The sequence below is a fragment of the Micromonospora tulbaghiae genome, from assembly GCF_900091605.1.
Taxonomy (GTDB): domain Bacteria; phylum Actinomycetota; class Actinomycetes; order Mycobacteriales; family Micromonosporaceae; genus Micromonospora; species Micromonospora tulbaghiae.
Window position 1 is genome coordinate 1 of sequence record NZ_FMCQ01000003.1, and the last position, 57,671, is coordinate 57,671.

Here is a 57,671-nt window from a genome sequence, read left to right on the forward strand (position 1 = left end):
ACCACCGCCGGCGACAACCCCGACCGGCTGCGCTCCGAAGCCGCCCTGGCCCACCTCTGCGGCGCCGCACCCATCCCCGCCAGCTCCGGACGCACCGACCGACACCGCCTCAACCGAGGCGGCGACAGAGCCGCCAACTCAGCCCTGCACACCATCGCCCTGGTCCGCATGCGCCACGACCCCCGCACCCGCGCCTACGTCGACAAACGCACCAAACAAGGACTCAACAAGAAAGAAATCATGCGCTGCCTCAAGCGCTACATCGTCCGCGAGATCCACACCGCCCTCCTCGCCGACTTCACCACCCTCAACACCGCTTGACTTCTATAGGAGCATCCCCGCACCGCCCTCTGACCCCGCCCGTCCCCGTTGATCATGAAGTTGACGGCGACAAAACGGACGCGGATCCCCGTCAACTTCATGATCGACGGAGTGGGGGGAGGGGAGAGGGAGAGAGGGAGGGGTGTTCAGGGCTTCAGCCAGCGGCGCACCTTGCGGTGTCTTGACCGGTCGCGTGCGCGGAGGACGGCGGTGCGGTCGTGGCCGGCGGCCTCCGCCTGCCTCGCGTGCAGCAGGCCGTAGGTGAACGTGTTCTCGCCGTCGGCGTACGCCTGGAGCGCCTGCCGCCGGAGCACCTCCCGCGTGACCACCGAGTCCTGGTGGGTGCCGAGCAGGTCCTGGAGCGCCTTGAACCGCTTCACCAGCCGTGAGGCCCGTTTGCCGGGGGCCGGCTCGCGCATTTCCACCGCGTAGCGGGCGGCCTTGAGCTTCTTGCGTGCCTCGTGCAACGCCGCGTCCCCGTCCGGCCCGGTGGTGGCGAGCGCCCGGTCCAGCCGCTCGTCCGCGCGGCGTACCGCCTTGCGGACCCGGCGGTCGACCCAGCGCCGGCCGACGTGGGCCGGCGGGACGTCGGCCAGCCGGTCCAGGCGGGCCAGCAGTTCGGGGTAGCGGTCGGCGTCCAGCGCGGACCGCAGCGCGGTGGTCGCCTCGGCCAGGTCGGCGGCGAACCGTTCGCCGATCCGCGCGGCCACCGGGCCGAGCACCAGCTCGTCCGGCAGCTCGTGCACCGCCTCGGTGAGCCGAGCGGCCATCACCTGGGTGTCGCGGACCCGGCCCAGCTCGCCGCCGAGGCGGCGCAGCTCGGCCCGGACCGCCTCGCTCTCCCGGCGGTCCCACAGGCCCCGGAACGTCCGCAGCGTCGCCCGCAAGCGGCGGGTCGCGACGCGCATGTCGTGGACCGCGTCCTCGTCGCCCTGGTAGGCGGCCGCGTGGTTGCCGACGATCGCGTCCCGCTGCGCCCGGACGTACGCGAGGACTGGTGCCGCGGGGCCGTCCGGTTCCCGGTCGTCGTAGCGCTCGATCCGGCCGGCGACGGCCCGGTGCGACTTGCTGACCGCCACCTCCCGGGCACCGGCCGCGCGCAACCGTTCGCCCAGCGCGTCGAGCAGCCCTTCGTCGCCCTCGACCAGTTCGATCTCGATCTCGTGCCAGGTCCGCGCGGTGCCGTCCACCAGATCCTCGGCCCGGACGTCGTCCTCGGCCACCTCGGCCAGCACCCGGCCGTCCGCGTCCAGCAGCCGGTGTTCCCGGCGGCGGTTGACGACCCGGGCCGCCGGAGCCACGGGGCGACCGCGCGACGCGGCCCGGATCAGCGCGACCAGCTCGGGCGGCGGGCCGTCGTCGGACGCCCCGGCCGGAAACTGGTGCTCGATCCGGGTGCCACCGACGGCGCCCACCTTGAGGTGCCAGCCCGCGTCGTGCCCGCCGGTACGCCGGCGCAGCGCGTGCCCGCTGCGCAGCAGGAGCAGGTCGTCGGTGTCCCAGTAGACGGCGTCCAGATCCGAGACGGTGGCGTCGGACATGGTCACGACGCCACCGCACCCGGTCAGGTCGGGCAGCCGGAAACCCTCGTCGCCGGAGTACTTGCGCTCACGTTCCACGACGGTCGCCATGCGGCCTCCCGTACCCGGCCCGTGCTCCGGCGAACCGGTCTCAGCTCAGTCGTTCGAGCACCATCGCCATGCCCTGGCCACCGCCGACGCACATGGTCTCCAGCCCGATGGTCTTGTCGTGCCACTCCAGCGCGTTGAGCAGCGTGCCGGTGATCCGGGCGCCGGTCATGCCGAACGGGTGGCCGACAGCGATCGCGCCACCGGCGACGTTCAGCTTCTCCTCCGGGATGCCGAGCTGCCGGTACGAGGGGATCACCTGGGCGGCGAACGCCTCGTTGATCTCGACCAGGTCGACGTCGTCGATGGTCATGCCGGCGCGCTTGAGCGCCTGCTTCGACGCCTCGACCGGGCCCAGGCCCATGATCTCGGGGGAGAGCCCGGTGACGCCGGTGGAGACGATCCGGGCCAGCGGGGTGAGCCCCAGCTCGGACGCGCGCTCGGCGCTCATGATCACGACGGCGGCGGCGCCGTCGTTGAGCGGGCAGCAGTTGCCCGCGGTGATCCGGCCGTCCGGGCGGAACACCGGCTTCAGACCGGACACCGCCTCCAGGGTCACCCCGGCGCGCGGACCGTCGTCGGTGCTGACCACGGTGCCGTCCGGCGTGGTCACCGGAGTGATCTCGCGGGCCCAGAAGCCGTCCGCGATCGCCTTCTCGGCGAGGTTCTGGCTGCGGACGCCGAACGCGTCCATGTCCTCGCGGGTCACGTCGTACACCTGGGCCAGGTTCTCCGCGGTCTGCCCCATGGCGAGGTAGATGTCGGGCAGCTGCCCGGCCTCGCGCGGGTCGGTCCACACGTCGGCGCCGCCCTGGGCACGGGCCGCGGAACGCTCGCGCGCCTCGGCGAAGCGGGGGTTCTCCCAGCCACCGCCGACGAGGGCCTGCGCCTCCGGCGGCAGCGTGTCCGAGTTGCCCCGGGCGTACCGGGAGACCATCTCGACACCGGCGGAGATGAACACGTCACCCTCGCCGGCCCGGATCGCGTGCATCGCCATCCGGGTGGTCTGGAGCGAGGACGCGCAGTAGCGGGTCAGCGTGGCGCCGGGCAGACCGTCGAGGCCCATCAGCGTGGCGACCACCCGGGCCATGTTGAAGCCCTGCTCGCCGCCGGGCAGACCGCACCCGAGGTAGAGGTCGTCGATGGTGGTGGGATCGAGCGCCGGGACCTTGTCGAGGGCGGCCTGGACGATGGTGGCGGCGAGGTCGTCCGGGCGGACCTCGCGGAGGGAACCCTTGAACGCGCGGCCGATGGGGGACCGGGCGGTGGCGACGATGACGGCGTCGCGGGGCGACTCAATCGGCATGGAGCAACGTTAACGCGCCGGTAACATGCCCGGGAAGGCGTGCGGCGGGCGGGAAATGTCACCCCGTGGGCGGTCGGCGATGGTGCCGGAACGCGACGGCCGCCGCCGCCTCGACCGCCGGGAGCAGGGCGTGCGCCCAGACCCGGTAGCCGTCGGCCGACGGGTGGAAGCCGTCGTGGCAGAGCGTGCCCGCGTCCGCGCGGAACACCGGACCGGTCTCGGTGCCCAGGTCGACCACCGTGCCGCCGGCGTCCAGCACGGCCGCCGTCTGTGCCCGTGCCATCCGCCGCCCGGACCAGCCGAGCACCTGGCGCAGCGGCGCGGCGACAGCGCGGACCGCGCCGAGGTCGGGGCAGGTGCCCACCACCACCTCGACGTGCGCCTCCCGCAGCCGGCGTACCGCCGAGCCGAGATAGGCCGCCGCGTCACCGGACCGGGACATCGCGGTGGCGTCGTTCGCCCCGATCAGCACCACCGCCACGTCCGGCCGCTCGCCGAGCAGCGCCCGGGCCACCTGGGTGGCCAGGTCGGTGGCGCGCGAGCCGGAGACCCCCACGCTCGACAGCTGCACCCGGCGGCCGGCCGGCCCCTCGGCGAGCAGGTTGGCGAGCTGACCGCCGATGGTGTCCTCGAACCGGTCGACGCCCACGCCGAGCGCCGACGAGTCGCCCAGCAGCACCAGCCGCAGCGGCGGCGCGTCCGCGCGGCCGACCGTCGCGCGCAGCACCAGACCCAGCTCGGGCTGGGCGTACTCGCGGCTGCGGGCGGCGATGGCCTGGCCGGCCAGGACCGCCGCGCCGCCCACCGTGCCGGCCAGCAGCGACAGGGCCGCGGCCCGGCCCCACCGGGCCACCTCACCGCGCTCGCTCATGACAGCACCCCGCTTCGCTCGCTCATGCCGTTCCCTCCAGCGTTGCCGAGTCGGCGGCGCTGCCGGTCGGGGGCACCGCGCCGACGCCGAAGAAGGCCCGCCGGCGAAGCTGCGCCCACCGCCCGCCCGGCCCGCGGTCGCGACCCCGGAGCTGGGCGCCGCTGACCTCCGTGCCGGCGTACCGGGCCGCCTGGTGGGCGGCCTCCGGGAGCGACCGTACGCCTTCCACGCCGGGCAGGACAGGCCTGCGTTCCGGGACGGCGCCCAGCGCGGACAGCACGGTTGGCAGCAACGCCGCCGCGGCTATCGCGTACCCCTCGGCGGAGGGGTGGAACCGGTCCCAGGCGAACATCCGGCCGGGCTCGGCGGCGAAGCGCGGCCCGAGCATGTCGCCGAGCGAGACGGTACGGCCGCCGGCCTCGACCACCGCGACCGTCTGCGCGGCGGCGAGCTGGCGGCTCCAGCGCCGGGCCAGCCAGCGCAGCGGCGGCTGGATCGGCCGGATGGTGCCCAGGTCGGGACAGGTGCCGACGACCACCTCACAGCCGGCCGCCCGCAGCGTGCGGACCGCGTCGACCAGGTAGCGCACTGCCACCGGGAACGGCGTGCGGTTGGTGACGTCGTTGCCGCCGACCAGTATCACGGCCACGTCCGGCTCGACCTCCAGCGCGGACTCGACCTGCGGCTTCAGCCCGGACGACAGCGCGCCGACCACGGCGAAGCGGTGCAGCCGGACCGGCCGGTGCAGGCGGCGGGACAGCCCGGTGGCCAGCAGCGAGCCCGGCGTCTCCCGGCGCCTGTGCACGCCGTACCCGGCCGCCGAGGAGTCGCCCAGGATGACCATGGTGACCGGCGGACCGGGCAGCCTCGCGCCGTAGACGCCGTCGATACGCGGCGGCGGGGCCTGGGCCATCGGGATGGTGCGGCGGGCCTGCCGGGCCTGGCCGAGCAGCACCCCGCCGGTGGCGGCGGTGGCCGCCACCGTGGCGCCCGTGCCGATCGCCGCGAGGCGGGCGATCTGCCGGGCGCGCTGCCGGCGGACCGGCGCGACGGAACCAGCGTCCCCCATGAACCGACAGTATCGCGCCGGTACGACCACTGCTGTCCGTGATCGGATGGCTGGGCGGCGTCCCGACTGGGTATCGATGGGGGAGCGGACGCGGGCTTGCCACCGGGCCGCACCATGGTCGGGCGGAGAGGGGCGAAATCATGGGGAAGACGTTGAAGCGCAGCGCCGCGTTCGCCGCGCTGGCCCGGGCGCTGGCGGCGGGCACGCGGGGCGGGCCGTCGCTCGGGGCCCGGCTGGCGGCGCTGCCGCGGATGATCCGGGCGACCACCCGGGGCGAGTACGACGGCGGCCTGCGCCTGGCGCTGATGGCCGGGGCGACGGCGTACATCGTCTCGCCGATCGACCTGCTGCCGGAGATCCCGCTGGCGATCTTCGGGCTGGCCGACGACGCGGTCATGGTCACCTGGCTGGCGGGCAGCGTGCTCGCCGAGACCGAGCGGTTCCTGGAGTGGGAGGCACGTCGCAGCTCCGTCATCCCCGGGCATGTGGTGCCCTGACGGCACGTACGCTGGTCGGCGAACTGAGGGCTGGCCGGCCGCCGGAACCGACGGCGGCGCGACGAAGGGCACAACGAGGTGCAGTACTACGACAACGTCGTCGAGCTGATCGGCAACACCCCGCTGGTACGCCTGCGCAACGTCACCGAGGGCATCCAGGCCACCGTGCTGGCGAAGGTGGAGTACGTCAACCCGGGCGGCTCGGTCAAGGACCGGATCGCGCTGCGCATGGTGGAGGACGCCGAGAAGGCGGGCATCCTGCGTCCCGGCGGCACGATCGTGGAGCCGACCAGCGGCAACACGGGCGTCGGGCTGGCCCTGGTGGCCCAGCTCAGGGGCTACCGCTGCGTCTTCGTCTGCCCGGACAAGGTCAGCCAGGACAAGCAGGACGTGCTGCGCGCGTACGGCGCCGAGGTGGTGGTCTGCCCGACCGCCGTCGCGCCGGAGGACCCGCGCTCCTACTACAACGTCTCCGACCGGCTGGCCCGGGAGATCCCCGGCGCGTGGAAGCCCAACCAGTACAGCAATCCGGCCAACCCGCGCTCGCACTACGAGACGACCGGCCCGGAGCTGTGGCGGCAGACCGAGGGCAAGATCACCCACTTCGTCACGGGCGTCGGCACCGGCGGCACCATCTCCGGCATCGGCCGCTACCTCAAGGAGGCGTCCGAGGGCCGGGTCAAGGTGATCGGCGCGGACCCGGAGGGCTCGGTCTACTCCGGCGGCACCGGCCGGCCGTACCTGGTCGAGGGCGTCGGTGAGGACTTCTGGCCGGAGACGTACGACCGGTCGGTCGCCGACGAGATCGTCGAGGTGTCGGACAAGGAGTCGTTCGAGATGACCCGCCGGCTGGCCCGCGAGGAGGGGCTGCTGGTCGGCGGCTCCTGCGGCATGGCGGTGGTGGGCGCGCTGGAGGTGGCCCGCAAGGCCGGCCCGGACGACGTGATCGTGGTGCTGTTGCCGGACGGCGGCCGGGGCTACCTGTCGAAGATCTTCAACGACAAGTGGATGGCCCGGTACGGCTTCCTGGACGACTCGGGCACCGAGCCGACAGTCGCCGACGCGCTCGCCGGCAAGCCCGGCGGGCTGCCCGAGCTGGTGCACGTGCACCCGACCGAGACGGTCCGCGACGCGATCGACTACATGCGCGAGTACGGCGTCTCCCAGCTCCCGGTGCTCAAGGCCGAGCCGCCGGTGGTGACCGGCGAGGTGGCCGGCTCCATCGCGGAGAAGGACCTGCTCGACGCCCTGTTCACCGGCCAGGCCCACCTGCACGACACGATCGAGCGACACATGGGCGAGCCGCTGCCGATGATCGGCGGTGGGCAGCCGGTGAGCGAGGCGGTCGGGCTGCTGGAGAAGGCGGACGCGGCGCTGGTGCTGGTCGACGGCAAGCCCAAGGGCGTGCTGACCCGGCAGGACCTGCTCGCCCACCTCGGCGCGCGCTGAGCGGTGCGGGGCCCCGGCGCTCCGGGGCCCCCGCCCGTTCACAGCTCGCGGGCGTACCGCAGTTGCGGCACCAGCGCCGAGCCGATGTGCTCGTCCCGCTGAAGACCGGTGAGGATCCAGCCGCCGCGCTCGTAGAACCGGCGCGCGTGGGTGTTCTCGCGCAGAACCCACAGCGCGGCGCGGGTCCACCCCCGGGCCTGCATCGCGTCCAGCGCGTCCACCATCAGCGCCCGCCCGGTGCCCCGGCCCCGCTCGGACGGCTCCAGGTGGATCGCGTTGAGCAGCCCGGTCGCCGGGTCGCCCTCGTCGTCCGGCCCGAGGTAGCTGAACCCCACCAGCCGCCCGTCCCGCTCGGCCACCGTCATCCGGTGGTCCGCGCCCTCCCAGGTCAGCCGTTCCACCCAGTAGCGCCCCATCGCCTCCGGTGTCGGGTCGGCGAGCGCCTCGGGCGGCAGGAACGACGAGTACGCCGCCACCCGTGAGCGCTGGTGCAGGGCACCGACCGCCATCAGGTCGGCCTCGGTCGCGGAACGTATGGAGATCGTCACCCGGGCGACGGTACCCGCCGGGGCGGCACCTGCACCGTCTGGAGATCCTCGGCGATCACCAGATCACCGGAGAAGTGCTCCCGGGCCTCGTCGTGGAAGCGGCGCGGGTCGGCGTACCGCTGGGAGAAGTGGGTGAGCACGAGCGTGCGTACCCCCGACTCGGCCGCCACCCGCGCGGCCTGGCCGGCGGTGAGGTGCCCGACCTCGGCGGCGAGCGCCGCCTCCGACTCCAGGAACGTCGACTCGATCACCAGCAGGTCGGCGTGCTCGGCCAGCGCGAACACGCCGTCGCAGAGCCCGGTGTCCATCACGAAGGCGAACCGCTGCCCCGGCCGGGTCACGCTCACCTCGTCCCGGGTCACGCGACGTCCGTCGCGGTCCAGGTGCCCGTCGCGCAGCAACCTTCCGGTGTCCGGACCGGCAATGCCGTACGCGGCCAGCCGCTCCGGCAGCATCCGGCAGCCGTCCGGCTCGACCAGGCGGTACCCGTACGTCTCGATCGGGTGCCGCAGCCGGCGGGCCTCCAGCGTGCCGATGCCGAGCGTGATCCGCTGCCCGTCGGTGTCGATCGGCTCGACGGCCAGCTCGGCGGTCTCGTAGAAGCTGGAGGCGTGGCGCAGCCGGGCGAAGTACTCGGCGCCGCCGGCCGGGAAGTGCACAGCCACCGGGTGCGGTACGCGGTCCAGCGAGAGCCGCTGGATCATGCCGGGCAGGCCGAGGCAGTGGTCGCCGTGGAAGTGGGTGACGCAGATCCGGGTCAGGTCGGTGGCTGTGACACCGGTGTGCAGCATCTGCCGCTGGCTGCCCTCGCCCGGGTCGAAGAGGATCACCTCGTCGTCCCAGCGCAGCAGGTAGCCGTTGTGGTTGCGCTGCCGGGTCGGGGCCTGGCTGGCCGTACCGAGCACCACCAGCTCACGCATGGACACGGCATCCTCCGGAAGGCAAAAAGCGACCCCCGGGGCTTCCGCGCTCGCGCGCGGGCCGGCTGGACTGGGCCGGCACCCCGGGGGTCGGGTGGCTGTCGTGGTTTCGCCGCACCGCTGCCACACGGTCTCGACGATCCTGCAGGTGCCCGCCTCGCGGCGGACGAGTTTTCACTGTCGAGGACAGCGGCTAGCGGACAGCCACCTCACGAGTCCGATTGCTATACAAGTCTGGACCACCTCCTTTCCCGTGTACCGCCACGCTATCCACTTCCCGGCGGCTGCGGCAACGGATTTCGATCACAGGCGTCAGTCCAGGCCGATCGGGCCCTCGCGCGGGCCCTCCTCGTTCGCCGGCTGCACCGCCAGCGACGGGAAGTCGGCCAGGTCGCCCTCCGGCTCGGCGTCCCACTCGGGGAACACCAGCGGGCTCTGCAGGTAGAGGCAGAGCAGCTGGGTGAGCTGGTGCAGGCCGTCGAGGTGGGTGCGCTCGTGGCCGTGGGTGGCGTCCACGCCGAAGCCGAGGAGCGCCACCCGGGCGTGCGCCCCGGCCTCGACCGCGGCGGCCACGTCCGAGCGGTAGTAGTCGAAGACGTCCCGGACCAGGTCGACGCCGTGTTCCTTGGCGATCGAGGCGAGGTTGCGGGTCAGGTGGTAGTCGAACGGCCCGACCCCGTCGCCCATGGCGAGCGTCGCAGCGGTCTCGCGGGACTGCTGGCCCGGCGCGACCACCGCCGCGTCGACCGAGACGATCTCCGCGACGTCCGGGTCCAGCCCGTGGCTGGCGCCGTGGCCGATCTCCTCGGTGACGGTGACCAGCAGGTGCGCGGTGACCGCCGGGGTGACACCGGCCTCGACCATCGCCTTGAACGCGGTCAGCACCGCCGCCACGCCCGCCTTGTCGTCCAGGTGGCGGGACTTGACGTACCCGTTCGGGGTGATGGTCGGGTTGGGCAGGAACGCGACGAAGTCCCCGGCGTCGATGCCGAGCGCCCGCAGCCCGGCCTCGTCGTGCACCGGCTCGTCCACCCGCACCTCGACCAGCTCCCAGCCGACGCCCTGGAGGTCGACCGCCTCGTTGTAACGGTGCCCGCTCGCCTTCAGCGGCAGCACCTGGCCGGTGACGACCCGCTCCAGGTCGTCGGTGAAGATCCGCACGTGGGCGCCCTCGGCGAAGCGGGCGCTGTGCGTACCGATCGGGTTGACCTCCAGCCGGCCGTTCTCCTTCAGCCGCTTCACCATGCCGCCGATGGTGTCGGTGTGCACCACGATCGCCCGGTCGGCGCCGGTCGACCGGGGGCCGGGCAGACAGGCGCTCAGCGCCCCGCGACGGGTCAGCGTGGAGCTGATCCCGATCGCGGAGAGCCGCTCGCCCACGTACTGCTGGATGTGGTCGGTGCGCCCCGACGGGCTGGGGATCTCCAGCAGCTCCACCAGCACCTGGCGGAGATAGTCGAGGTCGAGCTTGAGCGGTTGGGGTTTGCGTGCGGTCATGCCCCAGAGCCTGCCGCACCGGCAGGCGACCAGAGTCGCTGCGGTGCCCGGGTACCCGGGAAGAGCAGGTCGACGAAGCGCTCGGCGGTCGGCTGCGGCTCGTGGTTGGCCAGTCCGGGCCGCTCGTTCGCCTCGATGAACACGTGTTCCGGCCGGTCCGGGGCGGGGACCAGCAGGTCCAGCCCGGTGACCGGGATGTCCAGCGCCCGGCTGGCGGTGACGCACGCCTCGGCGATCGCCGGGTGCAGCTCGGCGGTCACGTCGTGGATAGTGCCGCCGGTGTGCAGGTTGGCCGTCCGCCGGACCGCCAGCACCTCGCCCTCCGGGAGCACGTCGTGCATCCGGTAGCCGGCCTCGGCCACCACCTCGCGGGTCATGTCGTCGACCGGGATGCGGGACTCGCCGCCGGTGGCGGCCGCCCGGCGGCGGCTCTGCCGCTCGATCAGCTCGGTGATGTCGTGCACGCCGTCGCCGGTGATCTGCGCCGGGCGGCGTACCGCGGCGGCGACCACCTCGTGGTCGATCACCACGACCCGCAGGTCCTCGCCCGCGCGCAGCTCCTCGATCAGCACGTCCGGGCAGAACCGGCGGGCCAGCTCGACGGCCGCGGTCAGCGCCTCCGGCGTACGCACGCCGACGGTGATGCCGTTGCCCTGCTCGCCCCGCGCCGGCTTGACCACCACCGGACCCACGTCGTCGAGGAACGCCACGTCGTCGGGCTCGCCGGTGGCGGTGCGCCCGCGCGGCACCGACAGCCCCGCCTCGGTGAGGATGCGCCGGGTCACCCGCTTGTCGTCGCAGCGGCTCATCGCCACCGCCGAGGTCAGCTCCGACAGCGACTCCCGGGTGTGGATGGTCCGGCCGCCGGTGGTCAGCTTCAGCTCACCCCAGTGCGGGTCGGTCACCTCCACCCGGATGCCGCGGCGCATCGCCTCGTCCGCGACGATCTTCGCGTACGGGTTCAGCTCGTCGTACCCCTGCGGCATGGCGGGCAGGAACAGGCGCTCGTTGATCGGGTTCTTCCGCTTCACGCAGAGCGTGCCGGTGCGGTGGAAGCCGAGACGCTCGTACAGCCGGATCGCACCCGAGTTCTCGGCCAGCACGGACAGGTCCACGAACGCCCGGCCGCGCCCGTCGAGCCGGTCGGCGAGCGCGGTGAGCAGCGCCTGCCCGGTGCCGGGCGGGGCGGTGTTGAAGTCGACTGTCAGGCACCACAGGCTGGCGCCGTTCTCCGGGTCGCCGAAGACCGCGACGTGGTCCACGCCGGTGATGGTGCCGACCACCTCACCGGTGGTGTCCTCGGCCACCAGGTGCAGGAACCGGTCCGTGCCGGCGTTGTCCACGAGCACCTCGACCGGGGCGGTGACCATGCCGTTGCGGGCGTAGATCCGGTTGACGGCATCCGCGTCGGCGGCGTCACGCAGCGGCCGGACGGTCAGCCCGGGCACCTCGCCGCCCTCGGTGGCGGCGGGCCGCTTCTCACCCAGCGGCAGCCGGTACGTCAGCGACGGGTCGATGAACAGCTCGTCCGGCAGCCGGGACACCAGCACGTGCGGGTCGCGCAGGTAGATGCAGATGTCCCGGGCACCGACCGCCTCGGAGCGCAGCACGTCGGCCACGTGCACCTGGTCGTCGAACGTCTGCCCGAACACCAGCCGGCCCCAGCCGCAGTCCAGCACCACACCCGAGGCGTCGGTGGACGCGGTCTCCGGCTGTCGCGGCTCCGGCGTACCCGGTGCGACCGGGTCACCGCCGGGGCCGATGCGTTCCCGGCGGCGCCCCAGCACCCGTTCCCGGTCGGTACGCGCCGCTCCGGTGGCGAGGGTGTCGGTCACGGTCAGTCGATTCCGTGGCTCTGGAGCCACATTTCCAGGAGTCCCAGTTGCCACAGCTTGTTTCCGTTCAACGGGGTCAGTTCGGCATTCGGGTCGGCGAGCAGCGCGTCGACGTAGTCGGCGCGGAACAGGTCACGACGGCGTGCCTCCGGCGAGGTGAGCGCGTCGCGTACCCGGTCGAGGAGCTTGCCCTCCAGGTGGGTGAGTCCGGGCACCGGGAAGTAGCCCTTGGGCCGGTCGATGACCTCGTGCGGCAGGACCCGGCGGCCGATCTCCTTGAGCACGCCCTTGCCGCCCTGGGCCAGCTTCAGCTCCGGCGGGCAGCTCGCGGCCAGCTCGACGAACTCGTGGTCGAGGAACGGCACCCGGGCCTCCAGCCCGTGCGCCATGGTCATGTTGTCGACCCGCTTCACCGGGTCGTCGGTGAGCATGACCTGGGTGTCGATCCGCAGGCCCGCGTCGACGGCGGTCTGCGCCCCCGCGCGGCCCAGGTGCGCGGCGACGAACTCCCGCGCCGGGTCGCCGTCGGCCAGCCACGCCGGGTTGAGCACCCGGGCCAGTCCGGCCGCGTCCCGGTCGAAGAACGCCTTCGCGTACGTCTCGAGCGCCTGCTCCCGGTCCACCCCGGCCAGCGGCGGGTACCAGTGGTAGCCGCCCAGGATCTCGTCCGCGCCCTGGCCCGACTGCACCACCTTGACGTGCTTCGCGACCTCCTGGCTGAGCAGCCAGAACGCGACGCAGTCGTGGCTGACCATGGGCTCGCTCATGGACGCGACGGCGGCCTCCAGCGGCGGCAGCAGGTCGCCGGTGGGCACCCGGATCTGGTGGTGGTCGGTGCCGAACGTCTTCGCCACCAGGTCGGAGTAGACGAACTCGTCGCCCTCCCGGCCGCCCACCGCGTCGAAGCCGATGGAGAACGTGGCCAGGCCGGACCGCGCCTGCCCCTCGCCGGCGAGCAGCGCGACCACCAGGCTGGAGTCGAGGCCGCCGGAGAGCAGCACGCCCACCGGCACGTCGGCCACCATGCGGCGGCGTACGGCGGTGGTCAGGGATTCGAGCAGCGCGTCCTGCCAGTCCCGCTCGGACCAGCCGGCCCGCTCGGCGGCGCGGCTGAACGCCGGATCCCAGTAGACCCGCTCGTTGGTGGAGCCGTCCGCCTCGTACACCCGGACCGTGGCCGGGGGCAGCTTGGTGACGCCGGCCAGGATGGTGCGCGGGGGCGGCACGATGCTGTGGAAGCTCAGGTAGTGGGCGAGCGCCACCCGGTCGATGGTGGTGTCGATGCCGCCACCGGCGAGCAGCGCCGGCAGGGTCGAGGCGAACCGCACCACGCCGGGGCTCTCGGCCAGGTAGAGCGGCTTGATGCCGAGGCGGTCCCGGGCCAGCACCAGGCGGCCGGTGTCGCGCTCGCTGATCGCCACGGCGAACATGCCGATCAGGTGGTCGACGAAGTCGAGCCCCCACTCGGCGTACGCCTTGACCACGACCTCGCTGTCGCCGGAGGAGAAGAACCGGTGGCCCTTGGCCTGTAGCTCGGCGCGCAGTTCCCGGTAGTTGTAGATGCAGCCGTTGAAGACACCGGTGAGCCCGGCGGCGGCGTCCACGATGGGTTGGCCGCTCGCCGCGGACAGGTCGATGATCTTCAGGCGCCGGTGTCCCAGCGCGGTCGGGCCCTGCGACCAGACGCCGCTGTCGTCGGGCCCTCGGTCACTCATCGTGGCCGCCATCCGCTCCACGGCCGAGACGTCGGCGCGTGAACCGTCACGGCGGAACTCTCCCGCAAGTCCGCACATACGAGCCAATGCTGCCAGAGCTTGTTGCAGTTCGCCTGTTGAGACGATGACGAACGTGTGACAGCTTGCTACGATGCGCCGTCACGCAGGGTGGTCGCCTGTCATGCCTTCGGTTCCTGCCTCACTCCACCCGATGTCGGGATTCGGCTCTCGCGGCAGTGTGAGGAATGCCGCAGCGTGCTACTTCTGAAGTAGTGTTGATGTCGTGTCCGTGCCCTTGGAGTCGGTGCCGTTCTCCGAGTTGCTGCGCCGGCCGACGGAAACCGCGGAACGGCTGGCCCGTACCCGGGCGCTGCGGCTGCGTCGCCGCGACGCCGCCGACCTGGTGCTGATGTCCGCCGAACGGGCTGAGGCCGAGGGGGAGGTGGTCGATCTGACCGCGCGGCTGCTGGCCGGCCTGGCGCGGCGAGAGCCGGCCCTGGTCCGTGAGACGCTTCCGACCGTGCTGCCCTGGATGCGGTTCCTGCCGCAGGGGGACGCCGAGCAGATGACCGACGAGTTCATCGCCACGGCCGAGGCCGCAGCGGCCGTCGGCAGCACCGCGGCGGTGTCCCAACTGCTCGCGGAATGGCGGCGCACCGCCGAGGTGCACGCCGATCCCGACCTGCATCGGATCCTGGCCGCGCCCAGCGCCGACGACTTCGGGCCGGTCACGCGCCCGACCGACGAGTGAGTGCGAAGCGCGGCGACCGCGCCGCCCCGCCACCCCGGCCCGGCGGGTACGCCCTGCGGTTCGCCACGCGTTCGGGCCCTCGTCCCTGGAGGACGAGGGCCCGAGTGGGGCAGTGCTCGGGTCTGGCTACGAGGTGCGGGCCACGCCGACCGGGCAGCTCAGCCCGTTCGGTCCGTGGTTGCAGTAGCCGTTCGGGTTCTTCGTCGGAGCCAGGTACTGCTGGTGGTAGTCCTCGGCGAAGTAGTAGTCGCCGAGCGGAGTGATCTCGGTGGTGATCTCACCCTTGCCGGCCCGGGTCACGATCGGCGCGAACGCGTCCCGCGACGCCTTGGCGGCGGCGAGCTGCTCGTCGGTCGTGGTGTAGATCGCCGAGCGGTACTGGGTGCCCACGTCGTTGCCCTGGCGCATGCCCTGGGTCGGGTCGTGGTTCTCCCAGAAGACCTTCAGCAGGTCCTCGTAGGCGATCTTCGACGGATCGTAGACCACCTGGACCACCTCGGCGTGCCCGGTCATGCCGGAGCAGACCTCCTCGTACGTCGGGTTGGTGGTGTACCCGCCCGCGTAACCGGCGGACGTGGTGATCACACCGGGGAGGGTCCAGAACAGCCGCTCGGCGCCCCAGAAGCAGCCCATGCCGAAGACGGCGACCTGCGCGCCCTCGGGGAACGGGCCCTTCAGTGAGGAGGGCAGGACCTCGTGCCGGTCGGCGATCGGCATCGCGATCGGGCGGCCCGGCAGGGCCTGGTCAGGAGAGATCATTTCGGCCTTCATGCGGCGGAGGAACACGGTGGGACTCCTCTCTTGGCTTTCCCAGCGTGTGCAACAGCGTCGCCCCCCGGTTCCTTACCCGCCCACGCCGGCGTCAGGCCAGCGCCGCCGAGATCCGCCCGGCGAACTCCGTCGCCTCGGCGTCGTCGGCGTACCGGGTGCGCGGCCAGAAGAAGCCGCGCAGCCCGTCGCCCTTGGTCCGGGGCACCACGTGGGTGTGCAGGTGCGGCACGGACTGGGACACCCGGTTGTTCATCGCCACGAACGTCCCACCGGAGCCCAGACCGGTCTCCACCGCCACGGCGATCCGTTGCACCAGCCGGAAGTAGCCGGGCAGCGCGTCGGCGGGCAGGTCGGACAGGGTGACCAGGTGGGCGCGGGGCACCACCAGCACGTGGCCCTTGAACACCGGCCGGGTGTCGAGGAACGCGACCCCGTCCGGCTCGTCGGTCACCCGGAAGGCCGGCACCTCGCCCGCCACGATCCCGCAGAACACGCAGCCGCTCATCCGGGCAGGGTATGCCCGTCCGGGCCGCCGCGCGCGGCGCACCGCCCCCACGGCGTCCAGCGATTGTGGTAACTATTCACAGGTCTGGATCAGCACGCTCGGGGGCGATGGTGCTGACGCGCGACGGGGACCGGCCCGGTCCCCGTCCGGTGTGCTCGCCGACCCGCCTCCGAGGACGGTCCGGCACCCACCCGGCCGTGGCCACCGCCGTGGCCGACCTCGTGAAGGGAACACCCTTGCGCCTCGACAGACGCCTCGCGCCGGCCCTGGCCGCGCTCACCGGCATGCTGCTCGCCGCCGTACCCGGCGTGTCCGCCTCCGCCGCAGCCGCGCCCCGGGCCGTACCCCTGCCGATCGCCGACGCCGCCGACGTGGTCGCGGCCGGCGACCGGATCTTCGTCAGCGGCGGCCGGAACTCCACCGAGGTGGTGGTGACGGCCGCGAACGGAGACCTGGTCAGCACCCTGTCCGGCCTGCCTGGCCCGACCGACCTCCAGCTCAGCGCGGACCGGCAGACGCTCTACGTGGCGTTGCCGTCGGCGAACGCGATCGCGGCGGTGAACACCGGCACTCTCACCGAGTTCGCCCGGTTCGACACCGGCGCGGCCGGCTGTCCCTCCTCGCTCGCGCTGACCGGCCGCTTTCTGTGGTTCGGCTACGGCTGCGGCGGGTGGGACGGCAACATCGGCCGGCTCGACCTGGGCCGCCAGCCGGCCGTCCTCACCACCGGCCTGGGCCGGGAGACCTACTACGGCGCGCCGCTGATGACCGCCCCCCAGCAGAACCGCACCGTGCTGCTGGTCGGCCAGCCGGGGGTGAGCCCGGCGTCGGTCGACGCCTACGCCATCGGCACCGGCGGCGCGCTCAGCTTCCTGCGGACGAACGACTTCATGGCAGTCGGCAGCAACCTGCGGGACATCGCCCTGAACCCGGCCGGCGACACCGTCTACACCGCCTCCGGTGCTCCGTACGAGGTGCAGGCGTTCCCGCTCGCCGCCATCACCGCCCCGACGGCGACGTTCCGGACCGGCGCCTACCCCAACGCGGTCGAGCTGACCCGGGACGGCACCCGGGTGGCCGGCGGTGCCGACGCCTCCTACGACCCGGACGTGTTCGTGTTCGGGCTGGACGGCACCGAGCAGGCCCGGTTCGAGCTGGGCGCGGACCTCGTACCCGGAGGGCTGGCCTGGTCTCCCAACGGCGCCCGGCTCTACGCGATCACCTCGGACTGGACCGGCGCCCGCCCGGCCACCCTGCACGTGCTGCCGGTACCGGCGGTCTGACCGTCCCGCGCCGCTCCCGCCGACGGGTGGGAGCGGCGCGGCACCCCGCGACGGGGACATCGCGTACCGAGGGCGGACGCAGGGACTAGCCTTCGAGGGCATGAGCCACGGCTTCGAGACACTCGCCATCCACGCCGGTCAGGACCCGGAGGCCCGCACCGGTGCGGTGATCCCCCCGATCTACCAGACCAGCACGTACGCCCAGGACGCCGTCGGCGCGCCCCGCGAGGGCTACGAGTACAGCCGCTCCGGCAACCCGACCCGGGACGCGCTCCAGGAGTGCCTGGCCGCGCTCGAGGGCGGTCCGGTGGGGCTCGCCTTCGCCAGCGGTCTGGCCGCCGAGGACGCGCTGCTACGGACCGTCTGCAAGCCGGGCGACCACGTGGTGATCCCCGACGACGCGTACGGCGGCACCTACCGGCTCTTCGCCAAGGTGGCCGAGCGCTGGGGCCTGGCGTACACCCCGGCGAAGGTCTCCGACCCGGACGCCGTGCGCGCCGCGATCCGCCCGGGCACCACCAGGATCGTCTGGGTGGAGACGCCGACCAACCCGCTGCTCGGCATCGCGGACATCGCCGCGCTGGCCGCTGTGGCACACGACGCCGGCGCGCTGCTGGTGGTCGACAACACGTTCGCCTCGCCGTACCTCCAGCAGCCGATCGCGTTCGGCGCGGACGTGGTGGTGCACTCCACGACCAAGTACGTCGGCGGGCACTCCGACGTGGTCGGCGGCGCGCTCGTCGCGGCGGACCGCGCGCTCGGCGAGGAGCTGCGCTACCACCAGAACGCGATGGGAGCGGTGAACGGCCCGTTCGACGCGTGGCTCACCCTGCGCGGCATCAAGACCCTCGGCGTACGGATGGACCGGCACTGCGACAACGCCGAGCGGATCGCGGCCTACCTGGACGGACACGCCAAGGTCGCCCAGGTCCTCTACCCGGGCCTGCCCTCGCACCCCGGCCACGAGGTGGCCGCCAAGCAGATGCGCCGGTTCGGCGGCATGATCTCGTTCCGCGCGGCGGGCGGCGAGGAGCACGCCGTGGAGATCTGCAACCGGGCCCGGCTGTTCGTGCTCGCCGAGTCGCTGGGCGGCGTGGAGTCCCTGATCGAGCACCCCGGCCGGATGACACACGCGAGCGCTGCGGGCTCGCCGCTTGAAGTTCCCGGCGATCTCGTGCGACTGTCTGTCGGCATCGAGACGGTCGACGACCTGCTCGCAGATCTGGAGCAGGCCCTGGGCTGACCGCTGGCTGGGGAGGGTGGCAGTGCCGGAGATCTTGCCGACGACCTGGGTCGGGACGACCGCGAAACAGATCGCCCGGGCGGTACGCCGTGGCGACGTCTCCGCCACCCAGGTCGTCGCCGACCACCTGGACCACGTCGCCCGGGTGGATCCCGAGCTGGGCGCGTTCCGCGCGGTACGCGGCGGCGAGGCGATCACCGAGGCGGAGAAGGTCGACGAGCAGGAGGAACTGGCGAACCTGCCGCTGGCCGGCGTGCCGGTGGCGGTCAAGGAGAACACGCCGGTGGCCGGCCTGCCCACCTGGAACGGGTCGGCGGCGATGCGTACCGAGGTGGCGGAGGCCGACCACGAGGTGGTCCGGCGGCTGCGCGGCGCGGGCGCCGTCATCCTCGGCGTGACCCGGATGCCGGAGCTGGGCCTGTGGGCGCTCACCGACGACGCCAGCGCGGTGACCCGCAACCCGTGGGACCTGACGCGTACCCCCGGCGGCTCGTCCGGCGGCGCCGCCGCCGCGGTGGCCGCCGGGCTCGTGCCGATGGCCCACGGCAACGACGGTCTCGGCTCGATCCGCATCCCGGCGGCCTGCTGCGGTCTGGTCGGGCTCAAGCCCGGCCGGGGCGTGGTGCCGTGCCAGCTCGGCGCGGACGACTGGTTCGGCCTCACCGAGCACGGCATGCTGACCAGCACGGTGGCCGACGCGGTGGTCGGCTTCTCGGTGCTGGCCGGCCGCCGGCCGGACAAGCTGGTCCCGCCGGAGCGGCTGCGGGTGGGCGTCTCGCTGCGCTCGCCGGTCCGCGGCGTCTCGCCGGACGCGCCGAACCGGGACGCGGTCGCCGCCGCCGGCCGGCTGCTGGCCGCCGCCGGCCACGACACCGTGCCCGCCGACCCGGTCTACCCGACCCGGCTCGGCCTCCAGGGCATCGCCACCTGGTTCGCGGCGGCCGCCGCCGACGTGCGCGCCGCCGGGGTGGCGCCGCGTCAACTCCAGCGACGCAGCCGCCGGCACGTCACGCTCGGCGAGTGGGCGCAGCGCCGGGGGTACGTGCGCGAGACCGACCGGGCCGCCTGGCGCGAACGGTCCGTGCACTTCTTCGCGGACAACTCGATCGACCTGCTGCTCACCCCGGCGCTGGCCGGGCCGCCGCCGGAGGCCGCCGGCTGGTCCGGCCGCTCCTGGCTGGCGAACATGTCGACGAACATCAGGTACGCCCCGTACGCGGCGCCGTGGAACATCGCCGGGCTGCCGTCGATCGTGGTGCCGGTCGGGCGCCGCCCGGACGGGCTGCCCGTCGGTGTGCAGCTCGTCGGCCCGCCCGGCTCGGAACTGCTGCTGCTCGGGGTGGCCGGCCAGTTCGAGATGCAGGCGCCGTGGGCCCGGCACGCCCCCGGCTATCCCCGCGTCGGAACGGGGTCGCCGGCCACCGCGTGATCGTCTAGCGTGTGCGCACCCTGTCGCGCACACCACCTCGGACGGTCCCCGATGCACTGCCAGACCTGCGGGGACGCCACGTCCCCGGCCTATGAGGAGTGCCGGCGCTGCGGCACCCGGGTCGGTCAGCCCGCCGTGAGTCCCGGCGTGCCCACGTACGGCGTGCGTGGCCTGGCCGTGGCCGGCGCGATCGCGGTCGGCGCCGCCACCCTGTGCTACCTGTTGACGGCCCTGTTCCCGCTGGTGGGTGTGCGGATGGCCCGCTCGGCCGCCGAGCAGCTCGACCGGGACGTGCTGCTCGGCGCGGTGCTGGCCGAGGTGCTGTTCTCGCTGCCCTACCTGCTCGCCCTCCTGACCGCGGGGACGCTCGTGGTCATCTGGACCTGGCGGGCCCGCAAGAATCTGGACGCGTTCCCGGGCGCGGTGCCGAACCTCAGCCCGGCGTGGGCGATCGCCGGGTGGCTGGTGCCGCTGGTCAACCTCGTCGTACCGGCCCGGGTGCTCGCCGACCTGCTCCGCAACAGCGTCTGGCAGCGCCGCCAGTCCTGGCTGGTCGGGGTGTGGTGGGCGAGCTGGCTGGTGTTCCTGATCGGTGACCGGTTCGTCGCCCGGGCCGAGCAGCAGCGCTACGACCGGCTGACCGAGCTGCCCCGCAACGACGCGGAGTTCGGCACGTACGTGCGCTTCTACGAGGACGCGCTCGGGCCGCGGCTGGTGCCGGCGGTGGCCTGCCTGGTCGCCGGGATCGCGTTCGTCGTACTGATCCGCCGGATCTCCGCCGCCCAGCAGGACCGGCTGTCGCGGGCAGTACCGGCATGGCCCGGTCGGCCGGTCTGGCCCGGACAGCCGGGTTGGCCCGCGCCCGCCGCGCCGGCGCCTGCCGCCTTCGCGCCTGCCGCGCCCGGCGCCTTCGAGCCCGCTGGTCCCCGCGACGGCGCGGACGGTGCCTCGACGACGTCGCCGCAGGCTCCGCCCGCCTCGGGTGGCACGATCGGGGCATGACGGAACTGGTCGGTCTCGCCGACGTACAGGCCGCGCGGGAACTGCTCGCCGGTGTCACCCGTACCACCCCGCTGGAGCCGTCGCGGCCGCTCAGCGCCGCGTTCGACGGGCCGGTCTGGCTCAAGTGCGAGAACCTCCAGCGCGCCGGGTCGTACAAGGTGCGCGGCGCGTACGTGCGGATCTCCCGGCTCTCGGCCGAGGAGCGGGCCCGCGGCGTGGTCGCGGCGAGCGCCGGCAACCACGCCCAGGGGGTGGCGCTCGCCGCCGGGCTGGTCGGCGCGCACGCCACCGTCTTCATGCCGGTGAACGCGCCGCTGCCGAAGGTCGCCGCGACGAAGGGGTACGGCGCGCAGATCGAGCTGGTCGGCAACACGGTGGACGAGTCGCTCGTCGCGGCGCAGACCTTCGCCGAGCGGACCGGCGCGGTGTTCATCCACCCGTTCGACCACCCGGACGTGATCGCCGGGCAGGGCACCGTGGCGCTGGAGATCCTCGAACAGTGCCCGGACGTGCGCACCATCGTGACCGGGGTGGGCGGCGGCGGGCTGGTCTCGGGCATGGCGGTGGCGGCCAAGGCGCTGCGTCCCGACGTACGGGTGATCGGGGTCCAGGCGGCGAGCGCCGCCGCCTTCCCGCCCTCGCTGCGGGCCGGCGAGCCGCTGCGGCTGCCCTCGTTCGCGACGATCGCCGACGGGATCGCCGTCGGCCGTCCGGGCGAGCTGACCTTCACCCATGTCCGCAAGCTCGTCGACGAGGTCGTCACGGTCTCCGAGGAGGACATCTCCCGGGCGCTGCTGATGCTGCTGGAACGCGGCAAGCAGGTCGTCGAGCCGGCCGGCGCCGTCGGCGTGGCGGCGCTGCTCGCCGGCGCGGTGGAGGTGACCGCGCCGGTCGTCGCGGTGCTCTCCGGCGGGAACATCGACCCGCTGCTCATGCTCCGGGTGATCGAGCACGGCCTGGCGGCGGCCGGCCGGTTCCTGCGGATCACCGTGCGCTGCACGGACCGGCCCGGCCAGCTCGCCTCCCTGCTCGGCGAGATCGCCGAGCACCGAGCCAACGTGGTGGACGTGGTGCACCAGCGCGCCAACCCGCACCTGCGGCTCGGCGAGGTGGAGGTGGCCCTGTCCGTGGAGACCCGCGGAGTGGAGCACTCGGACACGTTGATCAGCGCGTTGCGAGCCAGCGGCTACCAGGTGGTCTTCACCGGCGAGGGCTGAGCCTCCGGCGGAACGCGAACGCCACAGCGGAAACGCGAACGCCCCGGCCGGATGATCCGGTCGGGGCGTTCGCGTGTGCGGCTCGGGTCCGAGGAGGGCCTGTCAGCCTCGGTCGGGTTCGGGACCCGAGCCATCCGGCGCGGGTCCGGAGGGGTCAGCCGCTGTACGGCTCGAAGGAGACGATGGTCACCTTGATATCGGCGCCGCTGGGCGCGGTGTAGGTGCAGGTCTGCCCCGCCTTGCCGCCGAGGATCGCCTTGCCGAGCGCGGACTCGGGGCTGTAGACCGTCAGGTCGGTGGTGGAGGCGATCTCCCGGGAGCCGAGCAGGAAGGTCTCGCTGTCGTCGGCGTCGTCGTCGAAGTAGATCTTCACGACCATGCCCGGCGACACCGCGTCGGCGTCCGGCGCCTCACCGACCTTGGCGGTGCGCAGCAGCTCCTTGAGGTAGAGAATGCGGCCCTCGGCCTTGCCCTGCTCCTCACGGGCGGCGTGGTACCCACCGTTCTCCCGCAGGTCGCCCTCCTCGCGCCGGGCGTTGATCTCGGCGGCGATGACCGGCCGGTTGGCGATCAGCTCGTCGAGCTCGGCCTGCAGGCGGTCGTAGGCGTCCTGGGACAGCCAGGTGGCGGGCGCCTTGTTTCCATTTGTGGACACAGGCGGTCTCCTCGATTGGTGCGGACTGGCTGACAGGTGAACTTGCAAGGCTACCAGTGCGGGTCGCGTCGAGGTGTGATCAATCACCCCGGGTGCCGGTGACGGGACCGGGGTGTGGTGGCCGGCGACTCGCCGGCGGCCCGGCTCAGCCGGCGGGCCGGCAGCGCAGGACCTCGCCGATGAACGGCCGGGCGCTCGTGGGCACCTCCTGCCGGGTCCGGATGTGGCGCTGGCCGGGCTCCGCGGTCACGGTGGCCTCGGCGCTGCCCACCTGGGCCCCGTCGTGGGAGCGGGCCCGCAGCAGACAGGTGGCGGAGCCGCCCGGGGGCACGGTGACCCGGAAGTCGACCACCACCCGGGAGTCGGTGATGTCGGTGTAGCTGATCATCTCGCCCTGGTACTCCGGGTCGCCGTACTGGTAGTAGAGCTTCGCCGCGCCCAGCCCGAGGACGGCGAGCAGGACCGTCACCGTGAGGGCGAGCAGGAGAGGCCGGCGGCGTCCCGGCTCGCGGCGGCGGCCGTAGCGGCCCGGCGGAAAGGCCGGCGCCTCCGCGGCGACTGTGGCGTGCGTCTCGCTCACCGGCGGGTATCTCCTGGCGTTGTTGTCGGCGGCATCGGCAAGAATGGCTAGGTCCATCTTCCCAGCCCGGCGCTGAGTCAAGGATGGCAGGTCGGCCTGGACCGGCGGGCGTGGCCCTGGCCACTCCGGTGGCGGGCCCGGCCGGCCGTCAACGGGGGCTTTCGCGGGCGCGGGGGGAGATTCCGGCAGGTCAGCCGACCGGCGGTTCGGTCGGCGGGCACAGACGAGGAGCGCCGAAGGTGGCAGAACAGCTGCGTCTCATGGCGGTGCACGCCCATCCCGACGACGAGTCGAGCAAGGGCGCCGCCATGATGGCGAAATACGTCGCCGAGGGGGTGGACGTCCTGGTCGTCACCGCCACCGGTGGCGAGCGGGGCAGTGTGCTCAACCCCAAGATGGACCGCCCCGACGTCTGGGCGAACATCGGTGACATCCGGCGGGCCGAGATGGACGCCGCCCGGGCCGTCCTCGGCGTCGAGCAGGCGTGGCTCGGCTTCGTCGACTCCGGGCTGCCCGAGGGCGACCCGCTGCCGCCGCTGCCGGAGGGCTGCTTCGCCCTCCAGGACGTGGACGTCGCCGCCGCGCCACTGGTGCGCCTGATGCGGCAGTTCCGCCCGCACGTCGTCACTACGTACGACGAGGAGGGTGGCTACCCGCACCCGGACCACATCATGACCCACAAGATCACTGTGGCGGCGTTCGACGCGGCCGGTGACCCGGAGCGCCACCCCGAGCTGGGTGAGCCGTGGCGGCCGCTGAAGCTCTACTACGACGTGGGCTTCTCCCGCGCCAAGATCATGAGCCTGCACGAGGCGGTGCTCGCCGCCGGGCTCGAGTCGCCGTACGGCGAGTGGATGAAGCGCTGGGACGAGCGCCCCGACAAGGGCGCCCGGATCACCACCCGGGTCGAGTGCGCCGACTACTTCCCGGTCCGCGACGACGCGCTGCGCGCGCACGCCACCCAGATCGATCCGGACGGCTTCTGGTTCCAGGTGCCGATGGAGCTGCAGAAGCGCGCCTGGCCGACGGAGGACTTCCAACTCGCCCGTTCGCTGGTCGACAGCCCGCTGCCCGAGTCCGACCTGTTCGCGGGCGTACGTGAGGCGTGCCGTGCCCACTGACCCGGCCGGGGTCTACCCTGGTGCTCAGTCGCACATCGGAGGAACACCATGCTGACCACCGTCGAGGTGCTCGCGCAGAACAACTTCGGTGACACCCGCACGGGTGGTCTGGCCGGTCCGATGGGCCTCTTCCTGATCGTCGCGCTGGCCACCGTCACCGTCCTGCTGATCCGCAACATGAACGCCCGGCTGCGCCGGCTGCCCGACCGCTTCCCGCAGCAGGGCACCCCGGGCCGGGCCGATTCCGCAGTCGCCGATCCGACAGACGGGCTCGTCGAGCAGGATTCACCGACGAACGCGCCCAATGGCTCCGAGCAGCACCGGAACAGCTGAACACCGCGTGAATCACGTCGAAGCCGGTCGTCGCCCCCTGTTGCGACCACCGGCTTTGGCTTAGCCTTCCGCCGGGGGGACCGTCAGGCCCTGGACCCTGCGCGGAAGGGGGACGCCGATGTCGAAGACAGCACCGGCCCCCGACCATGCCCCGGCCCGACCCGTTGACGGGGCGGCCCCGTGACCACCGAGCCGGCCGACCGTTCCCCCGACCGGATCGGCCTGCGCGGGACACCGGTGGGCGTCGTCCTGCTCACCGTCGCGGTCGCGCTGACCGGTCTGCTCGCCGCCGCGCTCGGCCTCACCGTCCCGTCGCACCTGCCGGCCGACCAGGCACTGCCCGGTCCGGCGCGCTTCGGCATCGCCGCCGCCGCGTTCGCGGTGGCCCAGCTCGCCCGGCTGCGCTTCCGCAGCGCCTCGGGCATGGTGAGCATCACCTGGGGCGAGGCCGCGCTCGTGGTCTGTCTCTGGCTGGTGCCGGCCGGTTGGCTCCCGGCCGCCGCCCTCTTGGGCGTGGGCGCCGCCTGGACCGTGATGTCACTGGTCTCCGACCGCCGTCCGGCGCTGGAACTGGTGGGGATCGCCGGTTCGCTCACCGCAGCCACCGCGCTCGCCGCGGCCGTCGCCACCGCGCTCGGGCCGCCGCTGCTCGCCGCGCCCACCCCGGAGCTGGCGCTCACGCTCACCGCCGCCGCGGTGACATACCTGCTGACCACCGCCTTCCTGGGCGCCGTCACGCTCGCCCTGCGGCACAGCATCGCGATCGGGCCGCCGTTGCTCGCCGCGCTGCGCGGCAAGCTGCTCATGTTCGTCGGCAACGTGGCGGTCGGCCTGGTGGTCGTCGCGCTGCTCGAACTCGACGCACGCTGGCTGCTGCTCCTGCCGCCACCGCTCTGGCTGCTCCAGCAGACCTACCGCCACCGGCTCCGCGCCGACCAGGAGCGGCGTACCTGGCGGGCGTTCGCCGAGGCCACCGCCGCGCTCAACCAGCTGGACGAGCGCGGTGTGGCGACCGCCGCGGTGACCGGCGCGCTCACCCTGTTCGGCGCGGAACTCGTCGAGGTCGACGTGGCCCGGGGTGAGGGTCGCTGGCGCCGCTACCGGGCCGACCGCGGCGGGCAGGTGCGCGACCGGGAGGTGGAGCCGTCCGCCGGCGACGGTGCGGGGGAGCACGAACTGGTACGCCGCCTCGCGGTGGGATCGGCCGAGGTCGGCCGCCTGCGGGTGCGGTTCGCCCGGTCCGCCCCGCCGAGCGCCCGGGAACGCGACGGCGTGGCGGCCTTCGGTGACGCCCTGGCCGCCGCCCTGCACGACGCCGCGACGCACCGGGAGCTGCGTCTGGTCACCGCCCGCTCGTCGTACGACGCGATACACGACCAGCTCACCGGCCTGCTCAACCGGGTGGCGCTGCTGGCCAAGGGGGACCAGGCGCTGCGGCAGCGCGCGCACGACCACCCGGTGGCCCTGCTGCTGCTCGACGTGAACCAGTTCAAAGAGGTGAACGACACGCTCGGGCACTCGGCGGGCGACCAGTTGCTGCGGCTCACCGCCAACCGCCTCGCCGCGCTGACCCGGCCGGGAGACCTGCTCGGGCGCCTCGGCGGCGACGAGTTCGCTCTGCTGCTGACCTCGGTGCCGCTGGTCGAGGACCGGACGGCCCCGATGGCGTACGCGCTGCGCCAGGCCCGGGAGGTCGCCGAGCGCCTCGCCGCACCGACCGAGGTGGCCGGGGTGCGGATGTCCGTCGAGGTGGCGGTGGGCGTCGTGGTCGCCGACGCGGGCGCGGCCGACCTGACCGAGCTGCTGCGGCGCGCCGACATCGCCATGTACCAGGCGAAGGAGGGCGGCGGCAGCGTCGCCGCGTACGACAGCTCCCGCGACGCGGCGAGCACCGACCACCTGGCGTTGCTCGCGGAGATGCGGGAGGCCCTGGCCGCCGACGACCAGCTGGTGCTGGCGTTGCAGCCGGCGGTGGACCTGGCGACCGGCGCGCCGACCGGCGTGGAGGCGCTGATCCGGTGGCGGCATCCGCGCCGCGGCTGGCTCGGCCCGGCCGACTTCATCCGCCCGGTGGAGAACAGCGAGCAGCTCGGCAGCTTCACCCGGTACGTGCTGGACAAGGCGCTGGCGGTCGCCTCCGGCTGGGCGCGGGACGGGCTGGACGTCCCGATCTCGGTGAACCTGTCCGCGCGCAGCCTGCTCGACCCGCGGCTGCCCGCCGAGATCGAGGAGGCGCTGCGCCGCCACCAGGTGCCGCCGCACCGGCTGGTCCTGGAGATCACCGAGACGGTGGTGATGAGCGAGCTGGAGGTCATCGACGAGGTGCTGGCCACGCTTCGCGGCATGGGCGTGCAGCTCGCCGTGGACGACTTCGGCACCGGGTTCTCGTCGCTGACGTTCCTCACCCGGATCGCCGTCGACGAGTTGAAGGTGGACCGCTCGTTCGTGCTCCGGATGGCCGACTCACCGGAGGCGGCGGCGATCGTCCGGACCACCGTCGGGCTGGCCCACGAGCTGGGGCTGCGGGTGGTGGCCGAGGGCGTCGAGACCGCCGAGCAGCGCACCGCGCTGGCAGAGCTGGGCTGCACCGCCGCCCAGGGCTACCACTTCTTCAAGCCGATGCCGGCCGACAAGATCGCCGCGGTGCTGGCGTCGATGCGCGACGTCGCTCCGGGCAACGTCTTCCCGCTGCGGGCCGACGGCGCCTCCTGAGCTCTGCCGCACCGGCGGCGTCCGAAGGCGATGATGGATAGGGTCGGGTGGTGAACCGACTCGCCAAGGCCACCTCGCCCTATCTGCTCCAGCACGCCGACAACCCGGTCGACTGGTGGCCCTGGTGCGACGAGGCGTTCGCCGAGGCGAAGCGGCGCGACGTGCCGGTGCTGATCTCGGTCGGCTACGCGGCCTGCCACTGGTGCCACGTGATGGCCCACGAGTCGTTCGAGAACGAGGCAGTCGCCCGCCTGATGAACGACGACTTCGTCTGTGTCAAGGTCGACCGCGAGGAGCGCCCCGACGTCGACGCGGTCTACATGACCGCCACCCAGGCGATGACCGGGCAGGGCGGCTGGCCGATGACCGTCTTCGCCGCGCCGGACGGCACCCCGTTCTTCTGCGGCACCTATTTCCCGCGCGCCAACTTCGTCCGCCTGCTCGGCTCGGTCGCCACCGCCTGGCGCGACCAGCGCGATGCGGTGCTGCGGCAGGGTGCCGCCGTGGTCGAGGCGATCGGCGGCGCGCAGGCAGTCGGCGGCGTCACCGCCCCGCTCACCGCCGAACTGCTCGACGCCGCGGCGAGCGGGCTCGCCCGGGAGTACGACGAGACGAACGGCGGTTTCGGCGGCGCGCCGAAGTTCCCGCCGCACATGAACCTGCTCTTCCTGCTCCGGCACCACCAGCGCACCGGCTCGGCGCGCAGCCTGGAGATCGTCCGGCACACCTGCGAGGCGATGGCTCGCGGCGGCCTCAACGACCAGCTCGCCGGCGGCTTCGCCCGCTATTCGGTGGACGGCCACTGGACCGTGCCGCACTTCGAGAAGATGCTCTACGACAACGCGCTGCTGCTGCGGGTCTACACCCAGCTCTGGCGGCTCACCGGAGACCGGCTGGCCCGCCGGGTGGCCCGTGACACCGCCCGGTTCCTCGCCGACGAGCTGCACCGCGCCGGTGAGGGCTTCGCCTCGGCGCTCGACGCGGACACCGAGGGCGTCGAGGGGCTCACCTACGTGTGGACTCCCGACCAGCTCGTCGAGGTTCTGGGGGAGGACGACGGCCGGTTCGCCGCGGACCTGTTCGGGGTCACCGCCGACGGCACGTTCGAGCACGGCACCAGCGTGCTGCGGCTGGCCCGGGACGTCGACGACGCCGATCCGGCGGTGCGGGCCCGCTGGCGGGACGTGGTGGGCCGGCTGCTGGCCGCCCGCGACACCCGCCCCCAGCCGGCCCGCGACGACAAGGTGGTGGCCGCCTGGAACGGGCTCGCGATCACCGCCATTGCGGAGTTCCAGCAGGTCGCCACGCTTCTCGTGTCGCCCGACGACGAGGACGCGAACCTGATGGACGGCGTGCTGATCGTCTCCGACGGCGCGATGCGGGATGCCGCCGAGCACCTGGCGGCCGTGCACCTGGTGGACGGCCGGCTGCGCCGGGTCTCCCGGGACAGGCTCGTGGGTGAGCCGTCCGGGGTGCTGGAGGACTACGGCTGTGTCGCCGAGGCGTTCTGCGCACTGCACCAGCTCACCGGCGAGGGGCGCTGGCTGACGCTGGCCGGTGAGCTGCTCGACGTGGCGGTGGCCCGGTTCGCCGGCCCGGACGGGGCCTTCTACGACACCGCCGACGACGCCGAGCGCCTGGTCACCCGGCCCGCCGACCCGACCGACAACGCGACCCCGTCGGGTCGGTCGGCGATCGTCGCGGCGCTCGTGGCGTACGCGGCGCTGACCGGGGAGACCAGCTACCGGGAGGCGGCCGAGAAGACGCTGTCGACCGTCGCGCCGATCGTGGACCGGCACGCCCGGTTCACCGGGTACGCGGCCACCGTCGGCGAGGCGCTGCTGTCCGGCCCGTACGAGATCGCGGTGGCGACCGAGGACCCGGAGGGTGACCCGCTGGTGGCCGCCGCCCGGCGGCACGCCCCGCCCGGCGCGGTGGTGGTGGCCGGTGCCCCGGACCAGCCGGGTGTGCCGCTGCTGGCCGGGCGGCCGCTCGTCGAGGGGCGGGCCGCCGCGTACGTCTGCCGGGGCTTCGTCTGCCAGCGGCCGGTGACCACGGTCGAGGAGCTGATCGAGCAGCTCGGCTGAGCGGAGTGGGCCGGGCCGCCCTCACGGTCCGGCCCGCCACCGGCCCTTATAGGCTGGCGGCGCTATGGACTCCCGTACCGGTCTCCCCGTCGTGGGCATGGTGGGTGGCGGCCAACTCGCCCGGATGACCCACCAGGCCGCCATCGCCCTCGGCCAGTCGCTGCGCGTGCTGGCGCTCGCCCCGGACGACGGCGCCGCGCTCGTCGCCGCCGACGTCCAGTACGGCGACCACACCGACCTGGCCGCGCTGCGTACGTTCGCCAAGGGCTGCGACGTGGTCACCTTCGACCACGAGCACGTCCCCAACGAGCACATCCGCGCCCTGACCGACGAGGGCGTGAAGCTGTTCCCGCCGGCCGAGGCGCTGGTGCACGCGCAGGACAAGCGGGTGATGCGGGAACGGCTCGGCGAGCTGGGCGCGCCGAACCCGGCCTGGTGCCCGGTGGAGTCCCCGGCCGATCTGATCGCCTTCGGCGAGGAGACCGGCTGGCCGGTGGTGCTCAAGGCCGCCCGGGGCGGCTACGACGGCCGCGGCGTCTGGATGGTCGACGACGCCGGTCAGGCCGGCGAGCTGGCCGCCACGCTGCTCGCCGGTGGCACCCCGCTGCTGGTGGAGGAACGGGTGGCGCTGCGCCGGGAGCTGGCCGTGCAGGTGGCCCGCTCGCCGTTCGGGCAGGTCGCCGCGTACCCGGTGGTGGAGACGGTGCAGCGCGACGGGATCTGCGTCGAGGTGCTCGCGCCCGCGCCCGACCTGCCCGAGGAGCAGGCCGTGGCCGCTCAGCAGCTCGCCATCGACCTGGCCACCGCGCTCGGCGTGGTCGGCCTGCTCGCGGTGGAGCTGTTCGACACGCCGTCCGGGCTGGTCGTCAACGAGCTGGCGATGCGGCCGCACAACTCCGGGCACTGGACCATCGAGGGGGCCCGGACCTCGCAGTTCGAGCAGCACCTGCGGGCGGTGCTCGACTACCCGATGGGGGACACCTCGCTGACCGCGCCGGTAGTGGTGATGGCGAACGTGCTGGGCGGCGAGCCGGGCGGCATGTCGATCGACGAGCGGCTGCACCACCTGTTCGCCGACGAGCCCGGTGCCAAGGTCCATCTGTACGGCAAGCAGGTCCGCCCGGGCCGCAAGATCGGGCACGTCACAGTGCTCGGCAACGACCTCGATGACGTACGGGCCCGGGCCGCGCGTGCTGCCCGCCGGCTCCAGGAGGGGCAGTGATGAGCACCGTCGGGCTGATCATGGGCAGCGACTCGGACTGGCCGGTCATGAAGGCCGCCGCCGAGGCGCTCGACGAGTTCGGCGTGCCGTACGAGGTGGGCGTGGTCTCGGCGCACCGCACCCCGGTCAAGATGATCGAGTACGGCCGGACCGCCGCCGGCCGCGGTGTCCAGGTGATCATCGCGGGCGCGGGCGGAGCGGCTCACCTGCCCGGCATGGTCGCCTCGGTCACCCCGCTGCCGGTGATCGGCGTCCCGGTGCCGTTGAAGTACCTGGACGGCATGGATTCGCTGCTGTCCATCGTGCAGATGCCGGCCGGCGTGCCGGTTGCCACCGTGTCGATCGGCAACGCTCGCAACGCCGGTCTGCTCGCGGTACGCATCCTGGGCGCCTCCGATCCGGCCTTGCGCGAGAAGATGGCCGCCTACCAGGCGAGCCTGGAGGACCTGGTCGCGGAGAAGGAAGCGGCGCTGCGCGCCTCCCTGACCTGAGCGCCCGGCGCGACGCCACCGGCCGCCGCCGTCGACCGGATCGGCGGCGAGGTCTGCTCACTCTGGGTATTCAGAGCTGCCGATCACTCAAAGTGACCGGCCGGGCTGGCGGGTCTTTGTGCCCTCCGCCGACTTTGCCCTGCATCCATTGACGCAGCAGCGCTCCGACCTGTGGTTCAGGTGATGTCGCACATTGGAGCGGCGACGGCTCTCGTCACGATGGGTGATCGTTGCGCCTGTGGATGCAGAGCAAAGGCGGAAGGGAGAGCTGCCCCTGGTGCGGCCCGCCAACACGGAATGTGACTGAACTGCGCGCGGTCGGGTGGGGCGCTGCGGACCGTGGGCGAACCCGAGCCCCTGGGGACATCGCGCCGGCCCGACCGGCTCACCGCATGCCGCGTAGTGCGGTCTGCAGGCGCTCCTGGGCGCGACGGCGGCGCTCGTTGCTCGCGCCGAGCACCAGCAGCACGATGCCGACCGGGATCAGCACCAGCCACGGGCCGAGGCTGAACAGCGCGTGCACGGCCGCGATCGCGGTCACCGTCGCCCCGACGATCACCGGGGCCTGCTGCCGGCTGGTCGAGCCGAAGATCAGCACCGCCACGGCGCCGAGCAGCAGCAGCACCTGGCGCAGCATGCTGGAGTCGGTGGCGATCACGATCGCCAGCGTGGGCAGGAACGCGGTGACCAGCGCCGGCCCGTACGCCACCCAGCTCGACAGGTCGGGCCGGTGCCGCAGTTGCAGGACGCCGACCAGCAGGGCGAGCGCGGCGAACGGCAGCGTGTACGCCTCCGGCAGCGCCACGTCGGCCACCCGCATCAGGATCCACCAGGCGCTGATCTCGCAGGCCACCACCGCCCAGAACAGCAGGTTGCGTTCCATCGGCCGGCGTCCCGGACGGCTGGCCGCCACCCCGAGGACCGCGCCCCAGGCGGCCAGCAGCGCGGCGATGTGCCGGGGCGAGTCGTACGCCAGCGCCAGCGCGATGAGCGCCGCCCCGTAGCCGCTCCACTCGACGGTGGCTGCCTCCCGGTACGCCTCGGGACGGCGCAGCCGGGGCAGCGTGGCGGCGAACACCTGCAACGCCGCACCGACCGCGAGCACCCCGAACGCGGACCAGACCGCCGCCAGCCCGGACTTCAGGCCGATCGTGAGCACGAACAGCTGAGCCATCACCGAGCCGAACAACCAGCCCAGGATGCGGGCGCGCTGGGTGGTGCCGAACAGCGCGGCGACGGCGCCCACGCCGACCGCCCCGCCGAGCGTGAACACGGTCAGGTCGCTCGTGGCGAGGCTGCCGGCGAGCCCGGCGCCACCCGCGGCCAGACCGAGCGTGAAGACCAGCACCCGGGCCACCCGGATCGATCGGCCCGGCTCGGCGATCGCCGGCGGCGGGGTGAGCGCCAGCCCGAGCATCGAGATGGTGAACACCGCGAGCGCGGCCAGCGCGGTCACCGGCCAGCCCTTGCCGAGCGCCACCGGCGTGATCAGCAGCGTGATCGCCGCGCCGGGCAGGATCACCGGCACCGCCCGGGACCGGCGCCCGCCGCTGAACCCGGTGGCGGCGAACGCCGCGGTCACTGTCAGCAGCAGCGCGGTGAGCACGTGCGTGGGGTTGACCGCCTCTGGCGGCGGGGTCAGCAATTCCGGTGGCGGTCCCTGCCACACCCGGCTCAGCACCGCGAACGGCGAGAACAGCGCCACCACGAGCGACGGCGCCAGGGTGGCCAGTGCCAGCGCGGTGGGCAGCGCCGCGGCGGCGAGCGCACCGGCGGCCGGGCTGACCCGCCAACGCAGCTCGGGGTCGTCCGGGGCACGCCGCAGCGCGCCGTTGAGCAGCACGGTCCAGCGGCGTACCGGCCGACCCGAACCGGCGGGCGGGACGGTGGCGGCCCGTACCAGTTCGGCGAGCACACCGAGCAGCGCGGCGGCGGCAGCGAACACGCCCGCCGGCAGGCCGACCGCGAGCGCCGCGGCGGCGGTGACGGTGGCCGCGCCGACCACCGCGACGCTGGCGTACGGGAGATACTGCGGCACCTGCCGGCGTACCGCCGCGATCGCGGCCAGACCGATGCTGGCGGCGGCGAGCGCGGCGGTGAGCACCACCTGGGGTGGGCGGTCGTACTCGACTGCGAGCGCGGCCACCGCGCCGGGCGTCGCGAGCAGTGCGGCTCCGGCGCCCGCGCCGCCCACCTGCACCAGGTGCGGCGGCATGCCCTCGGTGCGGACGTCGTCGACGAGCGACGGCGCGACCGCCCGGGCCACGGCGGCCACCGTGGCGCCGATCAGCGCGATGCTGCCCAGCGCCAGCGCTGTGGTCCACGGCCGCACCAGCCCGGCGCCGGCGGCGTGCAGCGCCACCACCCCGGCCACCGTGGCCCGGGACAGCGCGGCCCGGGGATCGGCCGACGCGGCGGCGGCCATGCCGTAGACGGTGGCCACCATGCAGCCGACCAGCACCGGGGACCACCAGGGCAGGTCGAACGCGGCCGGGGCGCCCACCGTGGCGAGCACGGCGGCCAGGCCGGAGACGTCGTACTTCCACGGTGGCGGCAGCAGGATGGCCGCTGTCACCGCCAGCAGCGCCAGCGCGACCGGGGCCTGCCAGGTCGAGCCGCCGGTCGGCGCGGCCGGCCAGCCGGTCAGGTCACCGGCCCAGATCGGGCCGGGGGTGGCGAGCACGCCGAGTCCGCCGCGCAACGCGCTCCAGGCGGCGATCAGGCCGATCAGCGTGCCACCGGCGGCGATGCCGAGGATCGGGCCGCGCCGCCACTCCTCGGGCAGCGCCCGGGCGGCCACCGCCACCAGCAGCACCAGCGCGGAGGCCACCACGAGCTGGCCGCCGGGGGCGAGCACCGCGGCGATCCGGGCCAGCGTGGCGACGAGCGCCACGGTGGTGGCGGCCAGCGCCAGGTCGGACCCGTCGAGGGACATGTCGGCCCGGCGCCCGGCGTCGATGCGGGGGGCGAGCGCCAGCAGCGCGGCGGCGACCAGGAGCAGGCTGCCCACCCAGGCGTCGGCCGAGGTCGCGCCCGGAGCGCCGAACGCGGCGGCGGCGACGGCCACCGCGCCGAGCACAGTGCCGAGCGCGTGCGGCATGCTCAGGTGCCGCTGCGCCACCTGCACCAGAGCGGCGTAGCCGAGCGTGACGCAGACGGCGAGGAAGCTCGCCGCGAGGATCGGCACGGTGATCTCGCGCAGGTTCGCCGGTGTGGCGACCGGCGGCGTCGGCACGGTGGCCGCCACGAACGCGGCGACGGCGCCGGGCAGGGCGAACGCCGCGCCCCCCGCGGCCCAGGCGCAGACCGTGTCCGTCGCGGCGGCGGCGAGCCGGACCCGTGGGGCGAGGGACACCAGCGCCCCGGCCAGGAACAGCACCGTCAGCGCCGCCGCAGTGAGCGCCGGGCGCGTGAGCGCCGCGCCCGCGCCGACCAGGCCCAGCCCGGCCGCTGTCACCGCGTGCGCCACCGCGGCCCGTTCGGTGCGTGCGGTCAGCCCGAGCACGCCGATCGCGACAGCGGTCAGCAGCATCGGCCAGCAGGCCGCCGCCCAGCCCAGACCGAGCGAGGCGGGTACGGCGAGCGCGGTGAGCGCCGCGCCGACCACCGCGAACTCGCGCCGGATCTCGGCCGGCAGCGCGATCACAGCGGCGACGGTCAGCAGCAGCGCGCTGGCCGCCAGCTGCCAGCCGGTCGGCCCGACCGCCCGGGCCAGCTCGGCGTGCCATCCGGCCAGATCCGCCGACCAGGCCGGCAACGCGGCCCGGACCGGCGCCAGTCCGGCGCGCAGCGCGCCACCGGCGACCACCAGGCCGCTGACCGTGAGCGCCACCGCGGAGGCGATCTGCGGACCACGCCGGGCCGTCTCCGGTACGGCCCGGACGGCGAGCCCGGTCAGCGCGATGACGGCGGAGATGAGCAGCAGGGACCGGCCCGGCAGGGCCACCGAGGCGACCCGCCCGAGCGCGCCGATGACCGCCAGCGTGAGGATGCCGGCGCCGATGTCCGGCAGCGGCGGCCGGCGCAGCACCAGCGTCCCGGCCAGCGCGACCAGGGCGGCGAGCAGCAGCACCGTACCCGCGGCGGCGGCCGGCGGCACCGTGGTGGCGCGCAGCAGGCCGGTGACCGCGTACGCCAGCGCGACAGCGACCGCCACGCCGTGCAGCAGCCAGGTCAGCTCGGGTAGCCAGGGCACCGGCCGGGCGGTGGCGGTGGCGGCCGGACCCGGCGGCGTCTCACCGCCCAGCACCTCGGCGGCCTCCTCCGGCGCCGACTCGGGCCGGTCGTCGTCGGCGCGCTGCCGGGGCGGGACGGACGGCGGGGGCGCGGTGGCGGGCAGGTCACGCCGGACGGGCCGCTCGCGTACCACCGCCGAGCGGGCGAGTGCCAGGTCGAGCACCGCCACCACGGTCAGCACCAGCGCCCAGCCGACCGGCCCGGTGATCCGCTCGTACGCCAGCAGGGGCAGCACCGGCTGGGCGGCCAGCACGGTGGCGAAGCGTGGCGCGCGCAGACCGGTCCCGTACGCGTACCCGAGAGCGACCAGCGTGGTGACCAGGAAGATCGTCCCGGCGAAGGCGGCGCCCGACGAGCCGCCGCCGATCCGGTCCACGGCCCAGAGCGCGTACCCGGCCAGCGGCACCAGCAGCAACCCGACAGCGGCGATGGTCTCGGCGGTGGAGGTGAGCCCGCGCCGGGCCAGCACCGGCGGGGCGAGCAGCATCAGCGCCGTCGCCACCAGCAGCACGCCGAGGCGGGCCAGCGCGTCCATCGAACTGGTGGCGACCGCGGCGAAGACCACAGCGGCGACGCCGAGCAGGAGCGCGCCCAGCCCGAGCGGGATGTTCTGCACCTCGCGCGAGGACGCCTCGGGCGGGTGCTCCGGGTCGTCCGCGTCGAGCCAGCGCGGGCGACCGCGCGGCGGCGACGGGGGCAGGTCCTCCGGAGGGCCGGGCGGCGGAGTGCCCTGGCGGGGCACGCGGGGCGGTGCGCCGGTAGCGGCGGTGGGCGGGCGGCGGCCGGGCCGGCGGCGCAGTACCCGTCGCGGCCGGGTGGCCTGCCGGATCCGCTCCTCACCGGCGTGCGCCAGTATGTCCCGCTGGAAGAGGGCGGCCTGCATCTTGGCGGCGATCTGCCGCTGTTCCCGGGCGATCTCGGCGTCGCGGGCCTTCATCTCGGCGATCGAGCGCTCGATGTCGGCCAGGTGCTCGGCCCACTGGGGCTGGTGCGCGCCGCACTGCGGGCAGACGACGGCGGGCTTGATGTCCTGCCCGCACGAGGCGCACCTGAAGCTCTCCACGACAGTCTCCCGTCCGCCCGTGCCCCCGCACTGTGGACCTCCCAGAGGCAGCATGCCTTGAGTGGGCCGGGATTTCGACAGTTGCCGCCGCGTTCCGGACAACAAAAACGGACCGGCCGCCGGGGAGACGTTCCCCGGCGGCCGGTCCGCACGGTCAGCGGGTCAGGGGCGGCCCATGCCGCGGTACTCCCAGCCGGCCTGCGTCCACAGTGTCGAGTCGAGGCAGTTGCGCCCGTCGACCACCTTGCGGCCGTTCGCCAGCTCGCCCAGGGCGACCGGGTCGGCGTTGCGGAACTCGGCCCACTCGGTGAGCACACAGACCAGGTCGGCGCCGCGGACGGCGTCGTTCATGCTCTCCGCGTACGTCAGCTCGGGCACCGCCCGGCGCGCGTTCTCGATCCCCTGCGGGTCGAAGACGTGCACGTCGGCGCCGGCCTTGCCGAGCAGCGAGGCGACCGCGAGCGCCGGCGCGTCGCGTACGTCGTCGGTGTTGGGTTTGAAGGTGGCGCCGAGCACCGCGACCCGGGTGCCGGACAGGTCCGGTCCGGCCGGGCCGGAGCGGCGGCCGAGCAGTTCGGCGGCGAGCTGCACGACGCGGCTGCGGCGGCGCTGGTTGATCAGGTCGACCTCGTGCAGGAAGCGCAGCGCCTCACCGGCACCCAGCTCCTGCGCCCGGGCCTGGAAGGCGCGGATGTCCTTGGGCAGGCAGGCGCCGCCGAAGCCCAGCCCGGCCTGGAGGAAGCGGTTGCCGATGCGCGGGTCGTAGCCGATCGAGCGGGCGAGCTGGGTGACGTCGCCGCCGGCCGCCTCGCAGACCTCGGCCATCGCGTTGATGAAGGAGATCTTGGTGGCGAGGAACGCGTTCGCGGCGACCTTGACCAGCTCGGCGGTGGCGAAGTCGGTGACCACCAGCGGCACCTCGCGGTCCTCGGTGGCGGCGAGGTCGAAGACGCCTTTGTGGGCGGCGAAGAGCATGCCGTTGGCCCACTCGCTCTTGACGCCGACCACGATCCGGTTCGGACGCAGCACGTCGTCGACGGCGAAGCCCTCCTGGAGGAACTCGGGGCTCCACGCCACCTCGACGCCGAGGTCGGTCGGGGTGTGCTTGCCGACGAGCTGCTCCACCCACTCGGCGGTGCCCACCGGCACGGTGGACTTCCCGACGATCAGCGCCTTGCGGGTCAGGTGCTGGGCGAGGCTGGTCACCGATGCCTCGACGTACGACAGGTCGGCGCCCATCCCGTCGGCCCGCTGCGGGGTCCCGACGCAGATGAAGTGGACGTCGCCGAAGTCGGCGGTCTCCTGCATGTCGGTGCTGAACCGCAGCCGGCCGGCGGCCAGGTTGCGCCGCAGCAGCTCGTCGAGGCCCGGCTCGTGGATCGGCACCTCGCCCGCGTTGAGCTTGGCGATCTTGTCCGCGTCCACGTCGAAGCCGAGCACCTCGTAACCCAGCTCCGCGTAGCAGATGGCGTAGGTCGCACCGAGGTAGCCGGTGCCGAGGAACGTCACCCGCGGGCGGGCGGCGCCGGACGGCGGGGTCACCGCGGCGATGGCGGGCATCGGCTGGGTGTTCGGGTACGGAATCGTCACGCCTGTCTTCTCCGCTCGCACTGGCGGCGCTTCCACGCGTCGCATTCTGCTGGGGCGCCGAGGCCGGGCACCGAGGGAACTGGATGTCTGCTGTGAGGGTAATGGGGTCGGGCGGTCGAGGCTCGGGCGCGAGCCTACCCGCCGGTAAGGTTCGGCCGGGGCCGGTGGCTATCCTTCAGTTTGCGGCAGTCGTCGGCCCCTGGGCGGCACAGACTGCGCATGATAGCGGTGAAAGGGGAGGGCCGACATGGCCGCAGAGCAGTCGTTCGACGTCTACCGGTTGCCGGAGGAGCACGAGGCGATCCGGGAGGCGGTCCGTGAGGTCTGTGCGGCCAAGGTGGCTCCGCACGCCGCCGAGGCGGATGAGACAGGTGAGTTCCCCAAGGCCTCCTACGAGGCTCTGCGCGCGGCCGACTTCCACGCCCCGCACATCCCGGTCGAGTACGGCGGCGCCGGCGCGGACGCGCTGGCCACGGCCATCGTGATCGAGGAGGTGGCCCGGGCCTGCGCGTCGTCCTCGCTGATCCCGGCGGTGAACAAGCTGGGCACCATGCCGCTGCTGCTGGCCGGTTCCGAGGAGCTGAAGCGCAAGTACCTCACCCCGGTCGCGGCCGGGGAGGGCATGTTCTCCTACTGCCTCTCCGAGCCGGAGGCGGGCAGCGACGCCGCCTCGATGACGACCAAGGCGGTACGTGACGGAGACCACTGGGTGCTCAACGGCGTGAAGCGGTGGATCACCAACGCGGGCGTCTCCGAGTACTACACCGTGTTCGCCGTGACCGATCCCACAGCCCGGTCGAAGGGCATCTCCGCGTTCGTGGTGGAGAAGTCCGACCCGGGCGTCAGCTTCGGCGCCCCGGAGAAGAAGCTCGGCATCAAGGGCTCGCCCACCCGCGAGGTCTACTTCGACAACGTCCGGATCCCGGTCGACCGCATGATCGGCGCCGAGGGCACCGGCTTCGCCACCGCCATGAAGACGCTGGACCACACCCGGGTCACCATCGCCGCCCAGGCGGTCGGCATCGCCCAGGGCGCGCTGGACTACGCCAAGGGTTACGTCCAGGAGCGCAAGCAGTTCGGCAAGGCGGTCGCCGACTTCCAGGGCATCCAGTTCATGCTCGCCGACATGGGCATGAAGCTGGAGGCGGCGCGGCAGCTCACGTACGCCGCCGCCGGCAAGTCCGAGCGCGGCGACGCGGACCTGACCTACTTCGGCGCGGCCGCGAAGTGCTTCGCCTCGGACGCCGCCATGGACATCACCACGGACGCGGTCCAGCTGCTCGGCGGCTACGGCTACACCCGCGACTACCCGGTCGAGCGGATGATGCGGGACGCCAAGATCACCCAGATCTACGAGGGCACCAACCAGGTCCAGCGCATCGTGATGGCGCGCCAGCTGCTCAAGGGCTGACCGCAGGGCGTTCGGGCGGGCGGGCAGGTGACACCTGCCCGCCCGCGCTCGTTCAACGGCTCTCGGTGCCCTCCGGCCGGCCCGCGCCGCGCGGGGGCGCGGACCACGGCGACTCGCTGCCGGTGCGGCGGGGCAGGGGTTCGGTGGGGGTCTCGGGGTACGCGAGCGTGAGCGGCGGCGTGTCGGGGTCCTTCGCCGCCGGTGTCGGGGGCCAGTCGGTGAGCGTCGGCTTGTGCTCCACCGGTGTGACGGCCGGGGTCAGCTCCGCCTCGGCCGGCGGGGGTGTGGCGGGACGCCGCCAGCGGCTCGTGCTGAACACGGCCATCAGCAGCAGCACGCCGATGAGGAACAGCGTGCCGTTGTCGAGCGGGTCGCGCAGCGGCAACGGGTCACCGAGCAGCTTCAGGTCGTCCGGCACCCGGTCCCGCACGCTGAACGGCGCGACGAACAGCCCGAGGTACGGGACCGCGAGCAGCAGGCCGGCCACCAGCGGGCCGAACGGCGAGAAGCGCAACGTGCCGAGCAGGCCGAGCAGGATGCCGGCGACGCCCAGATAGACGGCCGGCTCGATCAGGTTCGGCGTGCTGTACGTCCCGATCTCCACCCAGCGGTCGACGGTCCGCTCAGATCCGTCCTGACCGAGAGTGACGAGCACCCAGGTGACGGGCGCCACCGCCAACCCGGCGAGGAAGCTCCAGAGATGTCGCATCCGCGCACCGTACCGTTTTCGGCATGACAGATCATCCCGCGGTCCCGCCGGGTAAGCCGACCTCGTACTCCCGCGTCACGCTCAGTCGCATCATGACCGCGGTCGATGTCAATCTGTACGGGACCGTGCACGGTGGGGTACTGATGAAATTCGTGGACGACGTTGCCGGAGCGGCGGCGGCGCGGCACAGCGGCGGCACCGCCGTGACCGCCTCCATCGACGAGATCGTCTTCTCCGAGCCGGTCCGGGTGGGCGATCTCGTGCACGCGCACGCCCAGATCAACTGGACCGGCCAGACCTCGATGGAGGTCGGGGTGCGGGTGGTCGCCGAGCGCTGGGACTCGGCCGAGGAGGAGCCGGTGCGGGTCGCCACCGCGTACCTGGTCTTCGTGGGCGTCGACGTGGGCGGCTCGCCCCGTCCGGTCCGCCCGGTGCTGCCCGAGACGCCGGAGGACGAGCGCCGCTTCCGGGAGGCCGAGATCCGGCGCGCGCACCGGCTCGCCCGGCGCCGCGCGATCCAGGCCCACCGGGCCGGCTGACCGGTGCCCGCCCACACCGGCCCGGGGTGCGGGGTGTGGGCGGGGCACGCCCCGTACGGCGCACCCGGCGCGGACAATGGCGGCACGAGGTAGGGCAAGATGGCGCCACGGCTCCGGCACACCGTCGTGGCGGGCCCAGGGGAGGGTGGAACAGTGGCTGACGTGCTGTGGACGCCGCCGGTGGACGTGCGGGAGCGGTCCCGGATCGGTGACTACCTGCGCTGGCTGGCCGAGCACCGCGGGCTGGAGTTCGCCGACTACGACGCGCTGTGGCAGTGGTCGGTGACCGACCTGGACGCGTTCTGGCGCTCGATCTGGGACTGGTTCGACGTCGTCGCACACACCCCGCCGAGCGCCACCCTCACCGGCCGGGCCATGCCCGGCACCCGCTGGTTCCCCGGCGCGACGCTCAACTACGCCGAGAACGTGCTGCGGATGCCGGGGCTGGGCGACGACGACCCGGCGGTGATCGCACACGGGCAGACCCGCGCGCCGGAGACGCTCACCGCGGCCGGGCTGCGCGAGCGGGTCCGCCGGGTGGCGGCCGGGCTGCGCCGCCTCGGCGTGGGGCCGGGCGACCGGGTGGCCGCGTACGCGCCGAACATCCCCGAGACGTACGTCCTGCTGCTCGCCACCGCCAGCCTCGGCGCGATCTTCTCCTCCTGCGCGCCCGAGTTCGGCACCCGCAGCGTCACCGACCGCTGGCAGCAGATCGAGCCGACGGTGCTGGTCGCCGTCGACGGCTACCGGTACGGCGACAAGCCGGTCGACCGGCGCGCCGAAGTGGCCGCGATCCGGGCCGCGCTGCCGTCGCTGCGGCACACCGTGGCCATCGCGTACCTCGATCCGGACGGCCCGGCCCCCGACGGCGCGCTGCCGTGGGCGGAGCTGGCGGCGGACACCGACGAGCCGCTGGCCTTCACTCCGGTCGCCTTCGACCACCCGCTCTACGTGCTCTACTCCTCCGGCACCACCGGCCTGCCCAAGCCGATCGTGCACGGCCACGGCGGCATCCTGCTGGAACACCTCAAGATGCTGGCGCTGCACCACGACCTGGGTCCGTCCGACCGGTTCCTGTGGTTCACCACGACCGGCTGGATGATGTGGAACTTCCTGGTCTCCGGCCCGGCGGTGGGCGCGGCGATCGTGCTGTTCGACGGCAACCCGGGCCACCCCGACCTGGGCGCGCTGTGGCGGCTGGCCGCCGACACCGGCACCACGTACTTCGGCACCTCCGCACCGTTCCTGCTGGCCTGCCGCAAGGCCGGCCTGGTGCCGCGCGAGATCGCCGACCTGTCCGCGGTGCGCGGCCTCGGCTCGACCGGCGCGCCGCTGCCGGCCGAGGGCTTCACCTGGGTGTACGAGAACGTCAGCGACCGCCTCCAGCTCCAGTCGCTGTCCGGCGGCACGGACGTGTGCACCGGGTTCGTCGGCGGCGTGCCGCTACTGCCGGTGTACGCCGGGGAGATCGCCTGCCGGGCGCTCGGCGCGAAGGTGGAGGCCCGCTCCGCCGACGGCAGCGCCGTGATCGGGCAGCTCGGCGAGCTGGTGATCACCGAGCCGATGCCGAGCATGCCGGTCGGGTTCTGGAACGACCCGGACGGTGCCCGCTACCGGGAGGCGTACTTCGAGGTCTATCCCGGGGTGTGGCGGCACGGTGACTGGATCACCGTCAACGAGCGCGGCGGGTGCGTGATCACCGGCCGGTCCGACGCCACGCTCAACCGGGGCGGCGTACGCCTCGGCACCGCCGAGTTCTACTCGGTGGTCGAGGGCCTGGACGAGGTGGTCGACTCGGTGGTCGTGCACCTGGAGGACGACGAGGGCGGTGCGGGTGAGCTGCTGCTGTTCGTGGTGCTCGCCGAGGGCCTGGAACTCGACGACGAGATGCGGCGCAAGATCTGCCGTGAGCTGCGTACCGCCCTGTCGCCGCGGCACGTGCCGGACGAGATCCACCAGGTCCGGGCCGTGCCGCGCACGCTGAGCGCGAAGAAGCTGGAGGTGCCGGTCAAGAAGATCCTGACGGGCACCCCGGTGGACAGCGCGGCGGCCAAGGGCGCCCTGGCCAACCCCGAGTCCCTGACGGCGTTCGCCGCCCTGGCCCAGCGCCGGGCCACCGCCGACAGCCCTGTCCCCCCTCGCTGATCTTGCACTTTCCGCCCCGGCGAAAGGGGCGAATCCCCCGCGTCGAGGGCGGAAACTGCAAGATCGACGGGGAGGGGGAGGGCGGCGACTCAGGCCAGGGCGTGGGTGGTCTTCTCGGTTTCGACGCGGGAGGGCAGGCGGGTCGGGTCGGGGTGGGCGCACGCGACCACGCTGGCTCCCGCCGTGAGCGGGGTGAGCAGCCAGTCGACCGGGTCGGGGTGAGCGGTCACGTCGACCAGGAGGCGGTCGCCCCGAGTCAGGCCCAGCTCGGTGGCGCGGGCCGCCGCCCGGGCCAGCAGCGCCGCGTCCGCCTCCCCGCCGGACGGGTCCGGCGTGAAATGGTCGCCGTGCCCGCGTACCGCGGAGACGAAGTCCGTGCAGCCCGCCGGCACCTGCCGCATCGGGAGCGCGAACGGGTCGAGCGCCAGCGCGTACCGCTCGCCGGCCGGCCACCCGGCTGCCTCGTCCACCCGGTCGACGGCCACGAACAGCGCCTCCACCGGGCCCGCCGTGTCGACTACCGTCAGCTTCGCCGACCAGCAGCCGAGCAGCACGGCGGCGGTCTGCCAGTGCGGCGGCAGCAGCACCCCGGCCGCGTCGCCGGGCGCGGCGCCCGCCTCGTCGGCGAGCAGGTTCGCGGTCTTCGCCACCCAGTTCGCGAGCGTCGCCCCGGAGAGTTCGGTGCGTTCGCCGGTGGCGTCGTCGTACCAGGTCAGCAGCGGTCGGGTGGGGTCGGGCGCGATCGCGTCGGCGAACACCCGGGCAATGTTGTCGGCCATCGGCGCGAACGATACGCGCCCCGCGCGCGTACTCGATGACAACGACAAGTCGGCGTACCGTCGGGTCGCGGTCAGCGCCTCGCGCCCGGCCCGGCGTAGGCTTGCCGAGAGTGTTCTTCCCCACAACTGCGCCACCTGAGGAGTCGCCCCGTGACCGCCGGTCGCCCGCCCCGCGTTCTCATCGACGCCACGAGTGTCCCCGCCGACCGTGGCGGCGTCGGTAGATACGTCGACGGACTGCTCGGCGCGTTGGGCCGGGTCTGCGGCACCGGCGTCGACCTGGCCGTGGTGAGCCTCCGCACCGACCTGGAGCGCTACACCCGGATGCTGCCCGGCGCCGAGGTGATCCCGGCCCCGGCGGCGGTGGCGCACCGGCCGGCGCGACTGGCCTGGGAGCAGACCGGCCTGCCGCTGCTGGCCCAGCAGGTCGGCGCCGAGGTGCTGCACTCACCGTTCTACACCTGCCCGCTGCGGGCCGGGTGCCCGGTGACGGTCACCGTGCACGACGCGACGTTCTTCACCGAGCCGGAGCACTACGACAAGTCGCGCCGGACGTTCTTCCGCAGCGCGATCAAGACGTCGCTGCGCCGGGCCGGCCGGGTGATCGTGCCGAGCAAGGCCACCCGGGACGAGCTGATCCGGCTCCTGGACGCCGACCCGACCCGGATCGACGTCGCCTACCACGGCGTCGACCAGGACGCGTTCCACGCGCCGGGCGACGAGGAGAAGGCGCGCGTCCGGGCCCGCCTGGGTCTCGGCGACAGCAGCTACATCGCGTTCCTCGGGGCCAAGGAGCCGCGCAAGAACGTACCCAACCTGATCCGCGGCTGGGCCCGGGCGGTGGCCGACCGGCCGAACCCGCCCGCGCTGGTGGTGGCCGGCGGCCAGGGCCACGACGACGACATCGACCGCGCGGTGGCCGAGGTCCCGTCGCACCTGCGGCTGCTGCGCCCGGGTTACCTGCGCTACGCCGACCTGCCCGGCTTCCTCGGCGGCGCGCTGGTGGCCGCCTACCCGTCCTACGGCGAGGGCTTCGGCCTGCCGATCCTGGAGGCGATGGCGTGCGCCGCCCCGGTGCTCACCACGCCGCGCCTGTCCCTGCCCGAGGTGGGCGGCGACGCGGTGGCCTACACCAGCGAGGACCCGGACCAGATCGCCACCGACCTCGGCGCCCTGCTGGACGACGAGCAGCGGCGGCTGTCCCTGGCCAAGGCGGGATTCGACCGGGCCAAGGAGTTCACCTGGGAGTCCAGCGCGGAGGTCCACATCGCGGCGTGGCGGCGGGCCCGGTCCTGAGCGCCGGTTGCCGGTCCCGGGCGACCGACCGTGACGGCTCGCCCGCTTCGGGCATGATGTGCTGATGTTCTACGCCGTCATCCCGGCGGGCGGCAGCGGCACGAGGTTGTGGCCGTTGTCCCGTGCCGGCCACCCCAAATTCCTCCACCCGCTGACCGGCACCCCCGCCTCGCTGTTGCAGGCCACTGTCGACCGGTTGTCGCCGTTGACCACTCCGGAGCGCACGCTCGTGGTCACCGGGGCCGCGCACGCCGCGGCGGTGGCTCGGCAACTGGCCGGCCTGCCGGAGGAGAACATCCTGGTCGAGCCGTCGCCGCGGGACTCCTGCGCCGCGATCGCGCTGGCCGCCGCGGTGATCGCCGCCCGGACCCCGGACGCGGTGATGGGCTCGTTCGCCGCCGACCACCTGATCGGCGACCCGGCCCGGCTGGCCGAGGTGGTACGCCAGGCCATCCGGGGCGCGGAGCAGGGACTGCTGATGACGGTGGGCATCACCCCGACGCGCCCGGAGACCGGCTACGGCTACCTGGAGACCGGCGACCCGGTGGGGGACGGCCCGCTGCGCCCGGTCCGCGAGTTCAAGGAGAAGCCGGCCGCGGAGGTGGCCGAGGTGTACGTCCGCTCCGGCCGGCACCTCTGGAACGCCAGCATGTTCGTCTGGCGGGTGGACGTCTTCCTGTCCGAGCTGGCCCGCCAGCAGCCGGAGCTGCACGCCGGGATCACCGCCATCGCGGCGGCCTGGGGCACGCCGGAGCAGGACGACCTGCTCGGCCGGATCTGGCCGACGCTGCCCCGGATCTCGGTCGACTACGCGGTGATGGAGGGCGCGGCGACGGCCGGCCGGGTGGGTACGGTGCCCGGCGACTTCGGCTGGAACGACGTGGGCGACTTCCACACGCTCGGCGAGGTGCTGCCCGCCGACGGCGCCGGCAACGTGGTGCTGGGCGGGGACGCGAAGCCGGGCGTGCTGCTGCACGACACCACCGGCACCGTGGTGGTGCCGCACTCCGGGCGGCTGGTGGCGACCGTCGGGGTGCACGACCTGATCGTCGTGGACACCCCGGACGCGCTGCTGGTCTGCCCCCGCGACCGCGCGCAGGACGTGAAGAAGATCGTGGACGAGCTGAAGGAACGCGGCGAGGAGGGCCTGGTCTGACCCGCCGGGCCGCCGGAGTGTGGACGCCTCCGGCGGCGCGTCGCGGTGCCGTCGCTCAGCCGCCGGCGTGGCGGGCCAGCACCGCGAGCGCCGGCGGCACGAGCTGAGCGGTGGCGTGGGCGAGCGGCTCGGGCAGCCGGTCCGGCGGGAACCAGCCGAGCGCCTCGGACTCCGCGCTGACCCGCTCGATCGCCCCGGCCGGGGCCAGGACGGCGTACCGGACGTCGTAGTGGAACGACCCGCCCTGGCAGGCGACCTGATGGATGTCCACGTCGATCGGGTCCGGCTCGACGGTCAGGCCGGTGATGCCGGACTCCTCGGTGGCCTCGCGCAGCGCGGCGGCCACGAGCGTCCGGTCGCCGGGCTCGCAGTGCCCGCCGAGCTGCACCCACCTGCGGATCTTGCCGTGCAGGCAGAGCAGCACCCGGCCGTCCGGGTCGAGCACCAGCGCGCTCGCCGTGACGTGCCCGGCCCGGTGCGTCCGGCTCATCGCCACCGGTCCGTCGGCCAGCAGCGCCAGGGTCCGGTCCCGGGCGGCGTCGGCGGCGGGGCTGGTCGCCGTCCAGCGGCTCAGCGTCGCGACGGCGTCGGCGTGCAACTCGGTGTACGGGATGAGATCAGGCACCCGGACACTCTACGAGCGCCGCCTCCGTACCCTGGCGCGGTGACCCTGCGACTCGTCGAGTTCCTGGTGGCCGGCAACGAGGCGAGCGACCTCCTGCCGGTGCGGTCGGCCGCGTTGCTGCGGGCGCACGGCGCGCGCCGCGGCTTCTGGACGGTGCTGGACGAGGGGCCGGTCGAGCAGTGCCTGGCGCTGCTGCTGGAACGCGACGACGGCGAGTGGGTGGCGCACCACGTGCCCGCCGACGCCGGACGGGAGAACGGCCGCACCGAGGACGGCGAGGCGCTGGCCCACCACGACGGCTGGGTGTACGTCTTCGGCTCGCACTTCGGGTCCAAGGGCGGCCCGCTGCGGCCCCGGCGCGCGTTCGTGGCCCGGTTCCGGGAGGACGACGCCGTGGCCGGTCCGCTGCCGGTACGCGTGGTGCGCAACCGCTTCCGGCTGCACCGGGCGGTGAACGACGCGCTCGCCGCCGCTCCGCTGACGCTGCTGCCGCCCGGTGACCGGGTCCGGGAGCGGTTCATCGTGGAGACGCTGGCCCGGGGCACCGCCCGCGCCAAGAGCTGGGTGACCCGGCTGGCCGCGGACGACCTGCCGATCAACGTCGAGGCGGCGGCGTTCACCCCGGCCGGTACGGCGCTGCTCGGTCTGCGTTTCCCGGTGACCGCCGAGGGGGAGCCGGTCTACGTCGAGCTGGCCGGCGTGCCGGAGATGTTCGACGACCCGGAGCGGCCGGGTGACCTGCGGGCGCTCGGGGCGTACGCGCTGAGCGGGGTGACGCCGCCCGGTAGGCTGGCCGGCTTCCGCGCGATCAGCCCGACGGGCGACGGCGGCTACGCGGCGGTGACCGGGTCGATCGACGCGCTGGGCAAGGGCTCGGTGCTGCTGGACGACCACCCGCACGGCGGCGAGGTGACCTCCCGGCACGTGCGGTTCCGGCACGACGCGGGTGGAAGCGCGCTGGTGGCCGCGGAGGTGGTCGCGGAGCTGGCGCCGTTCCATCACGTGGAGGGGCTGGCCGAGCTGGCGGGACGCTGCTACTACGTCACCGACGAGGACCATCGGGTGGCGCTCTGGATCGGATGAGCGAGGGCCGGGCGGCACCCCTGCGACTGATGTCGCAGACCCTCGTGGTGCCACCCGGCCACGCCCGTCAGCCGGCGTCCGGGTCAACGTTGCGCCCCGGCGTCGGCGGGCAACAGAGAGTTTGCCCAACGCGCCCGCCCAGCGTCGAGGTTTTTCACCTGACGCTTAAAGATGGAGATTAGTACCGACGGGTACAGTGCGAGGTGTGGCGGGCACCCCCGCCGTCCGCACGGGAGCAGCAACCCATGTTGAAGATCATTTTCTCGGGCGAGGACGTCCTGCGGACCCGGGTCGCCCCGGCCGCGGACCCGCTCTGGGAGCTGGTCCTCAGCCTGCACCTGCTCCAAGGGCGCAGCCGGGACCCGATGATGACCACGTGGCGACGCACAGTGGCGCACGGCCTGCGGACCGACACCGACGCCGAGCAGTACCGCCTGCTGCTCGCGCTCAACCCGCCGCGCGGCTACTTCCCCGACTTCCTCACCCCGTTCGCCAGCCGGGAGGGCTTCCAGGCCGGGCTGGACGCGGTCCGGGGCACCTCTGTGGACATGCTGCGCCGCGACCTGAGGCTGCTCGCCGGGGAGACCACGCTGCCGTCGTCGGCCACCTCGCTCGCCCGTGGCGAGCCGGAGACGCTGCACCATCTCACCGACGCCATGGCGCGCTACCAGTCGCTGGCGGTCACGCCGTACTGGTCCCGGGTGCAGGCGGCGGTCGAGGCGGACCGCGCCCGGCGTGCCCGCGCGATGCTCGACGGCGGCGCCGAGGGGCTGCTGGCCAGCCTGCGGCCGAACATGCGCTGGGTCTCGGGCGTGCTGGAGGTGCTCGACTATCCGGACACCCGGGAACTGCACCTGGACGGCCGCGGGCTGCTGCTCGTGCCGTCGTTCTTCTGCTCGCGTACCCCGGTGGCGCTCGTCGACCCGACCCTGCCCCCGGTGCTGGTCTACCCGGTCGACCGGCTGGCCGGCCTGACGCCCGCGTCCGGCGCCGCCGTGTCACCGCAGGGCGAGGCGCTCGCCGCCCTGCTCGGCCGCACCCGCTCCCGGGTGCTCCAGGCCGCGGACGAGGGCTGCACCACCGGCGAGATGGCACGCCGGCTGCGCATCTCCGCCGCCGCGGCCAGCCAGCACACCACCGTGCTGCGCAACGCGGGGCTGCTGGTCAGCCAGCGTGACCGCAACACCGTCCTGCACACGCTCACCCCGCTGGGCCGGGCCGTCCTCGACGCCTGACATCCGCCGCCCGCCGGGTCAGAGCGCCAGCGTGGCGCTCGCGGCGCTGCCGGACGGGGGCGGAAGCAGCGTCGAGTCGATCCCCTCCGCGGCCAGCGCGGCGCGCAGGCGTTGCAGGTCCGCGCCGAACCGGACCAGGTCCGCCGGGTCGACCGGGGTGGGCGCCGCGCCGAGCAGCAGGCCGGTGGCCGAGGCGGGCCAGCCGGGCACCGTGGCGGCGAGTCCGGCGCGTGCCTCGTCGTCGGTGACGTGGGTGAACCGAGTGCCCGGGGCGACCACGTCGCCGACCGCGTCGATCGCCCGCCGCACCGCGACCGGGTCGGCGGCCTCGGTGCCGGTCCGGTCCGGCAGCGTCGCCGCGGCCCGCAGACCGGCGGCGCGCGCCTCGGCCGTACCGAGCGAGAACAGGTCCATCGACGCGTCGCGGACGAGCGCCCCGGCGCCCTCGTCGTCGTCCCGGGTCGCGGCGAGGTAACCCCGGATCACCGCGACCGGCACCTGGTCGCACTTGCCCTTGATCAGCTCACCGGCGGCGGCGAGCTCGTCGACCACCGCCATCTGGGTGACGAACAGCTCGTTGCCGTACGGGTCGACCTCGCCCCGGTGGTCGCGGATCGCCGGCATGCCGGCCACCCCGAGCGCCACATCGGTGAGCCCGTTGCGCCAGGGGCGGCCCATGGTGTCGCTGACGATCACGGCGACGTCGAGGCCGTACCGGTCGCGCAACGCGGCACGCAGCTCCCGCGCGGAGGCGTCCGGGTCGACCGGCAGCAGCACCAGCCGGGTCTTGTCGACGTTCGAGGCGTCGATGCCGGCGGAGGCCATCACGAACCCGTGGTGGGTCTGCACGATCCGGGTCGCGCCCCGGGTCGCCACCACCCGGGCGGTCTCCCCGGCCAGGATGCGGTCCCGCTCGGCGAGCCGTTCCGGGCCGTCGGCCGGCACGTCGACCAGCCGGCCCTCCGCCTTCGACACGATCTTGCTGGTGACCACGAGCACGTCGTGGTCGCGCAGCCAGGGCGCCGCGCCGGTGATCAGCGCCGCCAGGTCGTCGCCCTCGGTCACGTCGCCGATGCCCGGCACCGGCAGGATCTCCAGCCTCACATCAACTCCAGCGCGGCGCGCACCATCGCGGCGGTCGCCGCATCGTCGGTCATCCGCAGCGGCGCCGCGCGGACCGTCACGTCCGGCACCACAGTGCCCTCGTCCTCCGGCGCGACCAGCCAGCCGTCGAGCAGCCCGCCCGCCGGCCGGGCGCCGTAGAGGCCGCCCACGCCGGCCGCGCTGCACTCCACGCCGAGCACGGCGAGGCAGCGGTCGGCCATGCCGCGTACCGGCGCGCCGCCGATGATCGGAGACACCCCGATCACCGGGGCCGGGCCGCCGCTCACTGCGTCGCGCAGACCGGGCACCGCCAGCACCGGGGCGATGCTCACCACCGGGTTGCTCGGCGCGATCAGCACCACGTCCGCGGCGGCGATCGCCTCGACCACGCCGGGCGCGGGCTTCGCCGCGTCGGCGCCGACGAAGACGAACCGGTCGGTGGGCACGTCCGCCCGATGGCGAACCCACCACTCCTGGAAGTGGATCGCCCGCCGGCCCTGGTCGTCGGAGACGACGGCATGGGTCTCCAGGCGGTCGTCGGTGGCGGGCAGCAGCCGTACGCCCGGCTGCCAGCGGGCCGCCAGCGCCTCGGTGACCTGGGACAGCGGGTAGCCTGCGTCGATCATCTGGGTGCGCACCAGGTGGGTGGCGATGTCCTTGTCGCCCAGGCCGAACCAGCTCGGCTCCGCGCCGTACGCGGCCAGCTCGTTCTTCACCGTCCAGGTCTCGCCCGCGCGGCCCCAGCCACGCTCCGGGTCGGCGCCGCCGCCGAGCGTGTAGAGCACGCTGTCCAGGTCGGGGCAGACCTTCAGCCCGTGCAGCAGCAGATCGTCGCCGACGTTGACCACGGCGGTCACCTCGGCGCCCACCTCGCGGGCGTACGCCCGCACGCCGAGCAGGAAACGGGCGCCCCCGATGCCGCCGGTCAGTACCACGATGCGCATGGCGTCCATCCTTCCGCACGCGCCGCCGTCGATCGTCCGGTGGCCGGAGAGACTACGCTCACTTCGGCAACTGTCCGCTTTCGTCCCCTGGGGGAGTCCGTGACCAGCCCCGCCGAGCCCGCGTCCGGCGACGCCACGCAGGCCAGCCAGTTGATCAAGCCGTTGCGCGAACTGGCCGCGCTCGTCCTTCTCGGCGCCAACGCCGTGCTGCTCTTCGTCGGCCTGGTGCGCCTGCTGCCGGTCGACGACTACAGCACGGCCAGCGGCCGGGCCGGGAGCACGTATTTCACCTTCATCGGCCTGGAGTCGACGGTCCTGCCGCTGCTCGCGGTCCTGATCGCCACCGTGATCCTCCCGGTCGTGCCGAAGGCCAAGCTGATCACCCAGGTGGCGCTGGTCGAGTACGCCGTGTCCGCCGTGTTCGGCGCGCTGACGTTCCTGATCTGGCTGGTCGGCCGGCTCGCCGACGGTGAGGTGCTGGACGCGTTCCTCGGTCTGCTCACCCGCGCGGCCTGGCTGGCCATCTTCGCGGTCGCCGCGTTCGTGGTGTTCAAGATCTGGCGCACGCTCTACTACGTGCCGAAGCCCAAGCCGCAGCCCGGCGTGTACGGCCAGGCCCAGCCCGGCTGGCCGCAGCAGCCGGGTCAGCCCGGCGGCTACCCCGGTCCGGGCGGCTACCCGCAGCAGCCCGGCCAGGGCTACCCGCAGGCCGGCTCGCCGCCGCCCGGCTGGCCGCAGCAGCCCGGCCCGTACGGCCAGCCGCAGTCGGCGCCCCCGTTCAACACCGCCCCGCCGCACGCGCCGCAGTCCGGCCCGCCGTCCGCCGACCCGCAGTCCGGCTCGCCGTACGCCGGTCCGCAGCAGCCGCCGCAGTACGGCTCGCCGCAGCCCGCGCCGCCGTTCGGCCAGCCGCCGTCGGCCGACCCGACGCAGGCGATCCCGCGCCAGTCCGCCGAGCCGGGTGCGCCGTCGCCCGCCGCCGACGACGAGCGCACCCAGCGGTTCGACCGCGAGGACCCGAACCAGCCCCGCTGAGATCCGCGCGGCGGGCGACGCCTCACCGTCGCCCGCCGCCACCTCGGCCCGCCGCTGTGCGGCAGGCCACCGGAGCCGTCCCGTTGCCCGGACCGCGACCGGGGGCGGGCATCCGGCCGCCCGGCAGCGCTTAGGCTGGGCGGATGGTTGATCGCAGCGACCCCGAACCGACCGAGGCGAGCATCCGGCGGGCACTGGGGCGGGCCGCCACCGGCCGGGCGCTCGACGCCGGCGAGGCCGGCGCGCTGCTGGCCGCCCGCGGGCCGATGCTCGACGACCTGCTCCGGATCGCCGGCGACATCCGCGACGCCGGGCTGCGCGACGCCGGGCGGCCGGGTGTGGTGACGTACTCGAAGAAGGTCTTCATCCCGCTGACCCGGCTCTGCCGGGACCGCTGCCACTACTGCACGTTCGCCACCGTGCCGCACCGGCTGCCCGCCGCCTACCTGGAACGTGACGAGGTGCTGGCGATCGCCCGCGAGGGCGCCGCGCAGGGCTGCAAGGAGGCGCTGTTCACGCTCGGCGACCGGCCCGAGGAGCGGTGGCCGGCGGCCCGCCGGTGGCTGGACGAGCGGGGGTACGACTCGACGCTCGACTACCTGCGCGCCTGCGCGGTGGCGGTGCTGGAGGAGACCGGCCTGCTGCCCCACCTCAACCCGGGCGTGCTCACCTGGTCGGAGTTGCAGCGGCTCAAGCCGGTCGCGCCGAGTATGGGCATGATGCTGGAGACCACCGCCACCCGGCTCTGGTCCGAACCGGGCGGCCCGCACTTCGGCTCGCCGGACAAGGAACCGGCGGTACGCCTGCGGGTGCTCGACGACGCCGGCCGGGTCGGGGTGCCGTTCACCACGGGCATTTTGATCGGCATCGGTGAGAACCGGGCCGAGCGGGTCGACGCGATCTTCGCGATCCGCCGGGCGATGCGGGAGTACGGCCACCTCCAGGAGGTGATCGTGCAGAACTTCCGCGCCAAGCCGGACACCGCGATGCGCGGCATGCCCGACGCGGAGCTGCACGACCTGGCCGCCACGGTGGCCGTGGCCCGGGTGCTGCTCGGCCCGAAGGCCCGCATCCAGGCCCCGCCGAACCTCATCGCGGGCGAGTACGACCTGCTGCTGCGCGCCGGCATCGACGACTGGGGCGGCGTCTCCCCGGTCACGCCCGACCACGTCAACCCGGAGCGGCCCTGGCCGCACCTGGACGAGCTGGCGGCGCGTACCGCGAGTGCCGGGTTCACGCTGCGCGAGCGGCTGACCGTCTACCCGGAGTACGTCCGGGCGGGCGAGCCGTGGCTGGACCCGCGCCTGCTGCCGCACGTCACCGCGCTCGCCGACCCGGTCACCGGGCTCGCGGTCGAGGCGGCCCGCCCGGTGGGACGGCCCTGGCAGGAGCCGGAGGAGGTGTACGGCGGCCGCACCGACCTGCACGTCACCATCGACGTCACCGGCCGTACCGACGACCGGCGGGGCGACTTCGACAGCGTGTACGGCGACTGGGCCGAGGTGGCCGGCAAGGTGGCGCCGGAGGCGCGCGCGGGCGTACCGCTGGGTGGTGGCGCGGACGCCGACCTGCGGGCGGGCCTGCGGCTGGCCGCGGACGACCCGGCGGCGCTGCTGACGCCGGCGCACGAGGCCAAGGCGCTGGCGCTGTTCGGCGCGGACGGCCCGGCGCTCGACGAGCTGTGCCGGCTGGCCGACGACGCTCGCCGGGACGCGGTCGGCGACGACGTGACCTACGTGGTCAACCGCAACATCAATTTCACGAACGTCTGCTATGTGGGCTGCCGGTTCTGCGCGTTCGCCCAGCGGGAGAGCGACGCCGACGCGTTCCGGCTCTCGCTTTCGCAGGTGGCCGACCGGGCCGAGGAGGCGTGGGCGGCCGGCGCGACCGAGGTCTGCCTCCAGGGCGGCATCGACCCGAAGATGCCGGTGACCGGTTACGCCGACATCGTTCGCGCGATCAAGGCGCGGGTGCCCGGCATGCACGTGCACGCGTTCTCCCCGATGGAGATCGTCACCGCCGCGGCGAAGGCCGGTGTGCCGGTGCGGGAGTGGCTGCTCCAGCTCCGCGAGGCCGGGCTGGACACCATCCCGGGCACCGCCGCCGAGATCCTCGACGACGACGTGCGCTGGGTGCTCACCAAGGGCAAACTGCCGGCCGCCGCCTGGGTCGACGTGGTGAGCACGGCCCACGAGCTGGGCATCCGGTCCAGCTCCACGATGATGTACGGCCACGTGGACCACCCGGGCCAGTGGCTCGCCCACTTCCGGGTGCTGGCCGGCGTGCAGGACCGTACCGGCGGGTTCACCGAGTTCGTGGCGCTGCCGTTCGTGCACACGAACGCGCCGATCTACCTGGCCGGCATCGCCCGCCCGGGCCCGACCTGGCGGGAGAACCGGGCGGTGCACGCGATGGCCCGGCTGCTGCTGCACGGCCGGATCGACAACATTCAGTGCTCCTGGGTGAAGCTCGGTGACGAAGGCACAGTGGAGATGCTGCGCGGCGGCTGCAACGACCTCGGCGGCACGCTGATGGAGGAGACGATCTCCCGGATGGCCGGCTCCGGCAACGGCTCGGCCCGTACCGAGGAGCAGTTGCGGGCCATCGCCACCGCCGCCGGACGGCCGTTCCGCAAGCGGACGACCGCGTACGGTCACGCCCGCGCCTGAGGTCGAACCTTTCCCCGCCGCACGCCGTACCTGTGGATGCCGGCGGCGGTTTCGGCGAGGACCGCCGCCGGTGACCCCGAACCGGGGCCCGGCGGTGTCCGGGCGCCCGGCCCGCTGCGGCGCTGCGGCGCCGGTCCGGAAAGGTTGCCGATGAGCACTGACGAGACCACCGAGGCGCCGAAACGGCGGACCTGGCCGCGGTTGACCCGCAGGCAGACGCTCACCGCCGCGGCGAGCGCCACACTGGGCGCCGCCGCCCTCACCGTGCCGGGCCTGTCCGCCGCGCAGAACGCCCCCACGGCGAGCCGGCGCGACGAGCCGATCGTGGTCCACCTCCGCGACGCCGCCGCCGGCGTCATGGACGTCTTCGTCGGCACCAACCGGGTCGAGGTACGCGACCGCGGCCTGGCCGACCGCCTGGTGCGCGCCGCCGGCCGGCGCTGATCCCACCCCTTCACCGGCGCGGGCTCCCGGCGCCGGTTCCGCTTTCCGTTCCCCGACGAAGGTGCGTCCGCCATGTCCTCTCACCGCGAGGCCCCGGAGATCGCCAAGGATCCGGTAGCCGACAGTTCCGACCTGTACGCGTTCGTCACGCCGAGCCAGCCGGACACGGTCACGTTGATCGCCAACTACGTGCCGCTGCAGCTTCCCTCCGGCGGCCCGAACTTCTTCGAGTTCGGTGACGACGTCCGGTACGAGATTCACATCGACAACGACGGGGACGGTTATCCAGACGTCACCTATCGTTTCGAATTCACTACCGAGATCACGAACCAGAACAGTTTTCTCTACAACACCGGGCCGATCGAGTCGCTGGAGAGCAAGAACTGGAACCGGCGGCAGTTCTACCGGCTGACCCGCATCGCGGACGGCCGCGCCCGTGTGCTGGCGCACAAACTGCCCTGCCCGCCGTGCAACGTCGGGCCGCTGTCCACGCCCAACTACCAGAACCTGGTCCGGCAGGCGACGTTCAAGCTGTCCACCGGCGAGAAGGTGTTCGCGGGCCAGCGGGCCGACGGCTTCTTCGTCGACCTGGGCGCGGTGTTCGACCTGGGTACGCTGCGGCCGTTCCAGCAGCTGCACGTCGCCGGCAAGAAGCTGTTCCGGACCGAGGGCGAGCCGGTGAACGCGCTGGACCGGCTCAACGTGCACAGCCTCGCCGTACAGGTGCCGCTGAACCAGGTACGCCGCAAGGCGGCCCGCTACGGCTACGCCGACCGCGCCTCGACGATCGGGGTCTGGACCAGCGCCTCCCGCCAGCAGGTGCGGGTGCTCGGCGACCGGGTCGCCGCTGATACCGCCGCTGGACCCTTCACCCAGGTGTCGCGACTCGGTAACCCGTTGTTCAACGAGGTCATCGTGCCGATGTCCAGGAAGGACGTCTGGAACACCCTGCCGCCGTCGGAGGACAAGCGGTTCGCCGGGTTCGTCGAGCGGCCCGAGCTGGCGTCGCTGCTGCCCACGCTCTACCCGGGCGTGTTCGGAAACCTGGACGCGCTCAACAAGTCGAAGAAGCCACGCGCGGACCTGGTGGCGATCCTGCTCACCGGCGTCCCGGCCGGACTGATCGACGGCTTCGCCAACACCACAGGCGACGTCCAGGCGGACATGCTGCGGCTGAACACGGCGATCCGGCCCAGCAGCAAGCCGGACCGGTTCGGCGTGCTCGGCGGTGACCTGGCCGGCTTCCCCAACGGGCGCCGCGTCGCCGACGACGTGGTGACGATCGCGCTGCGCGCCATCGCCGGGCTGACCGTGCCGCTGGTCGACAAGACGTTCCAGCCGGACGCCGCCGCCGCGGCGGTGACGCCGGGCCTGAGCGCGGCCGACGTGACAGCGCCGTTCCTGGCCGACTTCCCGTTCCTCGGCACGCCGTACGCCGGGTTCGGCAACCCGCAGGCGAAGAAGTCCTGACGGGAGGCGGCCGATGTCACACCATCACGCTCTCGGCCCGTCGGAGGTGGGCAGCGTCGTGCTCGACCTCGGCGGCGACCGGGGCGCACTGATCATCCACACCGGGCGGGACCTGCACGGCCGGGAGATCGAGATCAGCCGCGTGGACCTCGACGGCCCGCGGACCCACTCGGCCGTACGCGAGCGGCACGTCCGGGACGGTGTGTTCCACAGTGCCGTCTACCCGGATCTGGAGGCGGGTGTTTATACCGTCTGGTGGGACGAGAGTACGTCCGCCGGCGCGATCTCGGTCACCGGCGGGTCAGTCGCCGAATTCGTCTGGCCCACCAGCTCGCCAGCCCGCTTGGACTGAGTCGTCAGTCGCGCCGGAACCCGCGCCCCGTCCACATGATGGACGGGGCGCGGTCGGCGTTGGACGGCTCGACGGGCGGTACCGCGGGAAGCGGGTTACCCTTTGCCCCACCAATTCTGATCTTGGTACGAGCGGCCGGCGGGGGCGTCCGGCCGGCCTGTCGGCGATGCGCCACGGCAGAAAACTTCCGGCAACTCGCCGGGGAGGGCGTTACTCGTCCGGGGTCTGAATCGATAGGGCAGGTTGCGAGGCTACGGGCGACCGCGGCGGTCGTCCCGGACGTGTCGGGAGGGCGACTCCATTATCAAGTTTGGCTTGACGGCGCACGCATTACACGCGTGTAATTTGAATGGGGTTGTTCGCACGGAACGCAACAAATGGTGACCGTACGGACAGGCACGCCTTTCGCGTGGGGGGTTGCAGCGGCGAATGACGCCGGTGCGCGACAAGGAGGCAATCGATGGACGGCCAGCTCGAGGTGGCCGACCTGCTCGGGAACGCGCCGGAGTGGCAGGAGCGAGCGCTCTGCTCGCAGACCGACCCGGAGGCGTTCTTTCCCGAGAAGGGCGGCTCGACCCGCGAGGCGAAGCGCATCTGCTCGCGGTGCGAAGTGAAGACGGAATGCCTGGAGTACGCGCTCGGCCACGACGAGCGGTTCGGGATCTGGGGTGGCCTCTCCGAGCGGGAGCGGCGCAAGCTCAAGCGGCGGGTAGCCGCCTGATCCGCGT

General features: G+C 73.6%; 48 protein-coding genes. 28 read left to right on the forward strand and 20 right to left on the reverse strand.

Going from position 1 to position 57,671, the window contains the following annotated elements; genetic code table 11:
• The coding region (locus GA0070562_RS08975) for a transposase (RefSeq protein ID WP_139135445.1) at positions 1 to 321 on the forward strand (321 nt) is incomplete at its 5' end.
• 146 nt (positions 322 to 467) lie between these two features.
• On the opposite strand, the gene GA0070562_RS08980 is transcribed toward GA0070562_RS08975, so the two are convergent.
• From GA0070562_RS08980 to GA0070562_RS08995, 4 genes are read right to left on the reverse strand one after another with little or no spacing between them, the layout of a single operon-like run.
• Positions 468 to 1,952, reverse strand: a complete 1,485-nt coding sequence (locus GA0070562_RS08980) for a CYTH and CHAD domain-containing protein (RefSeq protein ID WP_091418508.1) — start codon at positions 1,950 to 1,952, stop codon at positions 468 to 470.
• 40 nt (positions 1,953 to 1,992) lie between these two features.
• Positions 1,993 to 3,255: an acetyl-CoA C-acetyltransferase gene (locus GA0070562_RS08985; RefSeq protein ID WP_091418510.1), complete on the reverse strand. Its 1,263-nt coding sequence runs from the start codon at positions 3,253 to 3,255 to the stop codon at positions 1,993 to 1,995.
• A 58-nt stretch (positions 3,256 to 3,313) separates the two neighbouring features.
• Positions 3,314 to 4,126: an SGNH/GDSL hydrolase family protein gene (locus GA0070562_RS08990; RefSeq protein ID WP_091418512.1), complete on the reverse strand. Its 813-nt coding sequence runs from the start codon at positions 4,124 to 4,126 to the stop codon at positions 3,314 to 3,316.
• A 22-nt stretch (positions 4,127 to 4,148) separates the two neighbouring features.
• The gene (locus tag GA0070562_RS08995; RefSeq protein WP_091418514.1) at positions 4,149 to 5,195 is read right to left on the reverse strand and encodes an SGNH/GDSL hydrolase family protein; all 1,047 of its coding nucleotides are present in this window, start codon (positions 5,193 to 5,195) and stop codon (positions 4,149 to 4,151) included.
• 140 nt (positions 5,196 to 5,335) lie between these two features.
• Between GA0070562_RS08995 and GA0070562_RS09000 the strand changes: the two genes are divergently transcribed.
• Both GA0070562_RS09000 and GA0070562_RS09005 read left to right on the forward strand, forming a co-directional pair.
• On the forward strand, positions 5,336 to 5,692 hold the full coding sequence (locus GA0070562_RS09000) for a YkvA family protein (protein WP_013474058.1): 357 nt from the start codon (positions 5,336 to 5,338) through the stop codon (positions 5,690 to 5,692).
• A gap of 78 nt (positions 5,693 to 5,770) precedes the next feature.
• A complete protein-coding gene (locus GA0070562_RS09005) occupies positions 5,771 to 7,141 on the forward strand; it encodes a cystathionine beta-synthase (RefSeq protein WP_091418516.1) in 1,371 nt (456 codons plus the stop codon).
• 38 nt (positions 7,142 to 7,179) lie between these two features.
• On the opposite strand, the gene GA0070562_RS09010 is transcribed toward GA0070562_RS09005, so the two are convergent.
• The 5 genes from GA0070562_RS09010 to GA0070562_RS09030 all read right to left on the reverse strand — a co-directional run bounded on the left by GA0070562_RS09010 (position 7,180) and on the right by GA0070562_RS09030 (position 13,734).
• Positions 7,180 to 7,689 (reverse strand): GNAT family N-acetyltransferase, encoded by a 510-nt coding sequence (locus GA0070562_RS09010; RefSeq protein ID WP_091418519.1) that lies wholly within the window; start codon positions 7,687 to 7,689, stop codon positions 7,180 to 7,182.
• Positions 7,686 to 8,615 carry a ribonuclease Z gene (locus tag GA0070562_RS09015; RefSeq protein WP_091418522.1) on the reverse strand — a complete coding sequence of 310 codons (930 nt, stop codon included), beginning with the start codon at positions 8,613 to 8,615 and terminating at the stop codon, positions 7,686 to 7,688. Before GA0070562_RS09015 ends, GA0070562_RS09010 begins: the two co-directional genes overlap by 4 nt.
• A gap of 306 nt (positions 8,616 to 8,921) precedes the next feature.
• Complete coding sequence (locus GA0070562_RS09020) at positions 8,922 to 10,106, reverse strand: osmoprotectant NAGGN system M42 family peptidase (protein ID WP_091418524.1); 1,185 nt, start codon at positions 10,104 to 10,106, stop codon at positions 8,922 to 8,924.
• Positions 10,103 to 11,941, reverse strand: a complete 1,839-nt coding sequence (gene ngg / locus GA0070562_RS09025; protein ID WP_091418527.1) for an N-acetylglutaminylglutamine synthetase — start codon at positions 11,939 to 11,941, stop codon at positions 10,103 to 10,105. The genes GA0070562_RS09020 and ngg overlap by 4 nt, the downstream gene beginning before the upstream one ends.
• A 2-nt stretch (positions 11,942 to 11,943) precedes the next feature.
• A complete protein-coding gene (locus GA0070562_RS09030; protein ID WP_091418529.1) occupies positions 11,944 to 13,734 on the reverse strand; it encodes an N-acetylglutaminylglutamine amidotransferase in 1,791 nt (596 codons plus the stop codon).
• A gap of 205 nt (positions 13,735 to 13,939) precedes the next feature.
• Here GA0070562_RS09030 and GA0070562_RS09035 point away from each other — a divergent pair, with 205 nt between their 5' ends.
• Positions 13,940 to 14,407 carry a hypothetical protein gene (locus tag GA0070562_RS09035; RefSeq protein ID WP_091418532.1) on the forward strand — a complete coding sequence of 156 codons (468 nt, stop codon included), beginning with the start codon at positions 13,940 to 13,942 and terminating at the stop codon, positions 14,405 to 14,407.
• A gap of 126 nt (positions 14,408 to 14,533) precedes the next feature.
• Here GA0070562_RS09035 and msrA read toward each other — a convergent pair whose 3' ends face one another.
• Positions 14,534 to 15,193, reverse strand: a complete 660-nt coding sequence (msrA, locus tag GA0070562_RS09040) for a peptide-methionine (S)-S-oxide reductase MsrA (RefSeq protein ID WP_091418534.1) — start codon at positions 15,191 to 15,193, stop codon at positions 14,534 to 14,536.
• 76 nt (positions 15,194 to 15,269) lie between these two features.
• Positions 15,270 to 15,683 (reverse strand): HIT family protein, encoded by a 414-nt coding sequence (locus GA0070562_RS09045; RefSeq protein ID WP_091418537.1) that lies wholly within the window; start codon positions 15,681 to 15,683, stop codon positions 15,270 to 15,272.
• Positions 15,684 to 15,919: 236 nt separating this feature from the next.
• Between GA0070562_RS09045 and GA0070562_RS09050 the strand changes: the two genes are divergently transcribed.
• The 5 genes from GA0070562_RS09050 to ilvA all read left to right on the forward strand — a co-directional run bounded on the left by GA0070562_RS09050 (position 15,920) and on the right by ilvA (position 21,857).
• The gene (locus GA0070562_RS09050; protein WP_139135446.1) at positions 15,920 to 16,966 is read left to right on the forward strand and encodes a YncE family protein; all 1,047 of its coding nucleotides are present in this window, start codon (positions 15,920 to 15,922) and stop codon (positions 16,964 to 16,966) included.
• Positions 16,967 to 17,066: 100 nt separating this feature from the next.
• On the forward strand, positions 17,067 to 18,209 hold the full coding sequence (locus tag GA0070562_RS09055; protein WP_091418541.1) for a cystathionine gamma-synthase: 1,143 nt from the start codon (positions 17,067 to 17,069) through the stop codon (positions 18,207 to 18,209).
• A gap of 16 nt (positions 18,210 to 18,225) precedes the next feature.
• Positions 18,226 to 19,638, forward strand: coding sequence for an amidase (locus GA0070562_RS09060; RefSeq protein WP_091418543.1), 1,413 nt, complete (start codon positions 18,226 to 18,228; stop codon positions 19,636 to 19,638).
• Positions 19,639 to 19,785: 147 nt separating this feature from the next.
• Positions 19,786 to 20,640, forward strand: a complete 855-nt coding sequence (locus GA0070562_RS09065) for a DUF4328 domain-containing protein (protein WP_254663761.1) — start codon at positions 19,786 to 19,788, stop codon at positions 20,638 to 20,640.
• On the forward strand, positions 20,637 to 21,857 hold the full coding sequence (gene ilvA, locus GA0070562_RS09070; RefSeq protein WP_091418547.1) for a threonine ammonia-lyase: 1,221 nt from the start codon (positions 20,637 to 20,639) through the stop codon (positions 21,855 to 21,857). The genes GA0070562_RS09065 and ilvA overlap by 4 nt, the downstream gene beginning before the upstream one ends.
• A 154-nt stretch (positions 21,858 to 22,011) precedes the next feature.
• Here the strand turns inward: ilvA and greA are convergent, their stop codons facing one another.
• Both greA and GA0070562_RS09080 read right to left on the reverse strand, forming a co-directional pair.
• Positions 22,012 to 22,512, reverse strand: a complete 501-nt coding sequence (gene greA / locus GA0070562_RS09075; RefSeq protein WP_091418549.1) for a transcription elongation factor GreA — start codon at positions 22,510 to 22,512, stop codon at positions 22,012 to 22,014.
• 145 nt (positions 22,513 to 22,657) lie between these two features.
• Complete coding sequence (locus GA0070562_RS09080; RefSeq protein WP_091418552.1) at positions 22,658 to 23,092, reverse strand: DUF4307 domain-containing protein; 435 nt, start codon at positions 23,090 to 23,092, stop codon at positions 22,658 to 22,660.
• Positions 23,093 to 23,331: 239 nt separating this feature from the next.
• Between GA0070562_RS09080 and mca the strand changes: the two genes are divergently transcribed.
• The 6 genes from mca to purE all read left to right on the forward strand — a co-directional run bounded on the left by mca (position 23,332) and on the right by purE (position 31,058).
• On the forward strand, positions 23,332 to 24,213 hold the full coding sequence (mca, locus tag GA0070562_RS09085; RefSeq protein WP_091418554.1) for a mycothiol conjugate amidase Mca: 882 nt from the start codon (positions 23,332 to 23,334) through the stop codon (positions 24,211 to 24,213).
• Between the two features lie 48 nt (positions 24,214 to 24,261).
• On the forward strand, positions 24,262 to 24,546 hold the full coding sequence (locus tag GA0070562_RS09090; RefSeq protein WP_091418556.1) for a hypothetical protein: 285 nt from the start codon (positions 24,262 to 24,264) through the stop codon (positions 24,544 to 24,546).
• A gap of 216 nt (positions 24,547 to 24,762) precedes the next feature.
• Positions 24,763 to 27,258, forward strand: coding sequence for a putative bifunctional diguanylate cyclase/phosphodiesterase (locus GA0070562_RS09095; protein WP_175438712.1), 2,496 nt, complete (start codon positions 24,763 to 24,765; stop codon positions 27,256 to 27,258).
• Positions 27,259 to 27,308: 50 nt separating this feature from the next.
• The gene (locus GA0070562_RS09100; RefSeq protein ID WP_091420159.1) at positions 27,309 to 29,345 is read left to right on the forward strand and encodes a thioredoxin domain-containing protein; all 2,037 of its coding nucleotides are present in this window, start codon (positions 27,309 to 27,311) and stop codon (positions 29,343 to 29,345) included.
• 64 nt (positions 29,346 to 29,409) lie between these two features.
• Positions 29,410 to 30,567 (forward strand): 5-(carboxyamino)imidazole ribonucleotide synthase, encoded by a 1,158-nt coding sequence (locus tag GA0070562_RS09105; protein WP_091418562.1) that lies wholly within the window; start codon positions 29,410 to 29,412, stop codon positions 30,565 to 30,567.
• Positions 30,567 to 31,058: a 5-(carboxyamino)imidazole ribonucleotide mutase gene (purE, locus tag GA0070562_RS09110; RefSeq protein ID WP_091418565.1), complete on the forward strand. Its 492-nt coding sequence runs from the start codon at positions 30,567 to 30,569 to the stop codon at positions 31,056 to 31,058. Before GA0070562_RS09105 ends, purE begins: the two co-directional genes overlap by 1 nt.
• Positions 31,059 to 31,443: 385 nt before the next feature.
• On the opposite strand, the gene GA0070562_RS09115 is transcribed toward purE, so the two are convergent.
• Both GA0070562_RS09115 and GA0070562_RS09120 read right to left on the reverse strand, forming a co-directional pair.
• Positions 31,444 to 36,357 (reverse strand): SCO7613 C-terminal domain-containing membrane protein, encoded by a 4,914-nt coding sequence (locus GA0070562_RS09115; protein WP_091418568.1) that lies wholly within the window; start codon positions 36,355 to 36,357, stop codon positions 31,444 to 31,446.
• A 162-nt stretch (positions 36,358 to 36,519) separates the two neighbouring features.
• The gene (locus GA0070562_RS09120) at positions 36,520 to 37,947 is read right to left on the reverse strand and encodes a UDP-glucose dehydrogenase family protein (RefSeq protein WP_091418570.1); all 1,428 of its coding nucleotides are present in this window, start codon (positions 37,945 to 37,947) and stop codon (positions 36,520 to 36,522) included.
• A 247-nt stretch (positions 37,948 to 38,194) separates the two neighbouring features.
• On the opposite strand from GA0070562_RS09120, the gene GA0070562_RS09125 reads away from it, so the two are divergent.
• Positions 38,195 to 39,358, forward strand: coding sequence for an acyl-CoA dehydrogenase family protein (locus tag GA0070562_RS09125; protein WP_091418572.1), 1,164 nt, complete (start codon positions 38,195 to 38,197; stop codon positions 39,356 to 39,358).
• 52 nt (positions 39,359 to 39,410) lie between these two features.
• Here GA0070562_RS09125 and GA0070562_RS09130 read toward each other — a convergent pair whose 3' ends face one another.
• Positions 39,411 to 40,067, reverse strand: coding sequence for a hypothetical protein (locus GA0070562_RS09130; RefSeq protein WP_091418575.1), 657 nt, complete (start codon positions 40,065 to 40,067; stop codon positions 39,411 to 39,413).
• Positions 40,068 to 40,090: 23 nt separating this feature from the next.
• On the opposite strand from GA0070562_RS09130, the gene GA0070562_RS09135 reads away from it, so the two are divergent.
• Complete coding sequence (locus GA0070562_RS09135; protein ID WP_091418577.1) at positions 40,091 to 40,606, forward strand: acyl-CoA thioesterase; 516 nt, start codon at positions 40,091 to 40,093, stop codon at positions 40,604 to 40,606.
• A 153-nt stretch (positions 40,607 to 40,759) separates the two neighbouring features.
• Positions 40,760 to 42,751 (forward strand): acetoacetate--CoA ligase, encoded by a 1,992-nt coding sequence (locus GA0070562_RS09140; RefSeq protein WP_091418580.1) that lies wholly within the window; start codon positions 40,760 to 40,762, stop codon positions 42,749 to 42,751.
• Between the two features lie 89 nt (positions 42,752 to 42,840).
• Here GA0070562_RS09140 and GA0070562_RS09145 read toward each other — a convergent pair whose 3' ends face one another.
• A complete protein-coding gene (locus GA0070562_RS09145; RefSeq protein WP_091418582.1) occupies positions 42,841 to 43,530 on the reverse strand; it encodes a TIGR03089 family protein in 690 nt (229 codons plus the stop codon).
• Positions 43,531 to 43,680: 150 nt separating this feature from the next.
• On the opposite strand from GA0070562_RS09145, the gene GA0070562_RS09150 reads away from it, so the two are divergent.
• Positions 43,681 to 44,826, forward strand: coding sequence for a glycosyltransferase family 4 protein (locus GA0070562_RS09150; protein WP_091418585.1), 1,146 nt, complete (start codon positions 43,681 to 43,683; stop codon positions 44,824 to 44,826).
• 64 nt (positions 44,827 to 44,890) lie between these two features.
• Entirely contained in the window at positions 44,891 to 45,982 is a 1,092-nt protein-coding gene (locus GA0070562_RS09155; RefSeq protein ID WP_091418588.1) for a mannose-1-phosphate guanylyltransferase, read from the forward strand.
• Positions 45,983 to 46,037: 55 nt separating this feature from the next.
• Here the strand turns inward: GA0070562_RS09155 and GA0070562_RS09160 are convergent, their stop codons facing one another.
• Positions 46,038 to 46,607: an NUDIX hydrolase gene (locus tag GA0070562_RS09160; RefSeq protein WP_091418590.1), complete on the reverse strand. Its 570-nt coding sequence runs from the start codon at positions 46,605 to 46,607 to the stop codon at positions 46,038 to 46,040.
• Between the two features lie 39 nt (positions 46,608 to 46,646).
• Here GA0070562_RS09160 and GA0070562_RS09165 point away from each other — a divergent pair, with 39 nt between their 5' ends.
• Together GA0070562_RS09165 and GA0070562_RS09170 are read left to right on the forward strand one after the other, a co-directional pair.
• Positions 46,647 to 47,690: a hypothetical protein gene (locus tag GA0070562_RS09165; protein ID WP_091418593.1), complete on the forward strand. Its 1,044-nt coding sequence runs from the start codon at positions 46,647 to 46,649 to the stop codon at positions 47,688 to 47,690.
• A gap of 245 nt (positions 47,691 to 47,935) precedes the next feature.
• Complete coding sequence (locus GA0070562_RS09170; RefSeq protein ID WP_091418596.1) at positions 47,936 to 48,925, forward strand: ArsR/SmtB family transcription factor; 990 nt, start codon at positions 47,936 to 47,938, stop codon at positions 48,923 to 48,925.
• 18 nt (positions 48,926 to 48,943) lie between these two features.
• On the opposite strand, the gene GA0070562_RS09175 is transcribed toward GA0070562_RS09170, so the two are convergent.
• Positions 48,944 to 50,029 (reverse strand): coenzyme F420-0:L-glutamate ligase, encoded by a 1,086-nt coding sequence (locus tag GA0070562_RS09175; protein ID WP_091418598.1) that lies wholly within the window; start codon positions 50,027 to 50,029, stop codon positions 48,944 to 48,946.
• Positions 50,026 to 50,973: a 2-phospho-L-lactate transferase gene (gene cofD, locus GA0070562_RS09180; RefSeq protein ID WP_091420161.1), complete on the reverse strand. Its 948-nt coding sequence runs from the start codon at positions 50,971 to 50,973 to the stop codon at positions 50,026 to 50,028. The genes GA0070562_RS09175 and cofD overlap by 4 nt, the downstream gene beginning before the upstream one ends.
• A gap of 99 nt (positions 50,974 to 51,072) precedes the next feature.
• On the opposite strand from cofD, the gene GA0070562_RS09185 reads away from it, so the two are divergent.
• From GA0070562_RS09185 to GA0070562_RS09210, 6 genes are all read left to right on the forward strand, one after another.
• Positions 51,073 to 52,008, forward strand: a complete 936-nt coding sequence (locus GA0070562_RS09185; RefSeq protein WP_091418601.1) for a hypothetical protein — start codon at positions 51,073 to 51,075, stop codon at positions 52,006 to 52,008.
• Positions 52,009 to 52,151: 143 nt separating this feature from the next.
• Complete coding sequence (locus GA0070562_RS09190) at positions 52,152 to 54,677, forward strand: bifunctional FO biosynthesis protein CofGH (RefSeq protein WP_091418603.1); 2,526 nt, start codon at positions 52,152 to 52,154, stop codon at positions 54,675 to 54,677.
• A 150-nt stretch (positions 54,678 to 54,827) separates the two neighbouring features.
• Complete coding sequence (locus tag GA0070562_RS09195; RefSeq protein WP_091418605.1) at positions 54,828 to 55,121, forward strand: hypothetical protein; 294 nt, start codon at positions 54,828 to 54,830, stop codon at positions 55,119 to 55,121.
• A 72-nt stretch (positions 55,122 to 55,193) separates the two neighbouring features.
• The gene (locus GA0070562_RS09200; protein ID WP_091418608.1) at positions 55,194 to 56,591 is read left to right on the forward strand and encodes a DUF4331 domain-containing protein; all 1,398 of its coding nucleotides are present in this window, start codon (positions 55,194 to 55,196) and stop codon (positions 56,589 to 56,591) included.
• 13 nt (positions 56,592 to 56,604) lie between these two features.
• Positions 56,605 to 56,943 carry a phospholipase gene (locus GA0070562_RS09205; RefSeq protein WP_091418610.1) on the forward strand — a complete coding sequence of 113 codons (339 nt, stop codon included), beginning with the start codon at positions 56,605 to 56,607 and terminating at the stop codon, positions 56,941 to 56,943.
• 460 nt (positions 56,944 to 57,403) lie between these two features.
• Positions 57,404 to 57,664, forward strand: coding sequence for a WhiB family transcriptional regulator (locus tag GA0070562_RS09210; RefSeq protein WP_013284161.1), 261 nt, complete (start codon positions 57,404 to 57,406; stop codon positions 57,662 to 57,664).
• The last annotated feature ends 7 nt before the right edge of the window (positions 57,665 to 57,671 follow it).

What these genes read in the sequence shown, in the direction of transcription:
- GA0070562_RS08980 (WP_091418508.1), bottom strand. Translation starts at nt 1,952, where the DNA reads ATGGCGACCGTCGTGGAACGTGAGCGCAAGTACTCCGGCGACGAGGGT.
- GA0070562_RS08985 (WP_091418510.1), bottom strand. Translation starts at nt 3,255, where the DNA reads ATGCCGATTGAGTCGCCCCGCGACGCCGTCATCGTCGCCACCGCCCGG.
- GA0070562_RS08990 (WP_091418512.1), bottom strand. Translation starts at nt 4,126, where the DNA reads ATGAGCGAGCGCGGTGAGGTGGCCCGGTGGGGCCGGGCCGCGGCCCTG.
- GA0070562_RS08995 (WP_091418514.1), bottom strand. Translation starts at nt 5,195, where the DNA reads ATGGGGGACGCTGGTTCCGTCGCGCCGGTCCGCCGGCAGCGCGCCCGG.
- GA0070562_RS09000 (WP_013474058.1), top strand. Translation starts at nt 5,336, where the DNA reads ATGGGGAAGACGTTGAAGCGCAGCGCCGCGTTCGCCGCGCTGGCCCGG.
- GA0070562_RS09020 (WP_091418524.1), bottom strand. Translation starts at nt 10,106, where the DNA reads ATGACCGCACGCAAACCCCAACCGCTCAAGCTCGACCTCGACTATCTC.
- GA0070562_RS09030 (WP_091418529.1), bottom strand. Translation starts at nt 13,734, where the DNA reads ATGTGCGGACTTGCGGGAGAGTTCCGCCGTGACGGTTCACGCGCCGAC.
- GA0070562_RS09045 (WP_091418537.1), bottom strand. Translation starts at nt 15,683, where the DNA reads ATGAGCGGCTGCGTGTTCTGCGGGATCGTGGCGGGCGAGGTGCCGGCC.
- GA0070562_RS09055 (WP_091418541.1), top strand. Translation starts at nt 17,067, where the DNA reads ATGAGCCACGGCTTCGAGACACTCGCCATCCACGCCGGTCAGGACCCG.
- ilvA (WP_091418547.1), top strand. Translation starts at nt 20,637, where the DNA reads ATGACGGAACTGGTCGGTCTCGCCGACGTACAGGCCGCGCGGGAACTG.
- GA0070562_RS09090 (WP_091418556.1), top strand. Translation starts at nt 24,262, where the DNA reads ATGCTGACCACCGTCGAGGTGCTCGCGCAGAACAACTTCGGTGACACC.
- GA0070562_RS09105 (WP_091418562.1), top strand. Translation starts at nt 29,410, where the DNA reads ATGGACTCCCGTACCGGTCTCCCCGTCGTGGGCATGGTGGGTGGCGGC.
- purE (WP_091418565.1), top strand. Translation starts at nt 30,567, where the DNA reads ATGAGCACCGTCGGGCTGATCATGGGCAGCGACTCGGACTGGCCGGTC.
- GA0070562_RS09125 (WP_091418572.1), top strand. Translation starts at nt 38,195, where the DNA reads ATGGCCGCAGAGCAGTCGTTCGACGTCTACCGGTTGCCGGAGGAGCAC.
- GA0070562_RS09130 (WP_091418575.1), bottom strand. Translation starts at nt 40,067, where the DNA reads ATGCGACATCTCTGGAGCTTCCTCGCCGGGTTGGCGGTGGCGCCCGTC.
- GA0070562_RS09135 (WP_091418577.1), top strand. Translation starts at nt 40,091, where the DNA reads ATGACAGATCATCCCGCGGTCCCGCCGGGTAAGCCGACCTCGTACTCC.
- GA0070562_RS09145 (WP_091418582.1), bottom strand. Translation starts at nt 43,530, where the DNA reads ATGGCCGACAACATTGCCCGGGTGTTCGCCGACGCGATCGCGCCCGAC.
- GA0070562_RS09155 (WP_091418588.1), top strand. Translation starts at nt 44,891, where the DNA reads ATGTTCTACGCCGTCATCCCGGCGGGCGGCAGCGGCACGAGGTTGTGG.
- GA0070562_RS09170 (WP_091418596.1), top strand. Translation starts at nt 47,936, where the DNA reads ATGTTGAAGATCATTTTCTCGGGCGAGGACGTCCTGCGGACCCGGGTC.
- cofD (WP_091420161.1), bottom strand. Translation starts at nt 50,973, where the DNA reads ATGCGCATCGTGGTACTGACCGGCGGCATCGGGGGCGCCCGTTTCCTG.
- GA0070562_RS09190 (WP_091418603.1), top strand. Translation starts at nt 52,152, where the DNA reads ATGGTTGATCGCAGCGACCCCGAACCGACCGAGGCGAGCATCCGGCGG.
- GA0070562_RS09195 (WP_091418605.1), top strand. Translation starts at nt 54,828, where the DNA reads ATGAGCACTGACGAGACCACCGAGGCGCCGAAACGGCGGACCTGGCCG.
- GA0070562_RS09200 (WP_091418608.1), top strand. Translation starts at nt 55,194, where the DNA reads ATGTCCTCTCACCGCGAGGCCCCGGAGATCGCCAAGGATCCGGTAGCC.
- GA0070562_RS09205 (WP_091418610.1), top strand. Translation starts at nt 56,605, where the DNA reads ATGTCACACCATCACGCTCTCGGCCCGTCGGAGGTGGGCAGCGTCGTG.
- GA0070562_RS09210 (WP_013284161.1), top strand. Translation starts at nt 57,404, where the DNA reads ATGGACGGCCAGCTCGAGGTGGCCGACCTGCTCGGGAACGCGCCGGAG.